The sequence below is a fragment of the Streptomyces sp. MS19 genome, from assembly GCF_047200595.1.
GTDB lineage: Bacteria > Actinomycetota > Actinomycetes > Streptomycetales > Streptomycetaceae > Streptomyces.
In genome coordinates this window covers 1-57,671 of record NZ_JBJZOH010000008.1, presented here as the reverse complement: position 1 = coordinate 57,671, position 57,671 = coordinate 1, and the positions used below count along the sequence as shown (strand labels likewise).

46 protein-coding genes, 1 other RNA gene and 1 pseudogene (1 of these 48 running past the window's edge) are annotated in these 57,671 nt (G+C 72.8%); 21 read left to right on the top strand and 27 right to left on the bottom strand.

Going from position 1 to position 57,671, the window contains the following annotated elements; translation table 11 throughout:
* The 3 genes and pseudogenes from ACL02R_RS10940 to ACL02R_RS10930 form a co-directional block, all read right to left on the bottom strand.
* A protein-coding gene (locus ACL02R_RS10940) for a penicillin-binding transpeptidase domain-containing protein (RefSeq protein WP_412796663.1) crosses the window boundary here: on the bottom strand, positions 1 to 1,207 show its 5' portion. 731 nt of this gene lie to the left of the window's left edge; the window shows 1,207 of its 1,938 coding nt (coding positions 1-1,207); the start codon lies at positions 1,205 to 1,207; its stop codon lies off the left edge, out of view.
* A gap of 420 nt (positions 1,208 to 1,627) precedes the next feature.
* Entirely contained in the window at positions 1,628 to 2,101 is a 474-nt protein-coding gene (locus tag ACL02R_RS10935) for an NUDIX domain-containing protein (protein ID WP_412796806.1), read from the bottom strand.
* Positions 2,102 to 2,113: 12 nt separating this feature from the next.
* A pseudogene (locus ACL02R_RS10930) lies at positions 2,114 to 2,851 on the bottom strand (helix-turn-helix domain-containing protein); the annotation flags it as partial.
* A gap of 163 nt (positions 2,852 to 3,014) precedes the next feature.
* Between ACL02R_RS10930 and ACL02R_RS10925 the strand changes: the two are divergent.
* The 4 genes from ACL02R_RS10925 (at position 3,015) to hisS (ending at position 5,872) form a co-directional block, all read left to right on the top strand.
* Positions 3,015 to 3,188 (top strand): hypothetical protein, encoded by a 174-nt coding sequence (locus ACL02R_RS10925; RefSeq protein ID WP_412796662.1) that lies wholly within the window; start codon positions 3,015 to 3,017, stop codon positions 3,186 to 3,188.
* A gap of 95 nt (positions 3,189 to 3,283) precedes the next feature.
* Positions 3,284 to 3,967 (top strand): hypothetical protein, encoded by a 684-nt coding sequence (locus ACL02R_RS10920; protein ID WP_412796661.1) that lies wholly within the window; start codon positions 3,284 to 3,286, stop codon positions 3,965 to 3,967.
* Positions 3,968 to 4,075: 108 nt separating this feature from the next.
* Positions 4,076 to 4,528, top strand: coding sequence for a hypothetical protein (locus ACL02R_RS10915; RefSeq protein WP_412796660.1), 453 nt, complete (start codon positions 4,076 to 4,078; stop codon positions 4,526 to 4,528).
* A 39-nt stretch (positions 4,529 to 4,567) separates the two neighbouring features.
* The gene (hisS, locus tag ACL02R_RS10910; RefSeq protein ID WP_412796659.1) at positions 4,568 to 5,872 is read left to right on the top strand and encodes a histidine--tRNA ligase; all 1,305 of its coding nucleotides are present in this window, start codon (positions 4,568 to 4,570) and stop codon (positions 5,870 to 5,872) included.
* Between the two features lie 107 nt (positions 5,873 to 5,979).
* Here the strand turns inward: hisS and ACL02R_RS10905 are convergent, their stop codons facing one another.
* The 6 genes from ACL02R_RS10905 to ftsE form a co-directional block, all read right to left on the bottom strand.
* Positions 5,980 to 6,336, bottom strand: coding sequence for a tyrosine-type recombinase/integrase (locus ACL02R_RS10905; RefSeq protein ID WP_412796658.1), 357 nt, complete (start codon positions 6,334 to 6,336; stop codon positions 5,980 to 5,982).
* A gap of 175 nt (positions 6,337 to 6,511) precedes the next feature.
* Positions 6,512 to 6,882, bottom strand: a transfer-messenger RNA (tmRNA) gene (gene ssrA / locus ACL02R_RS10900).
* Between the two features lie 86 nt (positions 6,883 to 6,968).
* A complete protein-coding gene (gene smpB / locus ACL02R_RS10895; protein ID WP_412796657.1) occupies positions 6,969 to 7,448 on the bottom strand; it encodes an SsrA-binding protein SmpB in 480 nt (159 codons plus the stop codon).
* Positions 7,449 to 7,519: 71 nt separating this feature from the next.
* Positions 7,520 to 8,635 carry a S41 family peptidase gene (locus tag ACL02R_RS10890; protein ID WP_412796656.1) on the bottom strand — a complete coding sequence of 372 codons (1,116 nt, stop codon included), beginning with the start codon at positions 8,633 to 8,635 and terminating at the stop codon, positions 7,520 to 7,522.
* A 100-nt stretch (positions 8,636 to 8,735) separates the two neighbouring features.
* Positions 8,736 to 9,644, bottom strand: coding sequence for a permease-like cell division protein FtsX (ftsX, locus tag ACL02R_RS10885; RefSeq protein WP_362967701.1), 909 nt, complete (start codon positions 9,642 to 9,644; stop codon positions 8,736 to 8,738).
* A 20-nt stretch (positions 9,645 to 9,664) separates the two neighbouring features.
* Positions 9,665 to 10,354 (bottom strand): cell division ATP-binding protein FtsE, encoded by a 690-nt coding sequence (gene ftsE / locus ACL02R_RS10880; RefSeq protein ID WP_362967702.1) that lies wholly within the window; start codon positions 10,352 to 10,354, stop codon positions 9,665 to 9,667.
* Between the two features lie 284 nt (positions 10,355 to 10,638).
* Between ftsE and ACL02R_RS10875 the strand changes: the two genes are divergently transcribed.
* Entirely contained in the window at positions 10,639 to 10,836 is a 198-nt protein-coding gene (locus ACL02R_RS10875; RefSeq protein WP_362967703.1) for a hypothetical protein, read from the top strand.
* Between the two features lie 118 nt (positions 10,837 to 10,954).
* Here the strand turns inward: ACL02R_RS10875 and ACL02R_RS10870 are convergent, their stop codons facing one another.
* The 4 genes from ACL02R_RS10870 to ACL02R_RS10855 all read right to left on the bottom strand — a co-directional run bounded on the left by ACL02R_RS10870 (position 10,955) and on the right by ACL02R_RS10855 (position 16,290).
* Positions 10,955 to 11,782 carry an LPXTG cell wall anchor domain-containing protein gene (locus ACL02R_RS10870; protein ID WP_412796655.1) on the bottom strand — a complete coding sequence of 276 codons (828 nt, stop codon included), beginning with the start codon at positions 11,780 to 11,782 and terminating at the stop codon, positions 10,955 to 10,957.
* Between the two features lie 233 nt (positions 11,783 to 12,015).
* Positions 12,016 to 13,122, bottom strand: coding sequence for a peptide chain release factor 2 (prfB, locus tag ACL02R_RS10865; RefSeq protein ID WP_412796654.1), 1,107 nt, complete (start codon positions 13,120 to 13,122; stop codon positions 12,016 to 12,018).
* A gap of 29 nt (positions 13,123 to 13,151) precedes the next feature.
* Complete coding sequence (locus tag ACL02R_RS10860; protein WP_412796653.1) at positions 13,152 to 14,420, bottom strand: serine/threonine-protein kinase; 1,269 nt, start codon at positions 14,418 to 14,420, stop codon at positions 13,152 to 13,154.
* Positions 14,421 to 14,541: 121 nt separating this feature from the next.
* Positions 14,542 to 16,290, bottom strand: a complete 1,749-nt coding sequence (locus ACL02R_RS10855) for a serine/threonine-protein kinase (RefSeq protein WP_412796652.1) — start codon at positions 16,288 to 16,290, stop codon at positions 14,542 to 14,544.
* 454 nt (positions 16,291 to 16,744) lie between these two features.
* Between ACL02R_RS10855 and ACL02R_RS10850 the strand changes: the two genes are divergently transcribed.
* The 8 genes from ACL02R_RS10850 to ACL02R_RS10815 all read left to right on the top strand — a co-directional run bounded on the left by ACL02R_RS10850 (position 16,745) and on the right by ACL02R_RS10815 (position 28,519).
* A complete protein-coding gene (locus ACL02R_RS10850; RefSeq protein WP_412796651.1) occupies positions 16,745 to 19,339 on the top strand; it encodes an FHA domain-containing protein in 2,595 nt (864 codons plus the stop codon).
* 211 nt (positions 19,340 to 19,550) lie between these two features.
* A complete protein-coding gene (locus ACL02R_RS10845; RefSeq protein ID WP_412796650.1) occupies positions 19,551 to 20,921 on the top strand; it encodes an ABC transporter substrate-binding protein in 1,371 nt (456 codons plus the stop codon).
* Positions 20,922 to 21,009: 88 nt separating this feature from the next.
* On the top strand, positions 21,010 to 22,305 hold the full coding sequence (locus ACL02R_RS10840; protein WP_412796649.1) for a carbohydrate ABC transporter permease: 1,296 nt from the start codon (positions 21,010 to 21,012) through the stop codon (positions 22,303 to 22,305).
* An 11-nt stretch (positions 22,306 to 22,316) separates the two neighbouring features.
* The gene (locus tag ACL02R_RS10835; RefSeq protein ID WP_412796805.1) at positions 22,317 to 23,228 is read left to right on the top strand and encodes a carbohydrate ABC transporter permease; all 912 of its coding nucleotides are present in this window, start codon (positions 22,317 to 22,319) and stop codon (positions 23,226 to 23,228) included.
* A gap of 201 nt (positions 23,229 to 23,429) precedes the next feature.
* Positions 23,430 to 25,607 (top strand): CDP-glycerol glycerophosphotransferase family protein, encoded by a 2,178-nt coding sequence (locus ACL02R_RS10830; protein WP_412796648.1) that lies wholly within the window; start codon positions 23,430 to 23,432, stop codon positions 25,605 to 25,607.
* Entirely contained in the window at positions 25,595 to 26,566 is a 972-nt protein-coding gene (gene galE, locus ACL02R_RS10825) for a UDP-glucose 4-epimerase GalE (protein WP_412796647.1), read from the top strand. The genes ACL02R_RS10830 and galE overlap by 13 nt, the downstream gene beginning before the upstream one ends.
* Before the next feature lie 71 nt (positions 26,567 to 26,637).
* Positions 26,638 to 27,930, top strand: coding sequence for an AAA family ATPase (locus ACL02R_RS10820; RefSeq protein ID WP_412796646.1), 1,293 nt, complete (start codon positions 26,638 to 26,640; stop codon positions 27,928 to 27,930).
* Positions 27,908 to 28,519 carry an RloB family protein gene (locus tag ACL02R_RS10815; RefSeq protein ID WP_412796645.1) on the top strand — a complete coding sequence of 204 codons (612 nt, stop codon included), beginning with the start codon at positions 27,908 to 27,910 and terminating at the stop codon, positions 28,517 to 28,519. The genes ACL02R_RS10820 and ACL02R_RS10815 overlap by 23 nt, the downstream gene beginning before the upstream one ends.
* Here the strand turns inward: ACL02R_RS10815 and ACL02R_RS10810 are convergent, their stop codons facing one another.
* A complete protein-coding gene (locus ACL02R_RS10810; RefSeq protein ID WP_412796644.1) occupies positions 28,520 to 29,044 on the bottom strand; it encodes a CGNR zinc finger domain-containing protein in 525 nt (174 codons plus the stop codon). It lies immediately after the preceding gene.
* A gap of 26 nt (positions 29,045 to 29,070) precedes the next feature.
* Between ACL02R_RS10810 and ACL02R_RS10805 the strand changes: the two genes are divergently transcribed.
* A complete protein-coding gene (locus ACL02R_RS10805) occupies positions 29,071 to 30,114 on the top strand; it encodes an EamA family transporter (RefSeq protein WP_412796643.1) in 1,044 nt (347 codons plus the stop codon).
* Here the strand turns inward: ACL02R_RS10805 and ACL02R_RS10800 are convergent.
* From ACL02R_RS10800 to ACL02R_RS10780, 5 genes are all read right to left on the bottom strand, one after another.
* Positions 30,086 to 31,294 (bottom strand): hypothetical protein, encoded by a 1,209-nt coding sequence (locus ACL02R_RS10800; protein ID WP_412796642.1) that lies wholly within the window; start codon positions 31,292 to 31,294, stop codon positions 30,086 to 30,088. The two genes, ACL02R_RS10805 and ACL02R_RS10800, sit on opposite strands and share 29 nt — an antisense overlap.
* A complete protein-coding gene (locus ACL02R_RS10795) occupies positions 31,263 to 32,090 on the bottom strand; it encodes a polyprenol monophosphomannose synthase (protein WP_412796641.1) in 828 nt (275 codons plus the stop codon). Before ACL02R_RS10795 ends, ACL02R_RS10800 begins: the two co-directional genes overlap by 32 nt.
* A 277-nt stretch (positions 32,091 to 32,367) precedes the next feature.
* Positions 32,368 to 37,347 (bottom strand): NAD-glutamate dehydrogenase, encoded by a 4,980-nt coding sequence (locus ACL02R_RS10790; RefSeq protein ID WP_412796640.1) that lies wholly within the window; start codon positions 37,345 to 37,347, stop codon positions 32,368 to 32,370.
* A gap of 240 nt (positions 37,348 to 37,587) precedes the next feature.
* Entirely contained in the window at positions 37,588 to 38,289 is a 702-nt protein-coding gene (locus tag ACL02R_RS10785; protein ID WP_412796639.1) for an HAD family hydrolase, read from the bottom strand.
* Positions 38,290 to 38,359: 70 nt separating this feature from the next.
* A complete protein-coding gene (locus ACL02R_RS10780) occupies positions 38,360 to 38,872 on the bottom strand; it encodes a DUF6912 family protein (RefSeq protein ID WP_412796638.1) in 513 nt (170 codons plus the stop codon).
* A gap of 168 nt (positions 38,873 to 39,040) precedes the next feature.
* On the opposite strand from ACL02R_RS10780, the gene ACL02R_RS10775 reads away from it, so the two are divergent.
* Positions 39,041 to 39,457, top strand: coding sequence for an Rv3235 family protein (locus ACL02R_RS10775; protein WP_412796637.1), 417 nt, complete (start codon positions 39,041 to 39,043; stop codon positions 39,455 to 39,457).
* Positions 39,458 to 39,497: 40 nt separating this feature from the next.
* On the opposite strand, the gene secA is transcribed toward ACL02R_RS10775, so the two are convergent.
* Positions 39,498 to 42,329: a preprotein translocase subunit SecA gene (gene secA, locus ACL02R_RS10770; RefSeq protein ID WP_412796636.1), complete on the bottom strand. Its 2,832-nt coding sequence runs from the start codon at positions 42,327 to 42,329 to the stop codon at positions 39,498 to 39,500.
* 132 nt (positions 42,330 to 42,461) lie between these two features.
* Here secA and ACL02R_RS10765 point away from each other — a divergent pair, with 132 nt between their 5' ends.
* A complete protein-coding gene (locus tag ACL02R_RS10765; protein ID WP_412796635.1) occupies positions 42,462 to 43,703 on the top strand; it encodes a winged helix-turn-helix domain-containing protein in 1,242 nt (413 codons plus the stop codon).
* A 26-nt stretch (positions 43,704 to 43,729) separates the two neighbouring features.
* On the opposite strand, the gene ACL02R_RS10760 is transcribed toward ACL02R_RS10765, so the two are convergent.
* From ACL02R_RS10760 to mtnA, 7 genes are all read right to left on the bottom strand, one after another.
* The gene (locus ACL02R_RS10760) at positions 43,730 to 44,488 is read right to left on the bottom strand and encodes a response regulator (RefSeq protein ID WP_412796634.1); all 759 of its coding nucleotides are present in this window, start codon (positions 44,486 to 44,488) and stop codon (positions 43,730 to 43,732) included.
* Positions 44,489 to 44,607: 119 nt separating this feature from the next.
* Positions 44,608 to 45,303, bottom strand: coding sequence for a ribosome hibernation-promoting factor, HPF/YfiA family (hpf, locus tag ACL02R_RS10755; protein WP_412796633.1), 696 nt, complete (start codon positions 45,301 to 45,303; stop codon positions 44,608 to 44,610).
* Positions 45,304 to 45,695: 392 nt separating this feature from the next.
* Positions 45,696 to 46,433, bottom strand: a complete 738-nt coding sequence (locus ACL02R_RS10750; RefSeq protein WP_412796804.1) for a ComF family protein — start codon at positions 46,431 to 46,433, stop codon at positions 45,696 to 45,698.
* Between the two features lie 189 nt (positions 46,434 to 46,622).
* The gene (locus ACL02R_RS10745; RefSeq protein ID WP_412796632.1) at positions 46,623 to 48,485 is read right to left on the bottom strand and encodes an LpqB family beta-propeller domain-containing protein; all 1,863 of its coding nucleotides are present in this window, start codon (positions 48,483 to 48,485) and stop codon (positions 46,623 to 46,625) included.
* On the bottom strand, positions 48,475 to 50,298 hold the full coding sequence (gene mtrB, locus ACL02R_RS10740; RefSeq protein ID WP_412796631.1) for an MtrAB system histidine kinase MtrB: 1,824 nt from the start codon (positions 50,296 to 50,298) through the stop codon (positions 48,475 to 48,477). The genes ACL02R_RS10745 and mtrB overlap by 11 nt, the downstream gene beginning before the upstream one ends.
* 1 nt (position 50,299) lies before the next feature.
* Positions 50,300 to 50,977, bottom strand: a complete 678-nt coding sequence (mtrA, locus tag ACL02R_RS10735; protein ID WP_052848402.1) for a two-component system response regulator MtrA — start codon at positions 50,975 to 50,977, stop codon at positions 50,300 to 50,302.
* 24 nt (positions 50,978 to 51,001) lie between these two features.
* Positions 51,002 to 52,051 carry an S-methyl-5-thioribose-1-phosphate isomerase gene (mtnA, locus tag ACL02R_RS10730; RefSeq protein ID WP_412796630.1) on the bottom strand — a complete coding sequence of 350 codons (1,050 nt, stop codon included), beginning with the start codon at positions 52,049 to 52,051 and terminating at the stop codon, positions 51,002 to 51,004.
* 127 nt (positions 52,052 to 52,178) lie between these two features.
* Here mtnA and ACL02R_RS10725 point away from each other — a divergent pair, with 127 nt between their 5' ends.
* From ACL02R_RS10725 to ACL02R_RS10705, 5 genes are read left to right on the top strand one after another with little or no spacing between them, the layout of a single operon-like run.
* Positions 52,179 to 53,405 carry a glycerophosphoryl diester phosphodiesterase membrane domain-containing protein gene (locus ACL02R_RS10725; RefSeq protein WP_412796629.1) on the top strand — a complete coding sequence of 409 codons (1,227 nt, stop codon included), beginning with the start codon at positions 52,179 to 52,181 and terminating at the stop codon, positions 53,403 to 53,405.
* 4 nt (positions 53,406 to 53,409) lie between these two features.
* The gene (locus tag ACL02R_RS10720; protein ID WP_412796628.1) at positions 53,410 to 54,087 is read left to right on the top strand and encodes a DUF4129 domain-containing protein; all 678 of its coding nucleotides are present in this window, start codon (positions 53,410 to 53,412) and stop codon (positions 54,085 to 54,087) included.
* Positions 54,084 to 55,286 carry a DUF4350 domain-containing protein gene (locus ACL02R_RS10715; RefSeq protein WP_412796627.1) on the top strand — a complete coding sequence of 401 codons (1,203 nt, stop codon included), beginning with the start codon at positions 54,084 to 54,086 and terminating at the stop codon, positions 55,284 to 55,286. Before ACL02R_RS10720 ends, ACL02R_RS10715 begins: the two co-directional genes overlap by 4 nt.
* A complete protein-coding gene (locus ACL02R_RS10710; RefSeq protein ID WP_412796626.1) occupies positions 55,283 to 56,257 on the top strand; it encodes an AAA family ATPase in 975 nt (324 codons plus the stop codon). The genes ACL02R_RS10715 and ACL02R_RS10710 overlap by 4 nt, the downstream gene beginning before the upstream one ends.
* Positions 56,257 to 57,564 carry a DUF58 domain-containing protein gene (locus ACL02R_RS10705; protein ID WP_412796625.1) on the top strand — a complete coding sequence of 436 codons (1,308 nt, stop codon included), beginning with the start codon at positions 56,257 to 56,259 and terminating at the stop codon, positions 57,562 to 57,564. Before ACL02R_RS10710 ends, ACL02R_RS10705 begins: the two co-directional genes overlap by 1 nt.
* Positions 57,565 to 57,671 lie beyond the last annotated feature (107 nt).

Below are 57,671 nucleotides of genomic sequence, written 5' to 3'. Positions count from 1 at the left end.
ACGTCGAGCCGGGCGCCAGCTGCCCCGTGAACGAGCGGTTGAAGCCGTCCTCCGGCCAGTCGGCCGCCGCCAGCACCTCGCCGGTGGACGGCCGCAGCGCCACGAGCGAGCCCTCGCGGTCCACATCCGCCAGCGCCTCCTCGGCGGCGCGCTGCACGGCCGGGTCGATGGTGGTGCGCACGGGCGCCCCGGCCTCGCCGCCCTCCTGTGTGTAGAGCGTGTCCACGGCGTCGCCCGACTCGCGGTCGGCGATGACGACGGCGGCCGACGGCGTGCCGGCGAGCTGCTCGTCGTACCGCTCCTGGAGGCCCGAGGACCCGGCGCCGCTCTCCGGGTCGAGCCCGCCGACCAGCGGCCTGGCCGCCAGCGCGAGCGGCCTGGTGCCCTCGGTGAACTGGAGCCCCTCGACGGCCCGCAGCGCGTCCTCGGCCTCGCGGAACGGCGCATCCCGCAGCGTGATCACGGGGACGGCCTGGTCGGGCTCGGCCTCGGCGACGCGGTCGGCGAGCGCGTCCGTGTCGATGCCGGCGTCCAGCGCGTCGAGCGCCTCCCAGGCGGCGTCCGGGTCGCTGAGCCGCGCGGGCCAGACGCTGATCTCCCAGACGGTGGCGGGTCCGGCGAGCTGGCTGCCGTCCGCCGCGAGTATCGGCGCCCGTTCCGGGGAGTCCACGGACAGGACGAGCGTCTGGCCCTCTTCGAGCCGGGGGTGGACGAGCGCCGACTCCCAGGCGACGGTCCAGCCGTCCCCGTCCCCGTCCCCGTTGCCGCCCGGCACGACCACGGCGGCGGACTCGTACGACCACTCCCCCACGCCCTCCAGCGTGAAGGCGGCGGTGAACGGGACGGTGAGCGCCCCGTCGGGCAGGTCCCCGCCCTCCGCCTCGGCGGGGTCGTCACCGACGGTGAACGCCACGGCCTCGGGATGCATGTTCTCGGTCACTGACTCCAGCAGCGACCTGGCGGCCTCCGGGTCGTCGGTACGGGCGGCGGCCCGCGCCGGGTCGCCCGCGGCCCAGGCGTCGAGGAAGCTCCGCGCCTGCGCGACCGCCTCGTCGGAACCGTCGTCCTCGTCACCGCCGCGCAGCAGCAGCACCGCGCCCACGGCGAGGACGGTCACGGCGACCGCTCCCGCTATGACCTTGGTGCGGTACGTGTGCCAACTGCCCGGCCGCTTGTCGGAGTCCCACCCCGCTGCGTCGTTCCCCATGGCGAGACCCTACCGTCCGCCTCCCGGGAGGCCCATGCCCCCGTGCTGACCCCGTGCACACGACAGCTCCGGCCCGGAAATCCGGGTCGGGGCTGGTGAAGTGCGGGCACGAGGCGCGGAGATGGCGGGAATCGAACCCGCCAATGAACCTGTTGATTCCAGCGCGAATACACACAGAACGGCACTGCTTGGCGCGATGAGATACACCCCGTGCTCCCACGGGGAGTACGGATGATCATGGAGGTGTGACGACCCACCGGGAGACCGGCATGTTGCATCGTCGCCCCGCTCGCTCTCGGGAGAGAAGTTTCTGCCGGCGGGCGGCGGGAGCACCGATAATTATGGAATCCCTCGACCGCCTTCCGGGCGCGTTCCAGCTGCTCCTCGGGCACCCCGTCTGCCCACTCAGCATGCGCTCGGTCAACCCAAGTAGGGCTGGCCGCGCTGCTCCAGGTAGTGACCGATGCGGAGACGCTGGGTGTGGTGCATCGGCAGCTCTTCGATCTCTTCGGGAGCGATGAATCGCAGCTCAGTCGACTCGTCCGAGATGGCGAGCTCGCCGCCGGTGATCCGGGCGCTGAAGCAGACGTTGAACTGCCGGCGCACCTCGCCGTCGCTGTAGGCGATGACGTGCTTCGGGTCGGTGTAGGTGCCGACGAGGCCGGTGATCTCGATATCGAAGCCGGTCTCCTCCTTGACCTCCCGCACCGCCGTGCCCGGCAGTGAATCCTCCATCTCCATGCCGCCGCCGGGCATAGCCCACAGGTCGTTGTCGCGGCGTCGCTGCACCAGGATGCGGCCTGCTTCGTCGGTGACGACAGCGGAGGCGGCGACGACGAGGCTGTTCGGCTTCGGGGCATGCGGGTCGTCGTAGTACTCGGTGCGGCGGGCCATGTCGGTTCGGCCTTCCTGGACGGAGGTGGCGGTGGACCAGATCGCGTCGAAGGATGCGGTGTAGGTGGCGAACATGCCGCTGTCGCTGTGGCGGCGCAGATGCCAGACCGGGGCGGCGTAGGCGTTCACGCCCCAGACGTGGGCATTGACCAGCAGCTGGTCATCCGTCCGGTACAGCGAGTTGTACAAGGTCGTGCCATGGGTGCGCACCTCGATGCCGGGGATACCGACGAGGGGGCGGTAGTGCATGAGGGCTAGGCGGCAGCGGGATTCGATGCCGTGCCCGAACCGCTCCTCCTCGCCGCGCTGGCGCACAATGTCGCTGTCCGCGTCGCCGAGAGCGATCCGCACCGTGCAGCCGGCCGCCGCACGCTCACTCAGTAGTTCGTTGAGCTTGGGATACGCCTCGTGCAGGTGGACGGCGGCATAGACGAGGACGTCAATGTGCTTGCGGGCCTGAGTGAACAGGTCGATGAACGCGGAGACGGGAAGGTCGGCGCGCTGGTCATGCAGGGCGACCAGTTCGGGGCTAACGGCGCGGGCGGGGCGCGCTTGGCCCAGCGCGGGCCACAGTGCGTGCACGTCCTCCCCTAACGTCTCGGCCGCCCTTACGGCGGTCCTGCGGCGCGGTACGCGACCGAGGTTGACCCAGCGCTCCACTGACTTCGGGTCCACGTCGACATCGGCGGCGAGGCTGCCGTGGGTGAAGCCGGCCGCGTCCATGGCGGCTCGTAACCGCTCGTTTCGCATCGACAGTCTCCCCCGAGGTTCGGGACGTTGCCACGGACACTCACAGGGACGTTCTACCCGACGCGGGACGTCCCGAAATGGGGTTTGGCGGAGGTTTCAGCGTCCCACCGACCGGAGTCAGCATCAGCTGTCCGATGCGCAAAGGACCGAAAGAGGAATTCGTATGTCCCCGCAGCAAGCCACCATCGACGCCGCCACCATGGCGGCGGAGCAGTTCGAGGTCCGGGCTCTGGCTGAGGTCATGTCCCGCACCCTCCCGCAGGCCGGGATGGACCGCATGACGGCGGAGAAGGTCGAGGAAGTCCTGGCCGTCACCGCGCTGACCGCGCACATCTAACAGGCACGACGGCCCCGCCCTCTTTCAGCTCCCCCAAGGGCGGGGCCTTTCCGCAACCACCGGCGCACGTATCCAACAGGGACAGGGGAACGCTCATGGGCACGCTCGACCAGATCACGATGCTGTTCAGCCAGGGCGCACGCACGCTGAAAGCACAGGGCCAGCTGACGCTCGCCGACGTCCTTCTGGCCCACCGAATGCCGCCATCGCTGTTCCAGGCGTACGAGGTGCCCGGTGATGGCAGCTTGAAGCCGATTCCCGTCTCGACTCCGCTGGACGACCTGGACGCCGACAAGCAGGTCATCCTGACGTGTATCCGCAACACCGACATCGACGCCATCGACCCGCTCAAGATTGAGACCGTGGAGCACGGCCCGGACCCGGTGGCGGCGATGTACGACTTCCAGTGGGCGAACGAAGCCAAGCAGCCGACCCACCGTGTGCACACCCTCGACGGCGACCAGGCGCAGGAGATCGTGTTCGGCAAGATCTCCGACTTCCTCACGAGCCACACGGCGGCGCCGCCCTTGGTGGCAGGGATCTCCGGCGGTGGCGATTCCAACACCCTCGTGCAGGGCACCCACCGCTACATCACCGAACACAACCACGACCCCTCGCAGGTGGTGTGCTTCACCCTCACGATGCCGCCGATCTGGCCAGAGTCGGCGACGGACCGTGCCGCCGCCTTGTGCGCGGAAGCCGGTTTCACCCACCGCATCCTGCACCCCGACGACATCGCGAAGCTTCTGCGGATGAGTAAGGGGCCGGATGAGCTGTAGCAGGAACTCTCCGACCGCTACACCCCCGATCTGGCGCACTTCTTCGCCACCAACCTGATCAACCTCGCCGGTCGTGCGATCTCCGACGAGATCGGTGGTAGCCGGCTGATGGTCGGCTACAACCGCGAAGACGTCGCGGCTGAGCTCTTGTTCTGCCTGATCAACGGCCGCCGCCCCATGCCCTTCCCGGTCCGCCGCACCGGCGGCACCGACGTCCTGATGCCAGTATGGGATGTGCCGAAGGCCATGCTGGACGCCTGCTACCCGAAGTTCTCCGAGGAGAACTACTCAGAGCGGGTGGATTGCTCCGCCGTGCGCCGCTCGTCCATCTACTACATGGCCCACGGCCTCGACGCACTCGTGCCTTCCATGTCCCTGTCGCTCATGACCGGGGTGAAGCAGCTGATGGACCAGGTCAACGGCTGGGAGCAACTGGAGAAGGTAGAGGGGAGCCCACTGATGCACACCGGCTACGGCGACCGCGACCAGCAGGCGGAGCTACTGGAGCGGCTGGCGCGATACTTCCCCAGCTGGAACCTGGCCGCCGCCGCAGCGTCGTAGGCTACGCGCAATCCATCCGACCAAGGAGCACAACTCGCCATGGCACAGGCCGCTCAGCCCCCGTCCGGAACCCGCGACTTCCTCGCCGACGACCTGCGCCGCCGCAAGCATGCCTTCGACACTCTTGCCGAGATCTTCGAACGCTATGGTTTCGACCCGTTGGAGACACCGGCGTTCGAGAACCTTCGGGTGATCACGGGCAAGTACGGCGAAGAGGCGACCAAGCTGGTCTTCAAGATCCTCAAGCGGGGAGTCCACGAGGCCGGCGGGCAGGCCGACCTTGCGCTGCGCTACGACCACACCGTGCCGCTCGCCCGCGTGATCGCCACGCACGGGTCGAAGCTGCCGCAGCCATTCAAGCGGTATGCGATCGGCCCGGTGTGGCGAGCAGACCGGCCGCAGGACGGCCGGTTCAGGGAGTTCGCCCAGTGCGACATCGACACCGTTGGCTCCACCTCGCCGTTGGCGGACGCCGAGATCGTCCTGGCGCTCGCCGACGGCCTGGGCGCCCTCGGCGTCGAGAACTTCACCTTCAACGTCAACAGCCGACGTGCCCTGCACGCCCTCCTCGACGTATACGGGGTGAACGAGGATGCGGGGGCTGGCGTGCTGGCCGTCCTGGACAAGCTCGATAAGACCAGCCCCGACGCTGTCGCCAAGGAACTGGCCACCGCACAAGGGCTCCCCCAGGACACGGCCGACAGCCTGGTGGCCGACGTGACCGCCACCGACCCGGACAGGATCCGGCAGCGCCTCGCCTCCACCGACGCTGGGACGGCCGGCCTCGCCGAGATCGATTCGCTGATCGAGCTGACCACCGGCGCCGGGCTAGCGGGCGACCGCATCCGCTTCAACCCAAGCATGGTCCGCGGCCTGGACTACTACACCGGTGCGATCTTTGAGGCGACCGCGGACGGCTTCTCGGGCTCCATCTGCGCCGGTGGCCGCTACGACCGCCTAGTGGCCACCCTCGGCGGCCCGGACATGCCCGCCTGTGGCGGCTCCATCGGCGTGGAACGCATCCTTGCCGGACAAGACCATCAAGACGCCTCGCCCCGGGGCTTGGATGTGGCGCTACCAGTTCTTGGCGACGAACAGCCGGTCGTGCTGCTTGCTGCCCAGATGCGCCGTCAGGGGCTGCGTACGGGCATTTACCTGGGCTCATCGAAGAAACTCGCCCGCCAGCTGAAGTGGGCTTCAGAGCAGGACACCAGCGTCGTGGCCATCCAGGGCCCGGACGAGCAGGCCGCGGGAGAGGTCACCCTACGCAACATGGACACCGGCGAGCAGACCACCGTTCCCCAAGACGAGGCTGCCGATCACGTCCGCCGCCTGATTTCCTGAGAACAGCGATACGGGACGCCGTCCGCGCCGGCGGCGACAAGTGAGGGACACTTGGAGCCGGCCGTGGTGCCCGGCCGCTGCTGCTCACATCGGACCGGGCACCCGGACTACGCGCCGGACACGAGCCGCAGACGGCGGCGCAGGATCTCATCCGCGGTCTTCGCCATCGCTCCGTCAGCCTCCGTGGTGAGGTGCGAGTAGATGGCGCTGGTGATGGCACCGGAGCCGTGCCCGAGCCGCTTCGAGACAGCCTCCATCGTGTGCCGGGACAGCAGGTGGCTGGCGTGGCTGTGGCACTGGCTGTGCGGCTTCGGGTCCTTCGTCGGACCGCGCTCGGCGGCCAATTCCTTGACCTCCTTCCACCGGGCCGTGTCGAACCAGGCGTTGCGCATCAGCGTCGCGCCCCTGGTGCCGGGCGGCGGGAAGAGGACGGCCTTGGGATGCTTTCCCTTCTTCCGCCGCACCAGGAGGCCATGATTTCGGCGGGGCAGCCAAGGGTCCGGAAGGCGTTGGCGGACTTGCCCTCGAATGTTGTCGATCTACGGGCTTCGGGAGGGGCCTTCGTACTCCCGCGGTGCTCCCGCGACGGCAAAAGCCCCTGACCTGTCGAAGTTCTCGCAGGTCAGGGGCTACATGGGATGGTGGAGATGGCGGGAATCGAACCCGCGTCCAACGAAGTGGAAGGAGGGCTTCTCCGAGCGCAGTCCGCTGCGATTTTCTCGGCCCCGGAGATCACGCGGACAAGTCTCCGACGGGCTCAGTCACTGTTTGTTGTCCCGCGCCGCTCCCGTGACCGGAACGTGCGGTGAGTTCCCTAGCTGATGCCAGTCCCCGGGCCGGGAACACTCCCGGGCTGACACCTCACCTACGCTGCGTCAGGCAGCGAGGGCGAAGGAATCGCGCTTGTTATTGGCGATTATTTTTTTGCGACACATGGTTAACGAGATCATTGCCGCTTCCTCGGCTCGCTTCCCCTGCTTCGACATCCGCTGTCGAAACCGATCATCCCCTGGGATGGTGCAAAAGCCTCCATGCCAACACCCTGTTCAGTTGTGACCGCCGACCGGTTGCCCGGCAGCGCCTCGTCCATCATACGTCACGCGCGCTGGCGGCGGCGGGCCGAGGAGATCGCGCGGTCCGCCTCGCGCCGGTCCTGCTTCTCCCGCAGCGTCTGCCGCTTGTCGTACTCCCGCTTGCCGCGCGCGAGCGCGATCTCGACCTTGGCCCGGCCATCCACCCAGTACAGGGCCAGCGGCACGAGCGTGAGGCCGCTCTCCTGCGTCTTGCCGATCAGCTTGTCGATCTCCGAGCGGTGCAGCAGCAGCTTGCGCCTGCGGCGGGCGCTGTGGTTCGTCCACGTGCCCTGGGCGTACTCGGGGATGTGCACGTTGTGCAGCCACGCCTCGCCGCCGTCGATCTGGGCGAAGCCGTCCACGAGGGACGCCCGGCCCTGGCGCAGGGACTTCACCTCGGTGCCGGTCAGTACCAGACCGCACTCGTACGTATCCAGAATGTGATAGTCATGCCGCGCGCGCTTGTGCTGCGCGATCAGCTTGCGGCCCTTTTCCTTTGCCATGACCTGTCAAGTCTACGTCGTGGAGGGGGACGGTGCGCCGGCCCAGTAAACCCGGGCCCGGGGGTTGAGCGCTAACGACTTCCGGCCAGGCCGCCGAGGACCGTCACGGCGCTGTCCGCCGCGTCCTCGCCTGGGCCGACGAGCAGGTCGGGCAGCAGGCCGTCCTCGTCCACCAGCCGCCCCGACGGCGTCGCGTAGTGCCCCACGGTCAGCTCCGCGACGGAGCCGTCCGGCTGGGTGCTCGGCATCTGCACGGTCCCCTTGCCGAAGGTGCGGCTCCCGACGACGACCGCCCTGCCCCGGTCCTGGAGCGCGCCGGTCACCAGCTCGGCCGAACTCATGGTGCCGCCGTCCACCAGGACGACGAGCGGCGTCGCCGTGTCCCCGCCCGGCTCGGCGTGCAGGGCGCGCTGCTCGCCGTGGACGTCGTACGTCGCGACGAGACCCCCGTCGAGGAACACCGACGCGGCGCCCGCCGCCTCGGTGAGGAGCCCGCCCGCGTTGCCCCGGAGGTCCAGCACCAGGCCGTCCCCGGCGGGCACGGCGGCGACGGCGGCCCGCAGCAGCTCGGCCGAACCCCGCGTGAACGAGGCGACCCGCACCCGCGTGACCCCGGGGACGTCCCGGCTGACCGTCACCGTCTCGGCCGTCAGCCTGGCCCGCGCGATCTCGGCCGACCAGTGCCGCCCGTCCCGTTCGAGGCCGACGCGCACGGTCGAGCCGGGCCCTGCCGCCGCCGCCTCGTCGCTGCCGCGCAGCCGCGCGACGGCGTCCGTGACGGCCCAGCCGTCCACCCGGACGCCGTCGATGGTGCGCAGCGAGTCCCCGGCGCGGACGCCCGCGCGCTCGGCCGGGCTGTCCGCGTGGACCTCGCTGACCTCGATGCGCCCGGCGGCCGTGCGGACGACCGCTATGCCCGTGCCGACGTACTCGCCCGCCAGCGTGTGCCGCAGCCGCTCGTACTCCTCCGGCGAGTACGCGGTGGACCAGCGGTCACCGCTGCGGCTCACCAGCACCTCGGCGTCGGCGGGCCGGGCGTCCGGCGCCGGGGCGTCGGCGCCGGACGCCGAGCCCTCGGGCCAGGAGCCGGTGGCCGCGCCGGTGACCAGGACGCCGAGGAAGACACAGGCCAGGGTCGCCCCACGCCTGACCGGGTGGGGCGAACGGCTGTGGCTGGCACGGGACATGCTGCGGAGTGTAGGGCACACCCCCGGGGCGCACGGGAGATCTCGCACGCGCGTGTGGCGGGCGGCACAACGCGCCCCGCCTACACCTTCAAAGCCCCGCTCACACCTTCAGATACTTGCGCAGCGCGAAGAACGCGGCGACCGACGGCATGAACGCCCCGACCAGCAGCACCATCGGCAGCACCCCGAGCACCGCGTCCCAGCCGATGAACTCGATCAGCGGGATCTCCTGGGCCAGGAAGTTGTTGATCGCGAAGTACTTGACGCCCACTATCAACACGCAGGCGAACAGCGCGCCCAGCACGCCCGCGATCGCCGCCTCCAGGATGAACGGCATCTGGATGTACAGGCCCGACGCGCCCACGAGCCGCATGATCCCCGTCTCGCGGCGGCGGCTGAACGCCGAGACGCGCACGGTGTTGACGATCAGCAGCAGCGCCACGACCAGCATCAGCGCCATGAGGCCGAGCGCCGCGTAGTTGACGCCGTTGAGCAGGTTGAACAGGTTCTCCAGCTGCGAGCGCTGGTCGATGACCTCGTAGACGCCGTCACGCCCCGCGAACGCCGACGAGATCACGTCGTACTGCGTCGGGTCGTGCAGCTTGACGCGGAACGACTCCTGCATCTGCTCGGGCGTGACGACGGCGGCCAGCGGCGAGTCGGCCTGCTGCTCCTCGTAGTGCTCGTACGCCTGCGCGGCGGACTCGTAGTAGACCTCCTCGACGATGTCGAACTCGCCGAGTTCCGCCTCGATCTGGTCCTTCTGCTCCTGGGTGACCGCGCCGCGCCGGCAGGCGGGCGAGTCCGCGTCCAGCTCGCTGCACAGGAATATCGAGACCTCGACCCGGTCGTACCAGTAGTCCTTCATGCTGTCGACCTGCTGGCGCGCCAGCAGGGCGCCGCCGAGCAGGGACAGCGACAGGGCGACCGAGACGATCACCGCGAAGGTCATCGTGAGGTTCCGGCGGAGACCGACACCGATCTCCGACAGGACGAAGTGGGCGCGCATGGCGTCCTTTCCGTGGATGTTCAGTGCTGGTAGCCGTAGACGCCGCGATGCTGGTCGCGGACGAGGACGCCCTTCTCCAGCTCGATCACGCGCTTGCGCATCTGGTCCACGATCTGCGCGTCGTGGGTGGCCATGACCACGGTGGTGCCGGTCCTGTTGATGCGGTCGAGCAGCTTCATGATGCCCACCGAGGTCTGCGGGTCGAGGTTGCCCGTCGGCTCGTCGGCGATCAGCAGCATCGGGCGGTTGACGAACGCGCGGGCGATGGCGACGCGTTGCTGCTCACCACCGGACAGCTCGCCCGGCATCCGCTCCTCCTTGCCGCCGAGGCCGACCAGGTCGAGCACCTCGGGGACGGTCTTGCGGATCTGGCCGCGCGGGCGGCCGATGACCTCCAGGGCGAACGCGACGTTCTCCCCCACCGTCTTGTTGGGGAGCAGCCGGAAGTCCTGGAAGACGGTCCCCAACTGGCGCCGCACCTGCGGGACCTTCCAGTTGGACAGCCGGCCCAGGTCCTTGCCCAGCACATGGACCGAACCGGTCGAGGCGCGCTCCTCGCGCAGCAACAGCCGCAGGAACGTGGACTTCCCGGAGCCGGACGAACCCACCAGGAAGACGAACTCGCCGCGCTCGACCTCCAGGGAGACGTCTCGCAACGCCGGCGCGTTCTGCCGGGGATACGTCTTGGACACGTTGTCGAATCGGATCACGGTTACACCATGTCGTTACGGGGTACAGGCAGGGGCCTTGCTGGGCAGACCATACGCGAACCCGCGCCCCGCCCGCAGGCAGCGTCCCGGCGCATCCCCCTTTGTCCGGTCGGGCCGGCCCGCCGCCGGTGCGCCAGGGGCCGGTGGGGACGCGGGAACGCGCGGTGCGCGCGGTGCGCCGCGCGGGGGCGGGGTTCGGTCACAGTCCGGTCCTGGCTTCTGCGTTTCCGGCCGTGTCCTGGCAGAGTGGAGGGCAGAGGGGGACACGAGAGGAGACGATCGCATTGACCGCCGACTGGCTGGTGTGCGCGAACTGCGCGGGGCGGGTGAGCGAGGGCCGCTGCGCGGTCTGCCGCGCCGAGCGGGCCCGGCTGCGCGACGAGGGGCGCGGCCCGTGGTCGTCCCTGGGCGGACCGGCGGGGCTCGCGGCTCTGCTGCTGGCGCTCGTCGCCGTCTGCCTGCTGGTGGCGCGCCCGGCCTGAGCCCGGCCGGGCGGGAGGCCGCCGAGACGTACGGAGGGGCCCGGAGCGATGTGCTCCGGGCCCCTCCGCCGTGCTGTCCCGCTCAGGCGGGACGGACGGTAGGCGTCACGCGGTGCCGTCAGGCGGCCGCCGCGCCGCCGCCGCCCTTGTTGATCAGGCGGGGCAGGTAGCGGAACGCCACGCCGCCCGCGATCATCGTCGCCGCGCCGGCGAAGAGCAGCGCCTGGTTCATCGAGGCGCCGGTCTCGGCCAGCTCGTCGCGGTCCTGGGCCTGGTCCTGGCCGCCGACGGTCTGCTGCTCGGTGAGGTCCTCGTCCGGGGCGGGCTGCTCGATCGGGTTGCCGGCGCCCTGGTTGTCGGGCTCCAGACCACCGTTGCCGCTGCCGCCCTCGTTCACGCCCTGAGGACCGCCGTTGCCGCCGTTGCCACCACCGGGGGTGCCGGCACCGCCGTCGTCCGCGCCACCGTCATCGGCACCACCGTCGTCCGCGCCGCCGTCGTCCGCGCCACCGTCGTCCGCGCCACCGTCGTCCGCGCCACCGTCGTCGGCACCACCGTCGTCCGCGCCGCCGTCATCGGCACCACCGTCATCGGCACCACCGTCGTCCGCGCCGCCGTCATCGGCACCACCGTCGTCCGCGCCGCCGTCATCGGCGCCACCGTCGTCCGCGCCACCGTCATCGGCACCACCGTCATCGGCACCACCGTCGTCCGCACCACCGTCATCGGCACCACCGTTGCCGGAGCCGAGGTTGAGCCCGCCGAGGTCGAGGCCGTCGCTGTCGCTCTGGATGCCGACACCGGCGATGGCGGCTTCGTTGCTGGTCGGCTTCTCGCCGGCGTTCTGGGCAGACGCCGTGCCGACGACCGCGAGCGAGGCGCCCGCGGCGAAGACGGCCGCGGCGGCGACGCGCGCCATGTTGGCCCTCGTCTTAGGACTGGCCATGTATCCACTACCCCCTGTAGCTGTTTGGAGCTGACATCGTCCCGAATGTGCGGGGCAGCCTGTCGCAAGGGTGGTGGCGGTGCGGGGAGTTCCGGTTCCTTCACTCGCCCCCTGGCGCACAACGACCCCGGATCACAGAGGCATGCCAGGCGATCAGCTTTCCTGGTGAACGCATCCGCCGTCAAGCGGGATGTCCGGTAAATTCCGGGTGGGGCGTGATAGTTGCGTGACGGTTACTTGTCCTGCTGTTTCCGCCAGCGGATTCCGGCTTCCAGGAAGTCGTCGATATCCCCGTCCAAAACGCCCTGCGGGTTTCCGACTTCGTGATCCGTGCGCAGATCCTTGACCATCTGGTACGGCTGGAGGACGTAGCTGCGCATCTGGTTGCCCCAGGAGTTGCCGCCGTCGCCCTTGAGCGCGTCCATCTTCGCCTGCTCCTGCGCCCGCTGGTGGGCGAGCAGCCTCGACTGGAGGACGCGCATGGCGGCCGCGCGGTTCTGGATCTGGGACTTCTCGTTCTGGCAGGAGACGACGATGCCGGTCGGCAGGTGCGTGATGCGGACGGCGGAGTCGGTGGTGTTCACGGACTGGCCGCCGGGACCCGAGGAGCGGAAGACGTCCACGCGGATGTCGTTCTCGGGGATGTCGATGTGGTCGGTCTGCTCGACCACCGGCAGGACCTCGACGCCCGCGAAGGACGTCTGGCGGCGGCCCTGGTTGTCGAAGGGCGAGATGCGCACCATGCGGTGCGTGCCCTGCTCGACGGACAGCGTGCCGTACGCGTACGGAGCCTTGACGGCGAAGGTGGTGGACTTGATGCCCGCCTCCTCCGCGTACGAGGTGTCGAGGACCTCGGTCGCGTAGCCCCGGCGCTCGGCCCAGCGCAGGTACATGCGCTGGAGCTGCTCGGCGAAGTCGGCCGCGTCCACGCCGCCCGCCTCGGCGCGGATGGACACCATGGCCTCGCGCTGGTCGTACTCGCCGGACAGCAGCGTGCGGACCTCCAGCTCGTCCACGGCCTTGCGGACGGACGCCAGCTCGGCCTCGGCCTCGCGCCTGGTGTCCGCGTCGTCCTCCGCCTCGGCCAGCTCGAAGAGGACCTCCAGGTCGTCGATGCGGCCGTGCAGCTCCTCCGTCTTGGTGACCTGGCCCTGGAGCAGCGACAGCTTGCTCGTGACCTGCTGGGCGCGCTCCGGGTCGTCCCACAGGGTCGGGGCGGCGGCCTGCTCCTCCAGCGAGGCGACCTCGGCCTTCATGCTGCCCAGGTCGAGGACGGCCTCGATCGACTCCATGGTGGAGCGGAGGGACTTCAGAACTTCGGAAACATCGACGACTGCCACGCGACCAGCGTAACCGCTGGGGGCGGGGGTCAGGGGGTGGCCGGGTCGCCGTTCTCCACGACGAGGGCGGGGGCGCCGCCGGGCGGGGCGCCGTTGTCGCCGTCGGAGCCGCCCGAGGAGAGCAGCCAGCCGCCGATGGCGACCGCCAGGGCCACGCCCGCCGCGGTGAGGGCCAGGCGGCGGCGCCTGCGGTCTCCTGGGCGGCGCGCGGCTCCGGCACGGCGTGCGCCGGGGGCGCGAGGGGTGCGCGCGGTGCCGTGGGCGCCGCCCGCCAGCTCGTCGGCGCCGGGGACGCGCATCCGGGTGTGCGTGATCCGCTCGCCGTCCGGCGCGGAGCCCCGGACGAGGGGTACGGCGGCGCGCGCGGGGCCCGGCTCGCGCGGGGCGCCCGCGGCGACCGGCTCCGGCGCGGGGGCGGCCTCGCCCGCCGTGACGGGGTCGCCGATGTCCAGCGGCGGCAGCCCGGCGAGCAGGGGCGTCAGCTCGCGGAGGCGGGACGCCAGCTCGGCGGCGCGGAGCCGGGACGCGGGGGCCTTGGCGAGGCACTGCTGGATCAGTTCCCACAGCTCGCGGGGCAGGCCCGGCAGCTCGGCGGCCTTCTCGGTGACCTGGCGGCGCAGGACCGCGCCGGGGTGGCCGCCGCCGAAGGGGGTGAACCCGGCGAGCAGTTCGTACAGCACGGTGACCAGGGCGTAGATGTCCACGGCGGCGCGTGGGGGCAGGCCCTCGACGATCTCCGGCGCCATGTAGTCGGGGGTGCCGACGACGCCGGACTTGCCCGCGTGGCGCGGCTCGTCGATCAGCTTGGCGACGCCGAAGTCGGTGAGCAGCGCGGTGGTGGCGCCGTCGCGGATGTCGAGCAGGATGTTCTCCGGCTTGACGTCGCGGTGGACGATCCCGGCGGCGTGCGCCACGGCGAGCCCGGAGGCGACGCCCGCCACGAGGGAGACCGCCTCCAGGGGCGCGAGGCGGCGTTCGCGCTCCAGGTGCGCGCGGAGGTCGGGGCCGCGGACGAGGTCCATCACGAGGGCGATACGGTCGTCCGCGTCGGCGCCGGAGTCGGCGGGGTCGCCGACGATCAGGTCGCGGACACCGACGATGTTCGGGTGTTCGAGGCCGAGGAGCGCGTGCCGTTCGTGGGCGAACCGCTCGGCCAGGTCCGGGTCGGCCGCCAGGTCCTCGCGCAGCAGCTTGATGGCCACGGGGCCGTCAGGGCCCTCGCCGAGCCAGACCGTTCCGGCGCTGCCGCGCCCCAGGACGCGGTGGGCGGTGTAGACGCCGCCGATGTTCCGTGCCATGGCGTGAGGCTACGACGAGCGCCGGGCGGCGTGCGGACAAGCGCGCCAGGATTGCCCGGTTTTATGGGCATGGCCCGGGGAAATTCGGTTCGCGGAAGTCGATAAATCCCCGAGGCCGCCGTCAATTGTTCGGCATGTTCTCCTGGATGTCCTCGACCTGTTGGTTCGCCTCGTCGATGAGGCCGAGCCATTCCCGTACGTCGTCGAACCAGTCGGTGACCGTGTCCCAGAAACTCCGGCCGTCCGCAATCCAGTCCTGGACCGGTGTGAAGTTCCACACGAGAACGACGATCACCACGAGAATCAGGACCATGAAGAGGCAGCCCTTCAGGCAGCCGAGCCCGGGAATGCGCATCGGGTTCGCGCTGCGTGACCGGCCGCGGTCGCGCGGGGGCTCGTCCCTGCGGTCGTCCTGCCGCCGCGGCGGCACCGGCTGCTGCGGCGGGACGGGCTGGCGGTACGGCTGCTGGTACTGCTGCTGATACGGCTGCTGCGCGTACGGCGACGCCTGCGGCTTGCGGTAGTCCTGCTGCGGCTGCTGCTGCGGCGGGTACGCGTACCCCTGCGGCTGCTGCGCCTGCGGGGGCGCGGGGCGGCGCTGCTGCTGGCGCCGGGGCGCGCGCTGGAGCGGGTCGTACGGGTCGACGGGCTGCACGCGCGTCGGCTCGTTGCGGTCGCGGGCGGCGCGCATCTGGTCCTGCCAGGGGTGCGGGCCCTCCGGCTCGGGGGCGCCCGAGGTGGGGAGGGCGCGCGTGGTGTTGAGGTCGTCGCCGCCGTTGTCGCGCTGGGGCAGGACGCTGGTCCTGCCGAACGGGTCGGCGGCGGGCTGTCCGCCGCCCGAGCCGCCGGGGAGGACCTGGGTGGGCTCGGCGGAACCGGGGGGCGAGATGCCGGTGCCCGGCACCTTGACGGGGCGGGCGTCCGGCACGAGCAGGGCCGTCACGCCGAGGGCGGCGTCGCGCTGCTCGGTGGTGGCGTGCTCGGAGATTCCGGCGGCGACGGTGCGCAGGGCGCGCGCGAGACCGGCGGCGCCGGGGCGTTCGGCCGGGTTCTTGCGCAGGCAGCACTCGATGACGGTCCACAGCGGTCCCGGCAGTCCGTCGGGGCGGCGCGGCTCGTCGCTGAGGTGGCGGCGCAGGACCTCCAGGGTGCTGCCGCCGCCGAACGGGGGCTGGCCGGTGAGCAGTTCGTACAGGACGATGCCCGCCGCGTAGACGTCGACGGCCGAGGTCTGCGGCTTGCCCTCGGCGGACTCGGGCGCGACGTAGGAGGGGGTGCCGACGAACTCGTGGGCGCGCGTCACGCCGGGGGAGTCCGCGAGGCGGGCGATGCCGAAGTCCGTGAGCATCGGGCGCATGGGGCGCGGCTCGGCGGGCGGGCCCGGCGGGTCGGTGCGGCGTTCGGCACCGGCGAGCAGGACGTTCGCGGGCTTGAGGTCGCGGTGCACGATGCCCTTGGCGTGCGCGGCGGCGAGCGCGTCGGCGATCTGGGCGGTGAGCAGCGCGGCGCCGACGGGGCTGAAGGGCCCGTTCTCGTACAGGTAGCGGTGCAGGTCGGGGCCGTCGATGAGGTCCATGACCAGGGCGATCATGTCGCCCTCGACGACGAGGTCGCGGGTGCGGACGATGTTCTGGTGGCTGTCGTTGCCGAGCCGCAGCAGGACGGCGCGCTCACGCATGAAGCGCATCACGACGTCCGGGTCGGCGGCCAGCTCCTCCTTGAGGACCTTGATCGCGACGCGTTCGCCCGGCTCGCCCGTGACGGCCGCCTCGTCCCCGGCGGCCTGGCGCTGGCGTCCGAGCCAGACGGTGCCGGTGGCGCCGCGTCCGAGCGGCTCTTCGAGCAGGTACTTGCTGCCTACCGGCCGCACGTGCGCTCCCTGGTGCTGTGTCGGGACCCGAGTTCCCTACTGTAATGGGGCCGCCCCGCGCCACGAACGTGTGTGTGACGGCCGTCCGCGGCGGTGGGGTGCGGGGAGGGAGACGCCGGGGCGGGGCCGTGCGGTTTCCCGGCCGGTGGGGCGGTGCGGGCGCTCTCGTGCCGGGCGTGACTTGGGCTTACGATCATGCGCGCCGCCGAGCACGGCGCGGTCGCGGTACGGGCGGCCCGGGTTGGGCGGGAACGACCGGTTCGCCGGGCCGGGGACGGACACCCCACCGATCAGTTCTGGTCAGATATCGCCAATCAAGATCATTAAGCGCCAGCGGCGCGGCGCGCTGTCGGTGCTGGGTGCGAGGATGCTTTCAGCATCAGCATCCGATGCGACCGCGGCCGGGGACGGCCGCGGGAGCGCCGGTTCGCTGGTGAGGTGACCGGGAGGGCCGATGCCGATTCAGATCAGGTTGACCGTGTGGCCCGGTGACGGCTCGGGCGGCGTGGACGTGCGGATCGGCGCCCCGGCCGGGACCCCGCTCGACACCGTGCTCGGCGCCCTGGCCGGCGCCGTCTCCCCCGGCGGCGCGGCGCCGGGCGCCGTCTTCTGCGAGGACAGGTACCTCGACCCGCGCCGCACCGTGCTCGGCGAACCGCCCCTGGTGGACGGCGCCGTCCTCGCCTTCCAGCACCCCCTGGAGACCGCGCGGCGCGAGCCCGTCCCCGCGACGCTGCTGGTCGCCGCGGGACCCGACGCGGGCGGCGTCCACCTGCTGCGCGGCGGCGAGGTCCGGATCGGCAGGTCGGCGCAGGCGGACGTCCCCCTGGACGACCCCGACATCTCCCGCGCGCACTGCACGCTGACCGTCGGCCCCGACGGCTCCGTCACCGTGACCGACGCCGGATCGACCAACGGGACGCTGCTCGACGGCCGCCCCGTGACCGGCGGCCCGGTGCCCGTACCGTCCGGCGGCGTGCTGCGGCTCGGCGAGACGGCGCTGCGCCTCGTGACCGAGGGCGGGCGCGACGGCGCGGCCGGGCACCTGCCCGCGCCCCGGCGCGCGGAGGAGGACGAGGCGGGGCACGGGCAGCGTCCCGCGCGCCGCGGCCTCGGCGGCCGGGGGAAGGGGCGCGGGCCCGAACTCGACACCGGGACGCGCCAGATGCCCCGCCGGGACGCCGCGCCGGACGCGTACGCCCCCGGTGGCGCCGACGCCGCCGACGAGGCGCGCTGCCCCGACCCCGCCACCGTGCTGCTCACCGCGCTCGACCGCGGCCCCCGGCTGTGGGAGCGCGGCCCCGGGCACCCGGACGCGCTGCGCGTGCGCGTCGGGACGGCGCACCGCCCCTCGCGCGCCCTGCCGCCGGTGACGGTGGACCTCGCCGCGGCCGGCTCGCTCGGGCTGGCCGGGCCGCGCGACCGCGTGACCGGTGTGGCGCGCGCCGTGCTGGCGCAACTGGCGGCGTTCCACGCGCCCGGCGCACTCGAACTCGTCGTGATCGCGCCGGGGCGCGCCGCCGACTGGTCGTGGCTCGGCTGGCTCCCGCACACCCGCCCCGAGCGCGGCCAGGACTGCCGCCTGCTCGTCGGCTTCGACGCCGAGCAGGCCGCGGCGCGGCTGCGCGAACTGGCCGAGCGCACGGACGGCGCGGCGGGGCCGGGCGGGCGGCGCGTGGTCGTCCTGGCCGACTGCGGCCCCGACACCCCCCCGGCCACCGTCTCCGCCCTCACCCGGCTCGCCGCCGGTGGCGCCGCGGCCGGTGTCCACGTCGTGACGCCGGCCGAGGCCGCCTCCGCCACGCCCGCGTCGCCGGTCGAACGGTCGCTGGCGGCCGCGCGCGCGGTGTCCCCGGTGTTCGCGGCGTGCGGCGCGGCCGTCCTGCTGAGCGGCGCGGTGGCGACGTCCCTGCGCGTCGTCGGCCGGGACGGGCAGGCGGGTCCCCCGGTGGGCGCCGACGCCGTGTCCCCGGCGTGGGCCGAGCGGTTCGCGCGCGCCCTGGCGCCGGTCGCCGAGGGCCCCGGCGCGGGCGGCGCGCCCGCCCCGGCACGGGCGGCGGCACTGCCGGACACCTGCCGCCTCCTCGACGTGCTGGAGCTGTCGCGCGTCACGCCCGGCACGCTGCGCGAGCGCTGGACCGGGCGCGAAGGGCTCACCGCCGTACTCGGCGCGGGAGCGCACGGCCCGGTGGCGGTGGACCTGGCCGGGCTGCGGGGCCCGCTGACCGTGGAGGGCGGCCCCGGCTCGGGACGTACCGAGCTGCTGAGCACGCTCGCCGCCTCCCTCGCCACCACGCGCGGACCGCGTGACCTGTCACTGCTGCTCGTGGAAGGCGCGGGCGACGGCCTGCGGCCGGGCGCGGAGCTGCCGCACGTCGCCACCTACCTGGGGGCCACCGATCCGGTGCGCATGCGCGCGTTCGCCCAGGCGCTGCGGGCCGAGCTGAAGCGCAGGGCCGCGCTGCTCGGCGACGCGGACTTCGGCGCCGTACGGGGCCGGCCCGGCCGCGTGCACGCGCCCCGGGTGGCGGGCGACGTGACGCTCGGCGCGCCGGAGGGGCCGCCCGTGCTGGCGCCGGGGAGCGACCCGCTGCCGTGGCTCGTCGTGCTCGTGGACGACTTCGACGCGCTGCTCGCGCCGCCGCTCGGCGCGCCGGGGCGGCAGGCCGCGGGGTCGGTGGTGCGGGTGCTCGACGCGGTGGCGTCCGAGGGCGCGCGCCTCGGGGTGCGGCTGGTCGTGGTGGGCGGTCCGGTGGCGCCCGGCGGGGGCATATCCGTGGCCATGACCGGGCAGCCCGCCGGGCGGGGCGAGGTGCGCAGGGGCGGGACGGCGGCGCCGTTCCAGGCCGGGCGGGTGACCGGGCGCATCCCCAGGACCGCGACCGCGCGGCCCACCGTGACGCGGCTCGACTGGGCCCGCGAGGGCGACCCGCCGACCCGCCGGCCGGTCCGCGAACTGGGCAACGGACCGACCGACATCGCCCTGCTCGCGTCCGCCGCCTCCCGCGCCGCCGACGCGGACAGGTCCGCCCCCGCGAGCCTCGTCTGACCGATCGCGACGACACGTCGGTACATGATCGGAAATCCGCGTTCCACTGCTCCGATCTTGGGTAACAGCCGGATCACAAACGGCAGTTGACACCCTCCGTGGTCTTGCCCGCACAGAACGGCGGGCGTAGGACTCAGTGATCAGGACGTGCGGCGTTGCACACCCTGCGCTGTGGGGGCGTTGCCGTACCGGATGGGGTGAGGCGGTGCTCATGGGCGGTTCGGGCCGGGTTTCCCGGCGGAGGGTCTTCCGTGCGACGGCGGCGACGGTCGCCGTGACCGCGCTGGCGCTGTCGGCGTGCAGCGCGGAGGAGGACGACACGGGGAGTGACCACCCGGTGACGATCGAACTGCCGGACCTCAGCGGGCAGTCGCTTGAGGTCTCGGCGGTGTGGACGGGCGCGGAGCGGGACAACTTCCTGCGCGTCATGGACGAGTTCGAGGCGCGTACCGGCGCCTCGGTCAGCTATGTGCCGAGCGGGGACAACGTCTCGCAGTTCGTGGGCACCAAGATCGAGGGCGGTTCGCCGCCGGACATCGTGATGGTCCCGCAGCCGGGCGTGCTCCAGGAGTTCGCCGAGCAGGGCTGGCTCGCGCCGGTCGGCGACCTGGCGCAGGAGCAGCTCGACGCCAACTACACGCAGGGCTGGCAGGACATCGCCGCCCGGGACGGCGTGCAGTACGGCGTGTACGTGAAGGCGGCCAACAAGTCGCTCGTCTGGTACAGCGACACGGCGTTCGACTACGCCGGTGTCTCGCCGCCGGAGAGCTGGGACGACTTCGTCTCGATGTCCTGGACGCTGTGGGAGTCGGGCACGACGCCGCTGTCCGTCGCGGGCGGCGACGGCTGGACGCTCACCGACTGGTTCGAGAACATCTACCTCTCCCAGTCCGGCGGCGAGATGTACGACCGGCTGATCGCGCACGAGATCCCGTGGACCGACCCGAGCGTCACCGACGCGCTGACCGCCCTCGGCCAGGTCTTCGGCGAGGAGCGGTTCCTGGCGGGCGGCGCGAGCGGCTCGCTCCAGACGGACTTCCCGACCTCGGTCACCCAGACGTTCACCGACCTGGAGACGCCCGCCGCCGGGATGGTCTTCGAGGCGGACTTCGTCGGCTCCGTGATCACCGACAGCACGGACGCCGTGATCGGCGAGGACGCGCGGGTCTTCCCCTTCCCTGCCGTGGGCGGCGGGGACGCGCCGGTGGTGAGCGCGGGCGACGCGGCCGTCGCCATCGCGCCGGACGGCGAGGCCGGCGAGGCGCAGCAGGCCATGCTGGCGTTCCTCGCCTCGACCGACGCCGCGGCGATCTGGGCCGAGCCGGGCGGCTACGTGTCGCCCAACAGGTCGCTCGACCTGGACGCGTACCCGAACGACACGCAGCGCGGCATCGCCGAGGCGCTCATCGCGGCGGGCGACGACTTCCGGTTCGACATGTCGGACCAGACGCCCGCCGACTTCGGCGGCACCACGGGGCAGGGCATGTGGCAGGGGCTCCAGAACTTCCTGCGCGACCCCGCCGACATCCAGGGGGCCCAGGAGTACCTGGAGTCCCAGGCCGCCGCCGCGTACGGCGACTGACGGCTCACCACCCGCGGGTCACCCCGTGGTTCACCACTGCGGTGCTCCCACTGCGGTTCCCTCACTGACGGACGGAGACTGGCATCCCATGGCATCCGGCAAGGCGGTGATCAGAGCCCGGCCCTGGGCCGTCGCGTGCTTCCTGCTGCCCGCGCTGCTGCTGCTCGGCGCACTGGTCGTCTACCCCATCGCGTACACGGTCTGGCGCAGTCTGTTCGACGCGTCGGGCGACGGGTTCGTGGGCCTGGACAACTTCACGGAGCTGTTCAGCAACGACTCGATACGGCACGCGCTGCGCAACAACCTCATCTGGATCGTGGTCGCGCCCACCGTGGCGACCGGCCTCGGCCTGATCTTCGCGGTCCTGACGGAACGTATCCGCTGGGCCACCGCGTTCAAGCTGATCATCTTCATGCCGATGGCCATCTCCATGCTGGCCGCCGGCATCATCTTCCGGCTGGTGTACGAGCAGGACCCGGACCGCGGGCTGGCGAACGCGGTGCTGACCACCGTGCACGACACGTTCTCGGGCGACTCGTCCTGGCCGGACGCCGAGCCGCGCCCCGACGGGCCGATCACCGCGCAGGACGACGGCTCGTACCTGCTGGAGACGCCCGTCTCGGCCGGTCAGCCGGTGCTGCTGCCGCTGGTGGCCGTGCCGCAGCCCGAGCTGGAGGACGCGGCGCCCGCCGCCGCGCCGGAGGGCGCCGCGGACGAGGTGAGCGGCACCGTGTGGATGGACTTCACGCGGGGCGGCGGCACGCCCGACACGATCGACCCGGAGGAGAAAGGCCTGGCGGGCATCACCGTCGAGGCCGTACGGGACGGCGACGTGGTCGCCGACGCGACGACCGGGGACGACGGGACGTTCACGCTCCCCGCCGAGGCGGACGGCGCGCAGCTGCGGCTGGCGGCGGACAGCTTCACCGCCCCGTACAACGGCGCCGAGTGGCTCGGGCCCAACCTGGTGACGCCCGCGATCATCGGCTCGTACGTCTGGATGTGGGCCGGTTTCGCGATGGTCCTCATCGCGGCGGGCCTGGCCGGGGTGCCGCGGGAGACGCTGGAGGCCGCCCGCGTGGACGGCGCGAACGAGTGGCAGGTCTTCCGCCGCATCACCGTCCCCCTCCTGGCGCCGCTGCTCGCGGTGGTCATGGTGACGCTGATGATCAACGTGCTGAAGATCTTCGACCTCGTGTACGTCATCCCGCCCAGCTCCAGCCAGGGTGACGCCAATGTGCTGGCGCTCCAGCTCTACCTGGAGTCCTTCGGCACGGGCGGCGACCAGGGCGTCGGCAGCGCCATCGCGGTGCTCCTGCTGCTCCTGGTCCTGCCGGTGATGTTCTTCAACCTGAGAAGGCTGCGACGGGAGAACCAGCGGTGACCGCGACGACCCTGACCGCGAAAGAGCCCGGACCCTCGGGGTCCCCGGCGGGCGGAGCCTCCGGGCCGCCCCGGCGTTCCCTGGCCTCCCGGGTCGCCTCCGTCGCCGCGAGCGGCGGGGTGCGGGTGGTGCTGGTGATCCTGGCGGTGGTGTGGCTGCTGCCGACCGCCGGGCTGCTGGTGTCCTCGTTCCGCGACTCGCGCGACATCGCGTCCTCCGGCTGGTGGGAGGCGCTGACCGACCCCGGGCAGTGGACGGCGGGGAACTACGACGCGCTGCTCGGCAACGGCACGTTCACCGACTCGGTGTGGACGACTGTGCTGATCACCGTGCCGTCGACCGTCCTGGTGATCCTGCTGGGCGCGCTGGCGGCGTACGCGTTCGCCTGGCTCGACTTCCCCGGCCGCGACTGGTGGTTCCTGGTCGTGGTGGCGCTGCTCGTGGTGCCGGTGCAGGTGGCGCTGATCCCGGTGGCGCGGCTGTTCAACACGCTGGGGATCTTCGAGACGACGCTGGGCGTGGTCCTGTTCCACTCCGCGTTCGGCCTGCCGTTCGCCATCTTCCTGCTGCGGAACTTCTTCGCCGAGATCCCGCGCGAGCTGCTGGAGGCGGCGAAGCTGGACGGGGCGGGCGAGCTGCGGCTGTTCACCCGGGTGGTGCTGCCGCTGGCCGGCCCGGCGATCGCGGCGCTCGGCATCTTCCAGTTCATGTGGGTGTGGAACGACATGCTGGTGGCGCTGATCTTCGCCGACTCGGGGTCGCCGCCGATGACGGTCGCGCTCCAGCAGGAGATGCGGCAGTTCGGCAGCAACTTCGACGTGCTCGCGCCGGGCGCGTTCCTGACGATGGTCATACCGCTGGTGATCTTCTTCGCGTTCCAGCGGCAGTTCGTGGCCGGGATGATGTCCGGCGCCGTGAAGTAGGGCGGCGGCGCGACCGTACGGCGACGGGGCCGGGCCGAGCGGGCGACCGCCGGGCCCGGCCCCTGCCGTGTGCGCTGCCTCTTGCTCCAAATGAACGGATCGCGGGCGCGACACCTCGCTCGTCCCCGGGATGGCACTACGGAAGAGAGATTGTCGGATGGTCATTGGTCATCCGATATGCCGCCCCGTGGATGTGGTGCCGTGCCCCGCTTCAGCATCATCGTGCCCGCCTACCAGGTGCAGGCGTATCTCCCCGCCTGCCTGACCTCCGTGCTCACGCAGGACCACACCGACCTCGAACTGCTGGTCGTGGACGACGCGTCCCCCGACGCGTGCGGCGAGATCATCGCCGAGTTCGCCGCCGCCGACGCCCGCGTCACCGGCCTCCGCCTCCCCCGCACGTGCGGTCCCGGACCGGCCAGGAACGCCGCGCTCGACCGCGCCACCGGCGACTACGTCCTCTTCCTCGACGGCGACGACGCCCTCACCCCCGGCGCCCTGGCCGCCATCGCCGCCCGCCTGGACGCCACCGGCCACCCGCAGCTGCTCGTGCACGACCACGCCGTCCTCTCGTTCGACGGCACCCTCTCCCCCGGCCTCGCCCCCGGACTGCTCTCCCGGCGCGGCCCCGACGCGGGTCCCCTCGCCGCCCGGCCGTCCCTGCTGCGGCTGCCCCCGACCGCCTGGGGACGCGCGTACCGCCGCGACTTCCTGCTCGGCACCGGCCTGCGCTTCCCCCCGGGACACCACCAGGACGTGCCCTTCGCCTACCCGGCGCTGATCACCGCCGAGACCGTCGCCGTGCTCGACCGGGTGTGCCTGCACCACCGCGCCCGCCGCCGGGGCGGCCGTACGCACGGGCCGGGCCCAGGGCACGCCGATCTCGTGGACCAGTACGAACGCGCCTTCGCCCTGCTGCCCACCCAGCGGTGGCGCGCGGCGCTCTACCGGCGCATGGCCGACCACCTCAGCACCGTCTGCCGCACCCCGGGGCTGCTGCCCGCCGCCGAGCGCGCCGACTTCTTCCGCCGCAGCGCCGCCCTGTGCCGGCGCCACCGCACGGCGGCCGGGGCCACCGCGCTCGGCGCGAAGCAGGGCGGGGCGCACGTCCTCTTCCGGCTGGGCGCCCGGCGCGCGTTCCAGCTCATGGCGGTGGCCCAGCGCCTCGGCAGGCGCCTGCAAGCCGTCGTGCGCGGCGCGGGGCGGCGGCTGCGCGCCGTCGCCCTGCGCGCGCACTACCGCTGCCAGCTGCGACTGCCCCTCGACCGGCGGCTCGCCGTCTTCACCACGGGACGCGGCGGCAGGTACGGCTGCCACCCGGCCGCCATCGAGGCGAAGCTGCGCGAACTGGCCACCGGCATCCGCACCGCCTGGGTGGCCGGCCCCGGCCAGGCCCTGCCCACCGGCGTACGGCGGCTGACGCCCGGCACCGCCGCGTACTGGTCCGCGCTGGCCCGCGCCCGCTTCCTCGTCAGCAACAGCGGCTTCCCCGACGTCCTCGCCGACCGCCCGGGGCAGCTGCGCCTCCAGACCCACCGCGGCACACCCGTCGCCCACCGCGGCCTGGACACGCGGGTGCGCGACGTGCCCCGGCTGCTGCGGCAGATCGACACCTGGGACTACTGCCTCTCCGCCAACCGCCACTCCACCCTCGCCTGGGAGGCCGCCTACCCGGCCGACTACGTGACGCTGGAGTACGGCTCCCCGCGCGCCGACGTCTTCCACACGGCGGGCGTCGCCGACGTCCTGCGCGCCCGCGCGCGCCTCGGCGTGCCCGACGGCGTGCTCGCCATCCTGTACGCCCCCGCGCCCCGGGCGTACGCCACCCGGCGGCGTGCCCCCCTCGACCTCGGCGCCCTGGCCCGCGCCCTCGGCCCCCGCTTCCGGCTGCTCGCGGCGACGGACGACGCGCTGGAGCACCAGTGCCTCGCCGCCGACGCGCTGGTCACGGACTACGCGCCCGTGCTGTTCGACTACGCCGCCCTCGACCGGCCGGTCGTCGTCCACGCCGACGACTGGGAGACGTACCGGACCGTGCACGGTGCCTACTTCGACCTGCCCGCCACCGCGCCGGGCCCGGTGACCCGTACCGCCGCCGAACTCGCTGCCACCCTCACCGACCCGCGCCTGTGGACTGACCCGGGCCTCGCCGCGCGGCGCGCCGCGTTCCGGCAGCGGTTCTGCCCCTACGACGACGGGTTCGCGGCCGAGCGCGTGGTGCGCACGTTCTTCCTCGACGGCCGGGACGTCCCGCCCGTCGTCCCCGCCAAGGCCCGCCGCCCCGTCCCGGGCGCGGTCGCGGTGGCCGCGCCGCGCCGGCCGTCCGCGCCGGGCGACTCCCCGCGCGAGTTCCTGGAGGTATCCGCATGTCCTTTCTGATCACCGGCGGCGCCGGGTACATCGGCGCCCACGTGGTGCGCGCGCTGGCCCTCGCGGGCGAACGGGTCGTGGTCTACGACGACCTGTCCACGGGCGACGCGACCCGCCTGCCCGACGGCGTACCCCTCGTCCAGGGCTCGATCCTGGACCGGGGCGCGCTCGACCGGACCATCGCCGACCACCGCGTGCACACCGTGATGCACCTGGCCGCCCGCAAGGAAGTCGCCGAGTCCGTCCGCCAGCCGCTGCGCTACTACCGCGAGAACCTCCACGGCCTCCAGATCCTGCTGGAGGCGGCGCGCGGCGCCCGCGTCGGCCGCTTCGTGTACGCCTCGTCGGCGGCCGTCTACGGCTCGCCGTACACCGACCGGGTCACGGAGGACACGCCCTGCGTGCCGCTGAGCCCGTACGGCGAGACGAAGCTCGCGGGCGAGTGGCTGGTCCGCGACGTCGGCCGCGCGCACGGCATGGCGACCGCGAGCCTGCGCCACTTCAACGTGGCGGGCGCCGCGCTCCCCGCTCTCGCCGACCGGGAGACGTCGGGCCTGCTCCCGATGACGTTCGACCACCTCGCCGCCGGACTGCCCCCGCGGATCTTCGGCGACGACTACCCGACCCCCGACGGCACCTGCGTCCGCGACTGGGTGCACGTCGAGGACCTCGCCGAGGCCCACGTCGCGACCGCCCGCGCCCTCGCCGACCAGCCGGAACCGGCCCATCTGACACTGAACATCGGCCGCGGACAGGGCGTCTCGGTCCGCGAGATGGTCGACCTGATCACGGAGATCACCGGCACACCCCACCTGCGCCCCACCAGGGCCCCCCGCCGCCCAGGCGACGCCCCCCATGTGGTGGCCTGCTCCGACACGGCGACCAAGCAGATCTCGTGGACACCCCGCCACGACCTGCGCTCGATGATCACCTCAACATGGTCAACCTGGCTCCACCAGCCCGCCTGACCTTGCCCGGGGCGAAGCCGTGCAGTTTACTTGCACGAAAAGGCATGTGATCGGCTACGGGAGGTGATCGGATGCTCCTCAGCTTCCGGGTGGCCAATCACCGCTCGCTGCGGGACGAGCAGCAGCTCAACCTGAGCCCCGTCTACGACGCGGACCGCCCACCGGGCACGGCATGGGAAGCCGTCCCGGTGGCGGCCGTCTTCGGCGCCAACGCGGCGGGCAAGTCGAACGTGGTGGGGGCGCTGACGTTCATGAGCCGGATGGTCCAGTCCTCGCATCTGGAGGCGGAACCGGGCGGGGGAATCAGCCGTTCCCCTTTCGCCTTGGACGAGGACGCCCGCACCGAACCGTCGTGGTACGTCACGGACCTGATGCTGGACGGCGTGCGGCACACGTACGGCTTCAGCATTGACGACGAACGGGTGCAGGACGAATGGCTGTACAGCTACCCGCGCGGACGCAAACGCGTGATCTTCCAACGCTCGGCCGAGGGCATCGACTTCGGTGATTCTGTCCCCGAGAAGGAACTACGCCTGGTCGAGAGCATCACCGAACCAAACGCACTCTTCCTCTCGGTGGCGGCACGCTCCCGCCAATCCCTTGTCCAGCCGGTCTATCGCTGGTTCACCTCTTCCGATTCCTCGGGCAACCCCCTCCTTTTCGATCCGGCCGATGTCCTGGCTGATCCGCAACGCGCGCCAGCAGTGGTTTCCTTGTTGCGCGCGGCCGACCTCGGTATCGAGGACGCAGGAGTGGACAGAAGACCGGGTTTTCCTGAACAACTACCCTTCGATTTCGAACAGTCGACGATTCCACGGACGCTGACCGTGCCTGTCGGTCTCGGCTCCCGACGGCGGAGACAACGACGCGTCTGGATCGCCCAACGTGGCCGGAACGGTCCGGTCCGGCTCGGTCTCGGAGCCCAATCGGAGGGCACCCGCATGCTGCTCAGCTACGCGGGCCCGGTGCTCGACACCCTGGAAAAGGGCGGCCTGCTCGTCATCGATGAAGTGGACGCCAGCCTCCACCCCCGGCTGACCGCCCACCTCATCAAGCTCTTCCAGGACCCCGCCACCAACCCCCACCGCGCGCAGCTCCTCCTCACCACCCACGACGCCAGCCTCCTCGGCCGCAGCGGTGGCGAGGAGATCCTCAAGCGCGACCAAGTGTGGTTCGTGGAGAAGAACGCATACGGCGAGACGACGCTCTTCCCCCTCTCCGACTTCCGCCCCCGCCAGGAGGAGAACCGCGAGCGGCGCTACCTGGGCGGCAGTTACGGCGCCGTCCCCTTCCTGAGCGACGAGCGGTTCGAGGAGGCGGTCGCCGCCCGGGGGAGGCACGATGACGCGCAGCCCGAGGCGTGAAGGACCGCGCTTCGAGTCCGACCTCCGCCGCCGGGGCACCGCCCGGCGCACCGCCCGCGAACGCGTCCTCGTCGTCTGCGGCGCCAAGGCAACCGAGGCGGACTACCTCAACGGCCTCGTCCGGCACCTCAGCAACCCGGCCGTCACCGTCAGGGTGAAGACGAAGCCCGGCTCGCCCAGCCAGCTCGTCGCCCACGCGAGCGACCTGTGGAACCAGGACAGGGACGGCTTCGACCAGGTCTGGTGCGTGACGGACGTGGACGAGTACACCGATCTCGACCAGGCCCTGGCCGCCGCCCACCGCGCCGGTATCGGCCTCGCCGTCTCGAACCCGTGCTTCGAGCTGTGGCTCCTCCTGCACTTCCGCGACCACACCGCCTACTGCCCCAACTACCGCGCGCTGCGCGCCGCCCTGGCGAAACACCTGCCTCGCTACGACAAGGCGCGCCTCGACTTCCGCGACTTCGCGAGCGGCTGGCAGGCCGCCGTCCCCCGGGCACGCCAACTGGCCCCGGAGGACAAGGAGCACGGCGTCAACCCGGCCACCGGCGTGTGGCGGCTCGTGGAGCAGATCACCCGGCAGCCCTGATCACGCCGCCGCCCCCCGGCGGGTTGTACGGTGGCGGGTCACGGCGTCGTTGTTCGCGCAGCGGACCGTGCAGTACGTGCGGCGGCCGTTGCGTGAGGTGTCCACGTATGCCCGGTCGCAGCGTGCGCAGCGGCCGAGGCGGTGCGGTGCCGCGTTGCAGACGACGAACGCCAGGCCCGCCGCCGTGACGGCGCGGATGTGCGCCGCCGCGTCCGCGCCCGGGGCGCTGTAGTGCAGGTGGGGCGCGTGCCCGTCGTGCATGGTGATGCGCGGGCTGCTCGACGCGTCGGCCAGCAGGTCGTTGACGGCCGCCACGCGCGTGCCGAGGTCCTGGTCACCGAAGCAGCGGCCGAGGCGGCGGCTCCACGCCCACAGCTCGTCCGCCTGCGCCGGGGTCAGGTCGCGGCGGAGGATCTCGTGGGCGGCGAGCAGCGGTTCGAGTGCGGCGGGGGCCGGGGGCGCGGGGAGGTTGACGAGTTCGGCGGCGAGCCGGGCGGCCTGGCCGCCGTAATGGTTGAACTGCACAAGACCATGACAGCACGCTGGTGGCCATGACACCAGCGCCCCTCCTCGTCCTCGGCCAGATCGTGAGCATGCAGCTCGGCTCGGCGGTCGCGAAGGGGGCGTACGACGACGCGGACCCCGTCGCGCTGGCGGGGATGCGGCTGGTCTTCGCCGCGCTCGTGATGTGCGCCCTGGTACGCCCCCGCCTGCGGCGCCTGACCGCCCGCCAGTGGCGCGCCGCCATCGCGCTCGGCGTCACGATCGGCGTGATGAACATGGCCTACTTCTCCGCCATCGGCCACCTCCCCCTCGGCGTCGCCGCCACCCTCGAACTCCTCGGCCCCCTCGCCCTCGCCGCCACCCTGTCCCGCCGCCCCGCCCACCTCGCCGCCGCGCTGCTCGCCCTCGCCGGCGTGCTGCTGCTGACGGCCCCGGGCGGCGCCCTGCCCGCGCTCGGCGTGGCCCTGGGCGCGACGGCGGCGGTGTGCCGGGCGTCGTACGTCGTGCTGAACGGGCGGGTGGGGCGGCTGTTCGACGACTGGACGGGCCTCGCCGTCGCGCTCGCGGTGGGCGCCGTGGTGGTCAGCCCGGTGGCCGCCGTCACCAGCGGCGCGGCGGTGGCCGCCCACCCGTCCGTCGTCGGCCCAGGCATCGCGGTCGCGCTGCTGTCCTCGCTGATCCCCTACTCGCTGGACATGGCCGCGCTGCGCCGCATCGGCCCGCGTGTCTTCGGCGTCCTGCTCGCGCTGAGCCCGGCGGCCGGGGCGGGCGTCGGTTTCGTCCTCCTGGACGAGGAGTTGTCGGCGCGCCAGCTGTGCGCCGTCGCGCTGGTGGTGGCGGCCGCCGCGTGGTCCGTCGGCCAGTCACGGCCCGTACGGCGTGCCGCCCCCGTCGCGTCGTCGCGGCCCCGGTCCGGCGGACACTGCCCCGTCTGCCTGCGCGCGGGCGGCGGCGAGTGGGCCCTGCGCTCCCGCCATCACACGTCCGAGGGCGAGGCCGAGTACTGCGTCAGCCCCGGCGGCTGCCTCGTGGTCCTGCTGGACGGGCGGATCGTCAAGCACCTCACGGCGGGCCGGAACCCAGCAGCGTGAACGCCCCGTACGCCCCCGACGCCAGCGCCACGCCCGCCAGCACCAGCGCGACATACCCCCGCCGCAGCCGCAGCAGCGCCACGGCGGGCGGCAGCAGCAGGCCGAACGCGGGCATCATCAGCCGGGGCCGCGACCCGAAGTACCCCGAGCCGACCAGCGACGTCACGACCATCACCACCGTGAACGCCACCAGCGGCAGCGGCTGCCCCTGCCGCACCCCGAGCACCACCAGCCAGCCGACGAGGACCAGCGCCGCGATCAGCCCGAGCCCGCCGACGACGTTGGAGGCCAGGTTGTCCGCGACGAAGCCGAGCAGCGCCCGGCCGCCGTCGAACCCGTTCCCCCAGCCCGCCTGCACGTCGAAGTAGCCGTACGGGCTGTCCTCGCGCACCGCGACGTACAGCACATAGCCGCACCAGCCGAGCGGCGCCAGCAGCGCGCCCAGCAGCGGACGGACGGGGAACGCGCGGCCCTGGCGGCGTGCCCCCAGCAGCGCGACAGCGGCGGCCACCCACACCGCGGCGACCACAGCGGCGCCGGAGGGGCGCGTCAGCCCTGCCGCGACGGCCAGCGCGCCCGCCGTCAGCCAGCGGCCGGTCAGCAGCGCGTACAGGGCCCAGGCCGCCAGTGCCGTGAACAGCGCCTCGGTGTACGCCATCGACTGCACGAACGCGGTCGGGTACGCGCCCCACAGTCCCACCAGTACGACGCCCAGCGCGTCGCGCCCGGAGATCAGCCGCGCCACCGCCCAGATGCCCCAGGCGGCGGCGAGCGACGCGGCCCAGCCGATCAGCAGTCCCGCATCGTTGACGGAGAGCGGCGTGACGGCGGAGACGGCCCGTTCGAGGGCGGGGAAGAGGGGGAAGAACGCCAAGTCGGAGTGGAGGTCGCCGTCCGGGAGCCGGATCTCGTACCCGTAGCCGTCCGCGGCGACGCGGGCGTACCAGACGGAATCCCAGCGGCCGCTGAGCAGCGTGTGCGGGCTCTTGTCCTCGACGGCCGCCCAGCAGGCGAGGATCAGCAGACCGGTCATACGGACCGCCGCGTAGAGCAGCAGGGCGGGGGCGGCGGCGCGCAGCGTCGGGGACGTACGGGCGGCGGGCGCGCGTATGTCGCGTATGCCGGTGAGCAGGGTCATGGCGGCGGGGTCACCGGGGCCGGGAAGTGGCGGTGGGCTCATCCGGGACGGGCTCCCCCTCGGCAGGGGGAACGGCCGCGCGGCGGCGGCCCGTCAGATCGCCGAGCAGCAGCCGCCAGGGCAGCAGCGCCGCCTCGTACTGCACGCGGGCCGACATCTTCGACGCCCCCTGCCGCCGCTCCTCGAAGCGGATGGGGATCTCCACGGCGGCGTGCCCCGCGCGGACGGCGGCATGCTTCAGCTCGACCTGGAAGCTGTAGCCGTTGCTGCGGGTGTGTTCGAGGTCAAGCGCGCGCACCACGTCGGCGCGCCACAGGACGAAGCCCGCCGTCGCGTCGCGCAGCCCGGTGCGCAGGACGGCGCCGACGTACCGGTTCGCCCAGCGCGACAGCAGCCTGCGGTGCGGCGCCCACTCGTCGGCGAGCCTGCCGCCCGGCACGTAGCGGCTGCCGACGACGAGCCCGGCGCCGGTCGCCAGCGCCGTGCCGACGAGCTGCGGGACGTACTCCGTGCCGTGGCTGCCGTCGGCGTCCATCTGGAGGACGTACGCCGCGCCCTCGTCCACGGCGCGGGTCATGCCCGCGACGTACGCGCGGCCCAGGCCGTCCTTGGCGGTGCGGTGCAGCACCGAGACGCGGCCCGGGTGGCGGGCGGCGAGCCCGTCGGCCAGCTCGCCCGTGCCGTCGGGGCTCGCGTCGTCCACGACGAGCAGCCGCAGCCCCGGCAACGGCAGGGCGAGCAGCGCCGCCGCCGTCACGGGCAGGCTGTCCGCCTCGTTGTAGGTGGGCATCACCACCGTCACGGCGGCCTCGGCACAGGCCCGGCCGGCTCCCGCCATGGCAGCGCTCCCGTTCACGGATGAGTCAGTGATGCGAACGTCATCCTAGTGCTGTGGCCGGGGAGGTTTGCCGGCTCACGGCTCCCCCAGCCTGGCGGCTGGGGGAGGTGCATCGCAAGGCACCGGATCGCAGCTCGTACTCGGCCGTACTCGCGCGATGCGGTAACGCAGCGAGGTTCCCCCAGGCCCGGAGGCCTGGGAGGTGCCCCCACGCCGGGCGTCGTGAGCCGGTGAACCCTTCCGGTCACAGCACTAGCGCTGCCATGGCGGGCCCCGGTCAGCGGTTGCTGCGCAGCATGGTCCGCATGGTGCGCATGGCCACGGAGAGGTTCGCCAGGTCGAAGGTCTCGGACGACTGGATCTCCGCGAGGGTCGAACGGGCGCGGCTGAGCATCGCCGCGTTCCGCTGGGCCCAGGCGGCGTACCGTTCGTCCGGCGCGGCCTGCGGGTCGCCCTCGGCGAGGACGTCCGCGGTGATCAGCTGGTGCGCCGCGTAGAGGTCCTCGCGGATCGCCGTGCGGGCCATCGACTGCCACCGGTCGACGCGCGGCAGGGCGCTGACGCCCTCCTGGAGCCGGGTGATGCCGAGCTGGTCGCTCAGGTGGTAGTAGACCTGGGCGACGTCCATCAGCTCCCGGCCGGTGCGGTCGGCGACGGCCACGATGTCCAGCGCCGGGAACGCGGCGGAGAAGCCCGCGACCTTGAGCGCCAGTTCGTCGGGGACGCCCGCCTCCACCAGCTCGTCGTGGAGCGCGGCGTGGGTCTCCGCGTCCGTGCCGCGCAGCAGCTTGGGCAGCTCCTGCCTGACCTGGCCGACGCGCTCGGCGAACAGCTGGATCGTGTCGGCGAGGGCCAGCGGCTGCGGCCTGTTGTTGAGCAGCCAGCGGGCGCCGCGTTCCACGAGCCGCCTGGCGTGCAGCCGGATGCGGGTGAGCATCGCGGCCGGGACCTGGTTGTCCAGGCTCTCGGCGGTGTCCCAGATCTCGGCGAGCCCGAAGATGGCCCGGGAGGCGGTGTGGGCGCGGACGATCTCCTCGGTCGAGGCGCCCGACTCCTCCTGCATGCGGTGCAGGAAGGAGGCGCCGCCCGCGTTCACCGTGTCGTTGACCAGCAGCGTCGTCACGATCTCGCGGCGCAGCGCGTGCGCCTCGATCTGGACGGGGAACCGTTCCCGCAGCGCCGACGGGAAGTACGCCTGGAGCAGCCGCCCGACGTACGGGTCGTCCGGCAGGTCGGTGCCGAGCAGTTCTGCGGTGACCGTCAGCTTGGCGTAGGCCAGCAGCACGGACTGCTCCGGCTGGGTCAGCCCGCCACCGGCGGCGCGGCGTTCCCTGAACTCGTCGTCCGAGGGCAGGAACTCCAGGTCGCGGTCGAGCCTGCCCTGGTCGGACAGCCGCCTGATCATGCGCTGGTGCGCGAGGACGAGGCCGGACGCGGTCGTGCCGCCGTTGGCGAGGGCGACGTTCTGCGCGTAGTTGTTGCGCAGGACGAGCGCGGCGACCTCGTCGGTCATCTCGGCCAGCAGGGCGTTGCGCTGCTTGAGCGTCAGGTCGCCGTTGGCGACGACCGCGTTCAGCAGGATCTTGATGTTGACCTCGTGGTCCGAGGTGTCGACACCGGCGCTGTTGTCGATGGCGTCGGTGTTGCAGCGGCCCCCGGAGGTGGCGTACTCGATGCGGCCGCGCTGGGTGAGGCCCAGGTTGCCGCCCTCGCCGACGACCTTGGCGCGGATGTCGCGGCCGTTGACGCGGATGGCGTCGTTGGCCTTGTCGCCGACGTCGGCGTGCGACTCGGCGCGGGACTTCACGTACGTGCCGATGCCGCCGTTCCACAGCAGATCGACGGGCGCCCGCAGGATCGCCTGCATCAGCTCGGCAGGGGTCATCGCGGTCACGCCTGAGCCCAGGCCGAGGGCGGCCCGCACCTGCGGGGTGATCGCGATCGACTTGGCCGACCTGGGGTGGACGCCGCCGCCCTTGGAGATCAGCGACGCGTCGTAGTCCGCCCACGAGGAGCGCGGCAGCTCGAAGAGGCGGCGGCGCTCGGCGTACGAGACGGCCGGGTCCGGCTCGGGGTCGAGGAAGATGTGCCGGTGGTCGAAGGCGGCCACGAGCCGGATGTGCTCCGACAGCAGCATGCCGTTGCCGAAGACGTCGCCGGACATGTCGCCGATGCCGGCGACGGTGAAGTCCTGCGTCTGGGTGTCGTGGCCCAGCTCGCGGAAGTGCCGCTTGACGGACTCCCAGGCGCCGCGGGCCGTGATGCCCATGCCCTTGTGGTCGTAGCCGGCCGAACCGCCCGAGGCGAACGCGTCGCCCAGCCAGAAGCCGTACGCCTGGGCCACCTCGTTGGCGATGTCCGAGAAGGTGGCGGTGCCCTTGTCGGCGGCGACGACGAGGTACGTGTCGTCGCCGTCGTGCCGGACCACGTCGGCGGGCGGCACGACCTTGCCGTCCACCAGGTTGTCGGTGATGTCCAGCAGACCGGAGATGAACGTGCGGTAGCAGGCGATGCCCTCGGCCAGCCACGCGTCGCGGTCGGCCGCCGGGTCGGGCAGCCGCTTGGCGACGAAGCCGCCCTTCGCGCCGACGGGGACGATGACCGTGTTCTTGACCTCCTGCGCCTTCACGAGGCCCAGGATCTCGGTGCGGAAGTCCTCCCGCCGGTCGGACCAGCGCAGGCCGCCGCGGGCCACCTTGCCGAAGCGCAGGTGGACGCCCTCGACGCGCGGCGAGTACACCCAGATCTCGTACGCGGGGCGCGGCTCGGGCAGGTCGGGGATGCCCTTGGGGTCGAGCTTGACCGACAGGTAGGAGTGCGGCTTCCCGGTGTCGGCGCCGCCCCGCGAGCCGAGCAGGCCCTGGCCCGCGTGCTGGAAGTAGTTGACGCGCAGGGTGGCCTTGATGACGTTGAGGAACGCCCGCAGGATGCGGTCCTCGTCCAGGTTGGAGACCTGTTCGAGCGCGCCGTCCAGCTCCTCCAGCAGGCCGTCCGTCAGCTCGCGCCCGGCGGTCTGCCGCTGCGGGGAGAGGCGGGCCTCGAAGAGGTTGACCAGCAGGCGGGTGGTGTGGGAGTTGCGCCGGAGCGTCGCCTCCATCGCGCCCTGCGTGAAGCGGGCGCCGGCCTGCCACAGGTACTTGGCGTACGCCCGCAGCACCATCGCCTCGCGCCAGGTCAGCCCGGCGGACAGGACGAGCGCGTTGAAGCCGTCGTTCTCGGCGGCGCCGGTCCACGCGGCGGCGAACGCCTCCTGGAACCGCTCGCGCGCGTCGCCCGTCAGCCCGTCGGCGAGGGCCGGCGGGAAGCGCAGCCCGAAGTCGTAGATCCAGGCGGTCGTGCCGTCGCCGAGCCGCAGCTCGTACGGCCGCTCGTCCACGACCTCGGCGCCGAGCGCCTGGAGGACCGGCAGGACGGCGGAGAGGGAGAACGGCTCGCCGGTGCGGTAGACCTTGAAACGCCGCTCGCCCGGGGCGGCGCCCACCTGCTCGTACAGGCTGACGGCGAAGTCCTGGTCCGCGCCGGGGCGCAAGGCCGTCACGTACTGGAGGTCGGCGACGGCCGCGCGGGGCGCGAAGTCGGCCTTGTAGCCCTCGGGGAAGGCGTGCGCGAAGCGGCGGCCGAGCTCGGCCGCGCGCTCCTCGCCGCACTCGGCGAGCAGCGCCTCGGCGAACGAGTCGGCCCACGACCTGGACGCCTCGGCGAGGCGCGCCTCGATGCGGTCGACGTCCTCGTCGCTGAGGACGGGCAGCTCGGCGCCCGGCTCGACGCGCAGGACGAAGTGCAGCCGGGAGAGGATGGACTCGGTGTTCCACACCGAGAAGTCCACGGTGCTGCCGGACAGTTCCTCGGTGAGGATGTCGGTCAGGCGCAGGCGCACCGAGGTGGTGTACCGGTCGCGGGGCAGGTAGACGAGCGCCGAGTAGTAGCGGCCGTACTCGTCGCGGCGCAGGAACAGCCGCAGCCTGCGGCGTTCCTGGAGGTGCAGCACGGCGGTGGCGATGTCCCGCAGCGTGTCCACCGGGGTCTGGAACAGCTCGTCGCGCGGGTAGGTCTCCAGGATCTGGAGCAGGTCGCGGCCGCTGTGGCTGTCGGCGCCGAAACCGGCGGACTTCAGCACCTCGGCCACGTTCCGCCTGACGACGGGGATGCGCCGCACCGACTCGGTGTAGGCGGCTGCCGAGAAGAGGCCGAGGAAGCGCCGCTCCCCGACGACCCGGCCCTCGGCGTCGAACTTCTTCACGCCCACGTAGTCCAGGTACGACCTGCGGTGCACGGTGGCGCGGCTGTTGGCCTTGGTGAGGATCAGCAGCCGGGGCTCGCGGGCCTTGGCGCGCGCGGACGGCGAGAGCCTGCTGAACGCGGCGGAGCCCACCGGGCTGGCGGAGTCGGTCGCGAGGGTGGGGTCGGAGCGCAGGATGCCGAGCCCGGTGCCGGGGACGGCGCGCAGCTGGTCGCCGTCGGACGCCTCGGGGCCGCCGGGGGCCTCGTCGGCGCGCACGAGGTCGTACTCGCGGTAGCCGAGGAACGTGAAGTGGTCGGCGGCGAGCCAGCGGAGCAGCTCGCGGGCCTCCTCGACCTCGGGCTCGTCGAGTGCCGCGGGCAGCGGCTCGTCGGGGAGCCCGTCGGCGAGGCGCAGGGCGGTGCCGCGCATCTTCTGCCAGTCCTCGACGGCCTCGCGGACGTCGCTGAGGACACGGCGCAGCCCGGCCTCGATACGCTCCAGGTCGTCACGGTCGGTCTCGCGGTCGATCTCGACATGGATCCACGACTCGACGACGCTGTCGTCCGGACGGTCGGCGGCGGAGTCGTCCAGCAGGTCGAGCAGGCGGCCGGTGATGTCGCGCCGCACGACCATCTGCGGGTGGACGACGAGGTGGATGCCGGAGCCGAGGCGGGACAGCTCGCTGGTGACGGAGTCCACCAGGAACGGCATGTCGTCGGTGACCACCTCGACGACCGTGTGGCTGCACGCCCAGCCCATCTCCTCGACGGTGGGGGTGTGCACGCGGACGTTGGCGGTGCCCTGCGGCCGCTCGGCGGCGAGCCGGTGGTGCGACAGGGCGGCGCCGTACAGATCGACCGGGTCGCGGTCGGCGAGGTCCTCGGGGGCGATGAAGAGGTAGTAGCGCTGGAGGTAGGAACGGAGCGCGTCCGGGTCGAGACCGTGGCCGGGCGGTCCCCCGACCGCGCCGTGCTCGGCTACCCGTGCGGCTTGTGCCAGTAGTTCGGCTTTGGCTTCGTCCAGCTTGTTGTGCATGTCCCCTGGCTCCTGTCGCGCGCCGTTGCGTGACGTCGAGTAACGGTCACCGGGCAGCGCTCGATCTCGTGGATGGGAAGCTCCCGGCAGAGCGGACCAGTGGTACGGCCACCCCTGGCGAACGCCGGGTGCCGGGCCGGAGCGGCGCTGCCCCGGACCGGTGCAGCAGCCGATATCTCACTGATCACGTAGGCCAAGATATCTCTCCCCCTCCGGCCCGTCGGCATGAGTTGAGCAACATCAGAGGGTCTGTTCGAGCGGCTGTCCGACCAGTTCCTCGGCCACCAGGAGGGCCTCGGAGAGGGTGTCCACGACGGGCACTCCAGCGGTCAGCAGGCTGCGTCTGCTGTGCGAGCCGCCGGTGTAGAGGACGGCCCTGGCACCGGCGTGGGCTGCGGCGACGGCGTCGTCGGTGGCGTCGCCGACCACCACGGCGTCCTGTGCGGAGACCCCGTCGAGCGCGGCCAGGTGGCGTGCCATCTGCTCCGCCTTGCCGGGGGCGGGCCGCCCCGTCGTGTTCCCGTCCACGCGCAGGAAATAGTGATCTATTCCATAGCGCCCCAGCAGCGGCAGGAGCTGGTCGTGGGCGGCGAGCGAGCAGACGGACTGCGTACGTCCGGCGGCGTGCCAGTCCGCCAGCAGCCGGGCCGCGCCGTCGGCGAGGGCCACGCCTCCGGCGAGCGCGAGGTACGAGCGCCGGAAGACGTCCTCGGCGCGCTCCCATTCGGCGTCGGTGGGCAGCCGGCCGAGCAGCCGCTCGTAGAAGCGGGGCAGCGGCAGGGTGTAGGCGTCCCGGTAGCCGTCCAGGGTGAGCGGGGCCACGCCCAGCTCACCGAACGCGGTGTTGGTCGCCTCCAGGACGGCGTCGGTGTCGTGGAGCAGCGTCCCGTTCCAGTCCCAGACGATGTGGGGCCGGCGGGTGGGGCGGGTCGGTCGAGCCATGCACCGACAGTACGCGGCGCCTCTGACAACGGGCCATGCCTTTGTCGTTGCCTATGTCACGGCCTCCGCGTCACACCAGGTGATCGATCTCCTGCACGCCGTACCAGAGCAGGTCCCGGTCGGCGAGCGCGTCCACCACGGCCCGCGCGTCCCCGTCGCCCCGGTCGGCCGCCGCGACGGCACCGGCCGCAGCCGCCACGTCCGCCTCCGCGTCCGCCTCGTCCACATGCACCGCGGCCAGCAGCCGCAGCGGCACCGGCGCGGCCAGGCGTACGCCGCCCGGTTCCCCCTCGCCCGCGGCACCGCCTGAGATGTCCTCCACCAGCCCGTCGGCGACCTCGGCGGCGACCACCACGCGCCGCCGCGGAGCGTCCGGCTCCGCCGCGAGCAGCCGCAGCGACGCCTCGGCGGCCAGGCCGAGCGCCGCGTACTCCAGCTCCTCGTCGTCCCGGGGGTTCCCCGCGGCGTACCACTCGCGCAACGCGGGGGTGACGGCGTACGCGGCCAGCGGCGCGGGCGCGGTCTCGCCGGTCTCCCGGAGCCGCGCCAGCCCTGAGGTCGTGAGGGGGAGGTAGACACGCACGGCGAACCGGCTCCTTTCCGCCTGCGCCGCCGGTCCCGGCGAGCGGCGGCTCACTGTACCAGCGGACCCGCGCCTTGCTCAGGAGTGAGCATGTGATTACAATCCGCAGCAGTTACTCACCAGTAGCTTGCTGCGGGCGGCACATCATCACACGGGGGTGGTCGAATCATGAGGACAGACAGCCGGGGGCCGGGGCGCACCAGGCCGCCCCATCGCGCCGACTCCCGGCGCCCGCACCGGGTCCTGCCCTCGGCCGCGCACCGGCCGCAGGACTGGTTCGCGCACCAGCTGCTGCTCGTGCTCAGCGGCCAGCGCCCGGTGCACTCGCTGCTCGGCCACGCGCGCTCGACCGCGTACGACGAACTGGTGCGGCTCGCCCCGCACGCCCCACTGCGTCCCCCGCTCGGTGAGCGCCGCGCGCCCGTGCTGCGCGGCGTGGGCGTGTGCAGACCGAGGCCGGAGGTGATGGAGGCGTTCGCCCGGATCGCCACGGGGGACAGGACGCGCGCGCTCGCGTTCCGGCTGGAGCACACACCCACAGGACGCTGGCTGTGCTCCGCGATCGAGCTGGACACCGTCCACTGACGGCCGCGGCGCTGTCCGCCGTACGCCCGGGGCGTACGCGTCACTTCTTGCGGCGACGCCCGCCCTTCTGGGCCTTGCGCCGCTCCGCGCGGGTGGTGCCGTCACCGGTCGCCGTCTCGGCGACCTGGTCCGACGCGAAGTCGCCCTCCACGGTCCCGCCGGCGCCGTCCACCGTCGGCGCGGAGAAGTGCAGCCGGTCGGCGCGCTTGGGCATCTCCAGGCCCTTCGCCCGGATCGCGGGTGCACCGCCGCCCGGCGCGCCCGCGGGCACGGCCTGCTGCTCGGCGGCGGCGTGCTCCTTGTCGGCGGCCCCGGCCTGCACCGGCACCTGCTCGACCTGCCGCTCGACCTGGACCTCCAGGTTGAACAGATAGCCGACCGACTCCTCCTTGATCCCGTCCATCATGGCCGTGAACATGTCGAAGCCCTCGCGCTGGAACTCCACCACCGGGTCGCGCTGCGCCATCGCGCGCAGGCCGATGCCCTCCTGGAGGTAGTCCATCTCGTAGAGGTGCTCACGCCACTTGCGGTCGAGCACCGAGAGGACCACGCGCCGTTCCAGCTCGCGCATGACCTCGGAGCCCAGCTCCTCCTCACGCGCGGCGTACCGCTTGTGGGCGTCCTCCTTGACGGAGTCGGAGATGAACTCGGGCGTCAGCCCGTCGCGGCCGCCCGCCTCCTCCTCCAGCTCCTCGACGGTCAGCCCGACCGGGTAGAGCTGCTTGAACGCGCCCCACAGGCGGTCCATGTCCCATTCCTCGGCGAAGCCCTCCACGGTCTCGGCCTGGACGTAGGCGTCGATCGTGTCGTCCATGAAGAACCCGATCTGCTCCCGCAGGTCCTCACCGGCGAGCACGCGGTGGCGCTCGCTGTAGATGACCTCGCGCTGGCGGTTCAGGACCTCGTCGTACTTGAGGACGTTCTTGCGGATCTCGAAGTTCTGCTGCTCGACCTGGCCCTGCGCCGAGGCGATGGCGCGGGTGACCATCTTGTTCTCGATCGGCACCTCGTCCGGGACGTTGGCGATCGACATGACGCGCTCGACCATCTGCGCCTTGAACAGCCGCATCAGGTCGTCGCCCAGCGACAGGTAGAAGCGGGACTCGCCCGGGTCGCCCTGGCGCCCGGAACGGCCGCGCAGCTGGTTGTCGATGCGCCGCGACTCGTGCCGCTCGGTGCCGAGGACGTAGAGCCCGCCGAGGTCCTTGACCTCCTCGAACTCCTCCTTGACGGCCTTCTGGGCCCGCTCCAGCGCCTCGGGCAGGGCCTCGGCCCACTGCTCGGGGTGCTCCACGGGGTCGAGGCCCTTGGCGCGCAGCTCGTTCTCGGCGATGTCGTCGGGGTTGCCGCCGAGCTTGATGTCGGTACCGCGGCCGGCCATGTTGGTGGCCACGGTGACGGCGCCCCGGCGGCCCGCCATGGAGACGATCGCGGCCTCGCGCTCGTGGTTCTTCGCGTTCAGCACCTCGTGGCGGACGCCGCGCTTGTTCAGCTGCTGGGAGAGGTACTCGGACTTCTCCACCGACGTCGTGCCGACCAGGACCGGCTGGCCCTTCTCGTGCTTGTCGGCGATGTCCTCGACGACGGCCGAGAACTTCGCGACCTCGGTGCGGTAGATCAGGTCCGACTGGTCCTTGCGGGCCATCGGCCGGTTCGTCGGGATGGGCACCACGCCGAGCTTGTAGATCTGGTGGAACTCGGCCGCCTCGGTCATGGCCGTACCGGTCATGCCGGACAGCTTGTCGTAGAGGCGGAAGTAGTTCTGGAGGGTGATCTTGGCGAGCGTCTGGTTCTCGTCCTTGATCTTCACCCCCTCCTTGGCCTCGATCGCCTGGTGCATGCCCTCGTTGTAGCGGCGCCCGGCGAGGATGCGGCCGGTGTGCTCGTCTACGATCACGACCTCGCCGTCGAGAACGACGTAGTCCTTGTCCTTCTTGTACAGCTCCTTCGCCTTGATGGCGTTGTTCAGGTAGCCGACGAGCGGGGTGTTGACGGACTCGTAGAGGTTGTCGATGCCCAGCCAGTCCTCGACCTTGGTGACGCCCGCGTCGTGGATGGCGACGGTGCGCTTCTTCTCGTCCACGTCGTAGTCACCGGTCTCGACGACCTGCCGGGTCGGCACGGCGGCCTCACCCTTCTCCAGGCGCTGCACGAGCTTGGCGAAGTCGGCGTACCACTTGGTGGCCTGGTCGGCGGGGCCCGAGATGATCAGCGGGGTCCTGGCCTCGTCGATCAGGATCGAGTCGACCTCGTCCACGATCGCGTAGTTGTGCTCCCGCTGGACCAGCTCCTCCTTGGACCACGCCATGTTGTCGCGCAGGTAGTCGAAGCCGAACTCGTTGTTCGTCCCGTACGTCAGGTCGCAGGCGTACTGCTCGCGGCGCTTCGCCGGCGTCATCCCGGCGGTGATGCAGCCGACGGTCAGACCCAGGTAGCGGTGCACACGGCCCATCCACTCCGAGTCGCGCTGGGCCAGGTAGTCGTTGGTGGTGACCAGGTGCACGCCCTGCCCCGACAGCGCGTTGAGGTACGCGGGCAGGGTGCCGACGAGGGTCTTGCCCTCGCCCGTCTTCATCTCGGCGACGTAGCCCAGGTGCAGGGCCGCGCCGCCCATCAGCTGCACGTCGTACGGGCGCTGTCCGAGCACCCGCTTCGCCGCCTCGCGGACGGTGGCGAACGCCTCGGGCAGCAGGTCGTCCAGCGTCTCGCCGTCGGCGTAGCGCTGCTTGTACTCGTCGGTGAGCGCCCGCAGCTCGGCGTCGGTCAGGTCGACGAAGTCCTCTTCAATGGAGTTCACCTGGTTGGCGATGCGTTGCAGTTTGCGCAGGATCTTGCCTTCGCCTGCACGCATGATCTTGTTGAAGACGGACACGGGAGCTGGTCTCCTTGCCGGTCGGGCCTGGCGCCTGGATGGATGCGCGGACACAGCGAGTGGCCCCGCCGCACCGGCCATGGTATGCGAGCGCCGGGACGAGTGTCAGTGGTCGGCTCTACGATCCCTCCCATGACTGGCGCGCGTTCACACCTTCCCCCGCCTTCCTCCGCGGCCCCTGCCGTGGTCCTCTCCGCGGGTGACGCCCGGCGGATCGCCCTGCGGGCGCAGGGGCTCCTGGGAGCGGTGGACCGCAGGGCGGGCGTCCCAGGGGTGCTGCGGCGGCTCGGGGCGGTGCAGCTCGACACCATCTCGGTCCTCGCGCGGTCGCACGAGCTGCTGCCGTACGCCCGTCTCGGCGCGGTCGGACGGGCGGCGGTGGAGCAGGCGTACTGGGACGGGGAGCGCGCGTTCGAGTACTGGTCGCACGCCGCCTGTGTCCTCCCCATGGAGGAGTGGCCGCTGTTCGCCTTCCGCAGGCGCCGCTTCCGGGCGCGCGAGTCCTGGTACCACGAGATGTCGCCCACCGCCTACGAGAAGGTCCTCGCGCAGTTGCGGACCGAGGGGCCGCTGACGGCGACGGAGCTGGGCGGCGCGAAGAACGGCGGCCCGTGGTGGGACTGGAGCGAGGCGAAGGTCGCGGTCGAGCGCGCCCTGATGCTGGGGGACGTGGTCTGCACGCGGCGGCGCGGCTGGAAGCGCGTCTACGACCTGGCGGAGCGCGCCATCCCCGCCGCCCTGCTGCACGACGACCTGTCCGACGAGGAGTGCCTGCGCCGCCTCGTGGCCCAGGCGGGCGCCGCGATGGGCGTCGCCACGCAGGCGGACCTGGCGGACTACCACCGGCTGTCCCTGGCGCAGGTCGAGTCGGTGGTCGCGGACACCGGCCTTGTGCCGGTGGACGTGGCGGGCTGGGCACCGCAGGGGCGGCCGACGAGCGCGCACCGCGCCTGGGCCGATCCCGCGGCCCTCGACGGTCCGCCGCGCGGGCGGCACCGTACGACGCTGCTGTCCCCGTTCGACTCACTGGTCTGGGACCGGCCGCGCACGGAGCGTATCTTCGGCTTCACCCACCGGCTGGAGGCGTACACGCCCGCGCCCAAGCGGGTCTACGGCTATTTCGCGATGCCCCTGCTGGCGGGCGGGCAGCTGCTCGGCCGGGTGGACCCGGCGCGTGAGGGCGGCACGCTGGTCGCGCGGCACGCGGCGTTCGAGGGCGGCGCGGCGCGGGCGGCGCGGTCCGCCCCGGCGATGGCGGAGGCCCTCGCGGAGGCGGCGCGCTGGGTGGGCTGCGGCGAGGTCCGTGTGGAGCGGACGACTCCGGCGGAGGCGCACGGGGCGCTGGTCGCCGAGGTCGCCCGCACCCCGGTGTGAGGGTGTGGGGACGTGAGTGCCGTCCGTCAGCCGGTCCCGACGTCGAGGATCTTCTCGCGCATCGCGTAGACCACGGCTTCCATCCGGGAGTGCAGCTGGAGTTTCTCCAGGATGTTGCGGACGTGGTTCTTGACCGTGTTCTCGCTGATGAACAGGTCCTTGGCGATGTCGCGGTTGTTCTTGCCCGTGGCGACGAGCTTGAGGACCTCGAGTTCGCGGTCGGTCAGCTTGGGCGCGGGCAGCAGGCGCCGGTCGTCGGTGCGCTGGATCATCGACTTGAACTCGGTGAGCAGCTTGGCTGCCATGGACGGGCTGATCTGCGACTGGCCGTCGGCCACGGCGCGGATGGCGGCCGTCACCTCGTCGGTCGAGATCTCCTTGAGCAGGTAGCCGGTGGCCCCGGCCTTGATGGCGTCGTAGAGGTCGGCCTCCTCGTCGCTGATCGTCAGCATGATGATCCGCGCGCTGGGGGCCACCTCCTTGATGGAGGTGCAGGCCTCGATGCCGCCGCGCCGGGGCATCCGCACGTCCATCAGCACCACGTCGGGCAGCAGGTCGGCGGCCTTCTCGACGGCCTCGGCGCCGTCCCCCGCCTCGCCCACGACCCGGATGTCCTCCTCGTGCGCGAGGACGATCTCCAGGCCGCGGCGGAAGAGTTCGTGGTCGTCGACGACGAGTACGCGGATGGGCTCCGTCGCGGCGTGGCCCGGCGGCGGTGTCGCGGGTTCCGCCCCGTACCGCCCGGTCCGCCCCCGCGGCATCGTGGGTCCGAAAGTGTCCGCCATCCCTGCTCCCCCTGCCGGCCGCCCTGTGTCCACCACACTCGGCGACCCCATGATTCCATGGCGGTACCCCCGGCCGATCGGTGATCGGCCGGGGGTGCCGCGCGTTCCGGACGGGCGGCTCAGCCGCCGAGCGCGCCCCCGGCGCCCTGTGGCGGGATGTGGTCGGACAGGTCGGTCACCAGGTGCATCACGCCGTAGTCGTAGGCGTGCCTGCGGTAGACGACGCTGGGCCGGCCGGTGGCGGAGTCCACGAAGAGGTAGAAGTCGTGCCCGACCAGCTCCATCTCGTACAGGGCCTGTTCGAGGGTCATGGGGGCGGCGGTGTGCGTCTTCTCGCGGACGATGAGCGGGCCGTCGCCCTCGACCAGGAGCGGCCCGACGCGGCGCACGGGGGGCCCGTCGGTCTCCTCGTCCTGGCTGGGGACGGGCCGGCCGTCACCGGTGAGCACGGCGGCGTCGGGGACGACGTCGAGGACCTCGCTCGCGGGGGTGCGGTCGCGGCCCCGGCGGCAGCGGCGCTTGTCGTGCTGCCTGCGCAGCCGGGACTCCAGCTTCTCCACGGCCCGGTCGAGCGCGCCGTAGGGGTCGGCGGCCGACGCCTCCGCCCGCACCACGGGTCCCCGGTGCCGCAGTGTGATCTCCACCCGGTCGGAACGGTCGGCCTGCCGCGGGTTGAGCTCCTTGGAGACCTCCACGTCCAGGCGGGTCACCTTGCCGTCGATCTTCTGGATCTTGTCCAGCTTGAGCTTCTCGGCGACATGCCGCCGGAAACGCTCCGGCACCTCTGTCTTGCGGCCCTTGACGACGATGTCCACGCAAACTCCGTTCCCGGAGGTGCTCCACCGCGTCCGCGGCGCGCACCTCCATTGGTGCACTGGGACCGACGGGGACGGTGTTGCCTCATCCGCCCCGCCGGCGTTGCATCGGGGTTGTGTTCCTTCCCTCCTCCCCCGGGAGCTAGATCAACATCCCCGTTGTTTTCCCGGGGGCCGTCGGGCCCTTGGATTCACCGCGTAGAGAGCGGCATCACGGGGAAAGCGCCCGGGAGCCGGAGAGGATGCGGGATTGCCCGCCCGATCCCCTTCTCCCGCCCACGATTCCACCCGTCCGCGAAGGTACGTGCTCCGACTTCCTCACCCGCCTTTTTGACCTCTTTGTGAGTTTTGCTGTTGTTTCTGCCCTATACCCATTGCTGCGCATCCTGAACCTATTCACCGGAACGAATGCGGATCGCCTTCTCCGAGGGGCCACGGCCGCGCGCGGACCACTCCCGGGAGGGACCCGCGACCACGGCGGCGCCGACGACCTCGCACCCGGCGGCACGCACGGCGCGCGCCGCCTCGGCAAGGGAGGCACCGGTGGTGATCAGATCGTCGACGAGCAGCACCCGCTCCCCCGGCGCCAGCAGATTCCGGCGCACCGTGAGCGCACCGGCGAGGTTGGCCGCCCTGCGCGCGGCCGTCAGCCCGGACTGGTCGGCCACACCGGGGCGCTGCCGCAGCGCGGGGCACGCGCGGACGGCGAGCCCCTCGCGCCGCAGCCAGGCGGCGGCCGCGGCGGCGATGCGCCGCACCGGGTCGTGTCCCCGCCTCGCCACGGCCGACGCGGCGGACGGCACGGGGACCAGCGAGAAGGGCGCCCCGGGAGGCCGTGCCGCGCAGGCGGCGGTGACACCGACGGCCAGGGCGCGCCCGAGTGGCGCGGCGAGTATCAGCGCGCCGCGCTCCTTGTGGGCCAGGAGCACGGCCCGCGCCCGGTCGGCGTAGCGCGCGGCGGCGTGGACGTCCGGCAGTCCGGGCGGGACGGGCACCGGGCTGACCCGGAACGCCGGGCCGCCCCACAGCGCGTCGGCGCATTCCCCGCACAGCCCGGTACGGCCCGCCCCGCACCCGGGGCAGGGTGTGGGCAGGATCAGCGATGCGATCTCCCGCCACCAGGACCTCAGCAATTCCCCCATGCCCCAACCGTGACGCATGGGACGGGTCCCGCCAATACGTCGAAAGTTGACAATGCGGAGAAGATACCGCGCCGTCAGCCGTGACGATCAATGACGGACAGGAACGGTCAATCACGCAATTCCGGAGGCGCAATTCGCACTGAATCGGACGATTGCCCCCGTCAGCCTCTCAGCCCCTCAGCCCGGATAGACGGGCGCCGATCCGCCGTCGATCTTCTTCCACTGGGAGCCGTCCGACAGCCAGGCGACACCGCCGGCCGTCTCCGCGAGCAGCGGCTGGCTCTCGTCCTCGGCGGCCGCGACACCGGTGGCGTCGTTCAGCCCGGGAACGGACGGCGTGTTGGCCGTCGAGCCGTCCGTCTTCACGTACATCAGCTGCTCGACGCCGTCCGCGGGCCGCCCCACCACGACGAGGCGGCTGTTGCCGGCCCACGAGACGGCCGCCACGTCGGCCAGCTGAGGCGCCACCGGCCGCAGGTCGCTGACCTCGACCACGACGCCGTCGGGCCCGTCCGTCCGCTCCACACGCCCCAGCTGGAGCGACCGCTCACCGTCGGGACCGCCGATCAGCATGGCGATCCGCACGCCGTCCGCGGCCATCCGCAGCGAGTCGATCCGCTGCCCGGGACGCAGCCCGTGCACCGGCACGGCGACTGGTTCGCCGTGCCCTCCGTTCAGTCGCAGCAGCCGGGGTTCCGAGGCGGCGCGGTCGGCCACCCAGAGGTCCCCGAGCCCGTCCCAGCTGGGCGAGCTGAGCCCCACGTCCTCACCCGGCGTCCCGCCCGTGTAGACCACGTCGGGCGCCTCGCCCGACGCGAGGGACCCCACGTAGACCTGCGTCCCGTCCGGTCCCACCCCGGCCACGGACCGGCCGTCCCTGCTGACCGCGACCGACCGCAGCGCCGGGTTCTCGCCACCCGCCGCGCCCAGGACGCCCTGCACAGGCCTGGCGGTGCCCTCGTCGGTCACCGAGACCAGACGGCCCTCCGCGTCCAGGAAGTACGGGCGGCCGGTGTCCCCGTCCAGCAGCCCCGGCGCGCGGCTCTCCGCGTCGGCGCCGGTGACCGTGCACAGCCGTCCGCCGGACTCCGTGAGCAGCCGCGCCTCGGCGACATCGACGGAGGCCACGTCCTGCACGGTGTGCAGCACCTGTGCCGCCATCTCCCGGCACCGGCCGGGCGGCCAGTCCGCCGGCACCCCCGCGAGCCGCAGCGTCAGGCTCTGCGAGTCGTCGATCTCGGCACCGTCGCCGACGATGCGCGCCCCCGCCGGGAACGCCGAGCTGACGACCGGGTCCAGCCATTCGCTCGGCCCGTCGAGCAGCGCGGTGACCGCCTCCGTCACCGGCTCGATCCTGCGGCGGACGAACACCGGGTCGGCGACCAGCACGTCACCGCCGTGCTCCACCCGCCCCGACTCCGCCTTGAGGTCCGCGTAATAGAACGTGTTCACGGAGCGGTAGATGCGGCGGAAGTCCGCGTCACCCATCACCAGCCCGTCCGGGAGCCCGTCGATCCGCCACTGCCCGTCCACCCGCCGCAGCTGGAACGACGCCTCATAGTCCCCGGACCGGGGCGTGTAGACGTGCGCCTCGTTCACCGCCGCCAGCCGCGTGCCGCTCAGCGGTACGCGCTGGGTCTGCTCCCCGTCCGCGCCCTCGGCGGGCTCGGGGTCCCCGCTCACGGGCCCGACCTGCGGCCCGTTCGCCAGCACCGCCGTGCCGCCGAACGGGTCCCACTGGTCCCGCCGCGCCGGCGTCAGGTACTGCTTGGCCGTCCCGAACTCGGGATCGTCACTCGTGATCGCTTCGAGGAACCCACGGACGATCTGCGTCGGTGAGTCGTCCTCCTCCGGCGGCACGGCCCACACCCGCACACCCTGCGAGTCGTTCTCCGTACGCTGCGTGGTCTCGACGCGCTGCACAGGCCCGCTGCCCGGCAGCGCCGCACACCCCGTGGCCACCAGGCCGACCGCCAGCAGCGCGGCACCCCGCCGCCACCTCTGTACGCGCCACACCCGGCGGCCCCGCTCAGCGCGCATTGCCGTCGCTCCCGTACCCGTCGCCCCTGTGTCCGTCCTGCCCACCGCCGCCATCCGCCGCCACGGCCACCGGCGGCTGCGGCACCTGCTGCGACGGCAGCTCCCTCGCCGCCCGGCGCTCAAGCCCGGCACGCGAATCCCGCGGCTCCAGGGGCAGCGGCGACCCCCGCAGCGGATCACCCGCCGTACGCGGCAGCGTCAGGCGGAACTGCGCACCGCCGCCCGGCTCACCCCACGCCTCCAGCCGCCCACCGTGCAGATGCGCGTCCTCCACGGAGATGGACAGGCCCAGGCCTGTACCCCCCGTGGTCCGCGCCCGCGCCGGGTCGGCGCGCCAGAAACGGCTGAACACCCGCTCCGCGTCCCCCGGCCGCAGCCCGATCCCGTAGTCCCGCACGGCGACCGCCACGGCGCGGCCGTCCCTGCCCGCGGCCAGCCGCACCACCACGTCACGGCCCTCGCCGTGCTCGATCGCGTTGACGACGAGGTTGCGCAGCACCCGCTCGATGCGCCGGGGGTCCACCTCGGCCACGACCGGCCGCGACGCGCCCCGCACCAGCAGCCGCCCGCCCTTGCGCTCCGCCAGCGGCTCCGCGCCCTCCACGACACGCTTCACCACGTCCCGCAGGTCCGTCGGCTCCGCCTCCAGCTGCGCCGCGCCCGCGTCGAAGCGGGAGATCTCCAGCAGGTCGGCGAGCAGCGACTCGAAGCGGTCGAGCTGGCTCAGCAGCAGCTCGGCCGAGCGCGCCGTCGCGGGGTCGAACCCGGTACGCGCCTCGTGGATGACGTCCGCCGCCATCCGCACCGTCGTCAGCGGCGTCCGCAGCTCGTGCGACACGTCCGAGACGAAGCGCCGCTGCATGCGCGACAGCTCCTCCATCTGCTGGATCTTGAGCTGGAGGTTGCGCGCCATCTTGTTGAACGACTCGCCGAGCCGCGCGATGTCGTCCTCGCCGCTGACCTTCATCCGCTCCTGGAGACGCCCCGCCGCCAGCCGCTCGGCGATCCGCGCCGCCATCCGCACCGGCGTCACGACCTGCCGCACCACCAGCCACGCGATCGCGCCGAGCAGGGCGACGAGGAAGACCCCGGCCGTCGCGATCGTCCCGGCGACCAGGCTGAGCGACTTCTCCTCCTGTGCGAAGGGGAAGAGGTAGTAGAGCTGGTACGGGTTGCCCTGGTTGTCGGTCAGCCGCCTGCCGACGACCAGCGCCTTCTCGGTCTGCCCGTCGGGCCGCACGATCGTCCCGTACTGCCGGTGGGTCGCCGGGTCGCGGTCCAGTGCCTCCCGCATCTCCGCCGAGATGCTCTGCGTCGGCTGCACGTCCTGCGAGCCGCGCGGCGCCCAGCGCGTCAGGTCGGACTCGCCGGGGAACGGCTTGGACAGCTCGGAGCTGAGCGCGACCACGGAGTAGACGCCCTGGCCACCGCTCGCGAGCTGGAGGACCGTGGAGTTGAGCCAGTTGCGGGAGTCGATCGGCTGCCCGTTCCCGGTGTCGGCCGCGTCGGCCGCGAGATCCAGTGCGACGGAGAACCCGCCCTCGGCCTGGCTCTGCGCCGTCTGCCGCTTCGATTCGAGCAGCCCGTTGCGGACCTGCCCCATCACCACGACACCCAGCACCATCACCACGGCCAGGGACAGCAGCAGCGTGCTGGCGACGACGCGCAGCTGGATGTTGCGCCTCCACAGCCGCATCACCGACAGCAGCGGCCCGCGCGCCCAGCGCCCGAAGATCCGGATGGCCGGCTGCGCCCCGGTCGCCGCCCCCTCCGTCAGCAGCCGGGACCCGTGCCTCCACAGCCGAGCGGGCATGTCAGCCCGACCCCGCCTTGTAGCCGACGCCCCGCACGGTCACGACGATCTCGGGACGCTCCGGGTCGCGCTCGACCTTCGACCGCAGCCGCTGGACGTGCACGTTCACCAGCCGCGTGTCCGCCGCGTGCCGGTATCCCCACACCTGTTCGAGCAGGACCTCGCGCGTGAACACCTGCCACGGCTTGCGCGCCAGCGCGACCAGCAGGTCGAACTCCAGCGGCGTCAGCGAGATCGTCTGGCTGCCGCGCTTCACCGAGTGCCCGGCGACGTCGATCACCAGGTCGCCGATGGCCAGCTGCTCGGGCGCGGGCTCCTCGGAACGCCGCAGCCGCGCCCGGATGCGGGCGATCAGCTCCTTCGGCTTGAACGGCTTGACGATGTAGTCGTCCGCCCCCGACTCCAGGCCCACGACCACGTCCACCGTGTCGCTCTTCGCCGTGAGCATGACGATCGGCACACCCGACTCGCCCCGGATCAGCCGGCACACCTCGATGCCGTCCCGCCCCGGCAGCATCAGATCGAGCAGCACGAGGTCCGGCTTGATCTCACGGAACGCGGCCAGCGCCTTGTCGCCGTCGGCCACGAACGACGGATCGAAGCCCTCCCCGCGCAGCACGATGCCGAGCATCTCCGCCAGAGCGGTGTCGTCATCGACGACGAGTACGCGTCCCTTCATACCTTCATCATCCCATCCCCAGATTCAGGACATCGCCGTACGTGTTCGGGAACACAGTGCGGCAAGACTCCCACGGTCCACAGGCGACGCCACACCCACTTCGGTCACGATCGCGGTCACCAGCCCGGGAGGCGTCACATCGAACGCCGGGTTGTACGCCTGCGCCCCCACCGGCGTGACCGGCACCCCGGGCCGCAGCTCCGTCACCTCGTGCGACGGCCGCTGCTCCACGGGGATCGCCGCCCCGTCCGGCGTCTCCAGGTCGATCGTGGACACCGGCGCGACCACCAGGAACGGCACCTCGTGGTGCCGCGCCATGATCGCCAGCGGATAGGTCCCCACCTTGTTCGCCACGGAACCGTCCGCCGCAATCCGGTCCGCCCCCACCAGCACCGCGTCCACCTCCCCCGCCGCGAACAGCGACCCGGCCGCCGCGTCCGCCAGCACGGCGTACGCCATCCCCGCCCGCGCCGCCTCGTACGCCGTCAGCCGCGCGCCCTGCAACAGCGGGCGCGTCTCGTCCACCCACAGGCGCCGCAGCTCACCCTCCTCGTGCACCCGCCGCACGACCGCGAACGCCGTCCCCGCCCCGCCGGACACGAGTGCCCCGGTGTTGCAGTGGGTCAGCAGCTGGTGCCCACCCCCCGGCAGCAGTTCCCCCAGCAGGTCACGCCCGTGCCCGGCCATCCGGTCGCTGGCCTGCGCGTCCTCCCGGTGCAGCGCCCGCGCCTCAGCCAGGGCCGCCGCGGGCCCGCCCCTGCGGTAGGCCTCCACCGCGCGCCGTACCCCGTACGCCAGGTTCACCGCCGTGGGCCGCGCCCCGGCGAGCTGCTGCGCCGCCTCCGCCACGTCGTAGCCGCGCGCGGCGGCCAGCGCGACGCCGTACGCCCCGGCGAGCCCGAGCAACGGCGCCCCCCGGACCACCAGCGTCTGGACGGCCGTGACGAGCCCCGGCACGTCGGTGACGACGAGTTCCTCCTCCGCCACCGGCAGCCGCGTCTGGTCGAGCAGCACGAGGACGGGTCCGTCCGGCGGTTCCGCCCAGCGCAGGGCGGAGAGTCCGTGATCAGCCATTGGGCCAGTCTGCCCGGAGGACCCCGGCGAGAGAAGGCAAGCCACAGGGAGCGCCGCGCCCGGGACGCCGCCGTGGCACGATGGGCGGCGACGACTTGACTCGAACATTGCTGAACGAGGTGACAGCGTGAGCGACTCGCCGGGTTGGGCGCCCCCTGGGTCTCCCCCACCGGAAGACGGCCCCCAGGGGCACTCGCCCGCCGACCCGGCCGCGCCACCGCCCCAGGCACCGGACGCGCAGCAGCCCCCGCCCGTCCCGCCGCCACCGCCACAGCAGCCCCAGGGCTGGGGCCAGCAACCCCAGGGCTGGGGCCAGCAACCTCAAGGCTGGGGTCAGCCACCTCAGCAACCGCAGGGCTGGGGCCAGCCCCAGTGGGCCTCCCCCGGCTGGCATCCCGCCGCCCACGCCGCCAAGCCGGGCGTCATCCCGCTCCGCCCCCTCGGCGTCGGCGAGATACTCGACGGCGCCGTCACCACCGCGCGCACCCACTGGCGCACCGTCCTGACGGTCGCCTTCGCCATCGCCGTCCTCACCCAGCTCGTCTCCGCCCTCGGCATGGCCCTGTGGGTGGACGACACCAGCCTGTCCCTCCTCAGCAGCGACGAGACCACCTACACCGACGAGGAGCTGAACGACGCCCTCCGCGACTTCCTCGTCTGGGGCGGCACCACCACCGTCGTCAGCCTCCTCGGGACCGTCCTGACGACCGCCATGCTCACCATGGTCGTCAGCCGCGCGGTCCTCGGCCGCTCCGTCACCGTCGGCGAGGCATGGCACGACTCCCGCCCCCGCCTGCTGCGCCTGCTCGGCCTCGTCCTGCTGGTCCCGCTGATCGCCGTCGGCGCCGTGGTGATCCCGGTCCTGATCGGCGCGCTCTCCGGCAGCGACGCGCTCCTCGCCGTCCTCGCCATCGCGGCGGTCGCCACCGTGATCTGGCTGTGGGTGCAGTTCTCGCTCGCCGCACCCGCCCTGATGCTGGAACGCCAGGGTGTGACGGCCGCGCTCCGCCGCTCCTGGAAGCTGGTGACGGGCTCCTGGTGGCGCGTCTTCGGCATCCAGCTGCTGATGATGGTGATCCTCGCCGTGGTCGCGGGCATCATCGAGTACCCGGTGTCCCTCGTCGCGGCCCTCATCTCCGGCCAGGACACGGGCGCCGCCCTCGACGGTACGGCCGACCTCACCTGGAGCTACCTCCTCGTCAGTGGCATCGGCGCCGTCGTCTCCGCCACCATCACCCTCCCCATCAGCGCGGGCGTGACCGCCCTCCTCTACATCGACCAGCGCATCCGCCGCGAGGCCCTGGACATCGAGCTGGCCCGCGCCGCAGGCGTCGCCCCTGCCCCCGGGACCTGACCCGGTGCCCCCGCTGCTCCCCACCGCCCGGCGGACGGACCCCTCCGGTCCACCCGTCGGCGCGGACCGGGGCCCGGCCCGCGAGGAGGCCGAACGCGAGCTGTCCCGGCCGATGTACGAGCGCGACGAGCCCAGCCCGTTCCGCCGCGCCCTCGACTGGCTGTGGGACCGCGTCACCGACCTCCTCGACGGTGTCGCCGTCCGCACCCCGGGCGGCTGGGTGGGCCTCCTGATCGTCGCGGTCCTGGTGGCCGCCCTGGTCACCGTCCTGTGGCTGCGCCTGGGCAGTCCGCGCAACGCCGCCGGGCCGCGCGGCGACGGCGCCCTGTTCACCGACCGCCCCCGCACGGCCGCCGAGCACCGCGCCGCCGCCGCCGGGCACGCGCTGGCGTCCCGCTGGACCCCGGCCGTGCAGGAACGGACGCGCGCCCTCGTCCGCGCCCTGGAGGAACGCGCCCTGCTGGACGTCCGCCCCGGCCGCACCGCCACCGAGGCCGCCGCCGAAGCGGGCCGCCACCTGCCCGCCCTGTCCGCGGACCTCGCCGAGGCCGCCACCCTGTTCAACGCCGTCACCTACGGCAGCCGACCGGCCGACGCCGCCGACTACGCCCGCGTGTCCGAGCTGGACGACCAGGCGGCCCGCACCCGCCCCACCCTGTCCACCACCGGGACGGCCCGATGACCACCTCCACCGCGATCTCCCCCACCGCGAGGACCCTGTGGCGGCGCGGGCGCGGCGCCCTCGTCATCGCGGCCGTCCTGGCGGCGACGGGCATGTTCCTGGCGTACCTCAACGACGGCCCCTCCGGCGTCCTCGACCCCCGCTCGTCGTCGCCACCCGGCACCCGCGCCATCGCCGAACTGCTCGCCGACCACGGCGTCGACACCACCCTCGTCACCACCACCGCCGAGGCAGCCGACGCCGCCGGCCCGGACACCACTCTCCTCGTCGCCCGCCCCGACTCCCTCAGCGACACCAGCCTCGCCACCCTGCGCGACGCCACTGCCGACAGCCCCGGCCGCACCATCCTCCTCGCCCCCACGGCCCTCTCCCTCGACACGCTCGCCCCCGGCGTACGCGTCACCCCCGACTCCCCGCTCGCGTCCCTGCCCGCCGACTGCGACTACGCCCCGGCCCGCCGCGCAGGCAGCGTCACCCTGGGCGGCCCCGGCTACAGCGTCCTCACCCGGACCGGCCCCGGTGCCGCCTGCTACCCGGCCGACAACGCCCCGACCCTCGTCGTGCTCCCCGATTCCCCCGGCGATACCGTCCTCCTCGGCGCCCCCGACCTCCTGCGCAACGACCGGCTCGCCGACGACGGCAACGCCGCCCTGGCCCTCCAGCTCCTCGGCGCCCACCCCCACCTCGTCTGGTACCTCCCCTCGGGTGACGACGCCACCCGCGGCACCGGCGACGCCTCGTTCACCGATCTCATCCACCCGGGCTGGCGCTGGGCCGCCCTCCAGCTGGCGATCGCCGCCGCCCTCGCCGCCCTGTGGCGCGCCCGCCGCCTCGGCCCGGTGGTCACGGAGCCGCTGCCCGTCGTCGTCCACGCCGCCGAGACGACCGAGGGCCGCGCACGCCTCTACCACCGCACCGACGCCCGCGACCGCGCCGCCGACGCCCTGCGCACGGCCACCCGGGCCCGGCTCGCCCCCCTCGTCGGCCTGCCACGCCACGCCGCGCACTCCCCCGCCGCGCTCACCGAAGCCGTGGCGTCCCGCACCGGCGACCCCGCACCCGCCGTGCACCACCTGCTCTTCGGCCCGCCACCGGCCGACGACCCCGGCCTGATCCGGCTGGCCGACGAGCTCGACGCGCTGGAACGCCGCGTCGCCCCCGACCACGCGCATCCGAGAGGCAAGGACCGCCCCCAGTGACCGCACCGACAGACGCCAGAACGGACGACCCCCGCGCCGCGCTCCAGGCTCTCCGCGCCGAGATCGGCAAGGCCGTCGTCGGCCAGGACGCCGCCGTTACCGGCCTGGTCGTCGCCCTGCTCTGCCGGGGACACGTCCTCCTCGAAGGCGTCCCAGGCGTCGCCAAGACCCTGCTGGTACGCACCCTCGCCACCGCGCTCGACCTGGGCACGAAGCGCGTCCAGTTCACCCCTGACCTGATGCCGAGCGACGTGACCGGCTCCCTGGTGTACGACGCCCGCACCGCCGAGTTCTCGTTCCAGCCAGGCCCCGTCTACACGCACCTGCTGCTGGCCGACGAGATCAACCGCACCCCGCCGAAGACCCAGGCGTCCCTGCTGGAGGCGATGGAGGAACGGCAGGTCACCGTCGAGGGCACGCCGCGCCCCCTGCCCGACCCGTTCATGGTCGCCGCGACGCAGAACCCCCTGGAGTACGAGGGCACCTACCCCCTCCCCGAGGCGCAGCTCGACCGCTTCCTCCTCAAGCTCGTCCTGCCGCTGCCGGGACGCGACCAGGAGATCGACGTCCTCAGCCGGCACGCCGCGGGCTTCGACCCGCGCGACCTCGCCGCGGCGGGCGTCCGCGCGGTCGCGGGCGCCGGGGACCTGGCCGCCGCGCGCGCGGACGTCGCCAGGGTCACCGTCGCCCCGGAGATCGCGGCCTATGTCGTGGACGTCTGCCGCGCCACCCGCGAGTCCCCGTCGCTGTCCCTGGGCGCCTCGCCCCGCGGCGCGACGGCCCTGCTGAGCACGGCCCGCGCCTGGGCCTGGCTGTCCGGCCGGGCGTTCGTCACGCCCGACGACGTCAAGGCCCTCGCCCTGCCCACGCTGCGCCACCGCGTACGGCTGCGGCCCGAGGCGGAGATGGAGGGCGTGACGGCCGACGGCGTTGTCACCGGCCTCCTCGCCCGCGTCCCGGTCCCCCGCTGATGGCGGTCACGGGCCGCACGGCGCTCGTCGCCGCGCTGGGCGCCCTGGTGGTCGCCGCCTTCCCCGGCTGGAACGGTGTGCTGGCCGTCCTGGGCCTCCTGCTGCTCGCGCTGCTGTACGACCTGGCGCGCGCCGCCCCGGTCCGTACGCTCGGGCTCGCGCGCGACGGTGACACGACGACGCGCCTCGGCGAGGAAGCCCACGTCACCCTGACCGTCACGAATTCCTCAGCCCGCGTCCTGCGCGCCGACGTCCGCGACGCGTGGCCGCCCAGCAGCTGGCGGCCCGTCGCACGGTTCGAAGGGTCACGGCACCGCCTGACCGTGCCGGCCGGCGAACGCCGCCGCGTCACCACGGTCCTCTCGCCGACCCGCAGGGGCGACCACCGGCCGGTGCGCGTCACCGTGCGCTCGTACGGCCCGCTGGGCCTCGCCGCCCGCCAGGGCGGTCACCGCGTGCCGTGGGCCGTGCGGGTCCTGCCGCCGTTCACCAGCCGCAAGCACCTCCCGGCCAAGCTGGCGCGCCTGCGCGAACTCGACGGCAGGACGACGCTGCTGACGCGCGGTGAGGGCACGGAGTTCGACAGCCTCCGGGAGTACGTGCCGGGGGACGACGTGCGCTCGATCGACTGGCGGGCGACGGCCCGTCAGTCGTCGGTGGCCGTCCGGACGTGGCGTCCGGAGCGTGACCGGCACCTGCTGCTGGTCCTGGACACGGGACGCACGTCGGCCGGGCGTGTCGGTGACATGCCCCGGCTCGACGCGTCGCTGGACGCGGCGCTGCTGCTGACGGCGCTCGCCTCCCGTGCCGGTGACCGTGTGGACCTCCTCGCCTTCGACCGGACGACGCGGGCCTCGGTGCGCGGCAGGTCCGCGACCGATGTCCTGCCGTCCGCGGTGAACGCGCTGGCCGGTGTCGAACCGGCGCTGGTGGAGAGCGATCCGGGCGGTATGGCGTCCGCGGCCCTCGCGGCGGCGGGGAACCGTTCGCTGGTCGTCCTGTTCACGGCGCTCGACACGGCGCCGCTGGAATCGGGTCTGCTCCCGGTGCTGCCCCGGCTGACGCGCCGCCACAAGGTGGTCGTCGCCGCCGTGTCCGATCCGCGCATCGAGGAGATGAGCCGTGCGCGGGGCACGGTGGCCGGCGTCTACGAGGCCGCGGCGGCAGCGCGCCACGAGGCGGAGCGTGACCAGCTGGCGGAACGCCTCACCCGCCTCGGCGTGACGGTCGTCGAGGGCCTCCCGGACGCGCTTCCTCCCGCTCTCGCCGACGCGTATCTGACCCTCAAGGCATCCGGCAAGCTCTGATCCCCCGCCCGGTCCATCTCCATGTCGGGAAGGACCGGGAAAGCGGTGGAGCAGAAACACAAAAAGAGCTGGTCCTCACCAGGAATTCCTGGTGAGGACCAGCTCTT

Coding starts and splice junctions, on each gene's coding strand:
- ACL02R_RS10935 (WP_412796806.1), bottom strand. CDS start 2,101: ATGGCCCGCCGCACCGAGTACTACGACGACCCGCATGCCCCGAAGCCG.
- ACL02R_RS10925 (WP_412796662.1), top strand. CDS start 3,015: ATGTCCCCGCAGCAAGCCACCATCGACGCCGCCACCATGGCGGCGGAG.
- ACL02R_RS10920 (WP_412796661.1), top strand. CDS start 3,284: ATGGGCACGCTCGACCAGATCACGATGCTGTTCAGCCAGGGCGCACGC.
- ACL02R_RS10915 (WP_412796660.1), top strand. CDS start 4,076: ATGGTCGGCTACAACCGCGAAGACGTCGCGGCTGAGCTCTTGTTCTGC.
- hisS (WP_412796659.1), top strand. CDS start 4,568: ATGGCACAGGCCGCTCAGCCCCCGTCCGGAACCCGCGACTTCCTCGCC.
- smpB (WP_412796657.1), bottom strand. CDS start 7,448: ATGGCAAAGGAAAAGGGCCGCAAGCTGATCGCGCAGCACAAGCGCGCG.
- ACL02R_RS10890 (WP_412796656.1), bottom strand. CDS start 8,635: ATGTCCCGTGCCAGCCACAGCCGTTCGCCCCACCCGGTCAGGCGTGGG.
- ftsX (WP_362967701.1), bottom strand. CDS start 9,644: ATGCGCGCCCACTTCGTCCTGTCGGAGATCGGTGTCGGTCTCCGCCGG.
- ACL02R_RS10870 (WP_412796655.1), bottom strand. CDS start 11,782: ATGGCCAGTCCTAAGACGAGGGCCAACATGGCGCGCGTCGCCGCCGCG.
- ACL02R_RS10860 (WP_412796653.1), bottom strand. CDS start 14,420: ATGGCACGGAACATCGGCGGCGTCTACACCGCCCACCGCGTCCTGGGG.
- ACL02R_RS10850 (WP_412796651.1), top strand. CDS start 16,745: ATGCCGATTCAGATCAGGTTGACCGTGTGGCCCGGTGACGGCTCGGGC.
- ACL02R_RS10845 (WP_412796650.1), top strand. CDS start 19,551: ATGGGCGGTTCGGGCCGGGTTTCCCGGCGGAGGGTCTTCCGTGCGACG.
- ACL02R_RS10840 (WP_412796649.1), top strand. CDS start 21,010: ATGGCATCCGGCAAGGCGGTGATCAGAGCCCGGCCCTGGGCCGTCGCG.
- galE (WP_412796647.1), top strand. CDS start 25,595: ATGTCCTTTCTGATCACCGGCGGCGCCGGGTACATCGGCGCCCACGTG.
- ACL02R_RS10820 (WP_412796646.1), top strand. CDS start 26,638: ATGCTCCTCAGCTTCCGGGTGGCCAATCACCGCTCGCTGCGGGACGAG.
- ACL02R_RS10815 (WP_412796645.1), top strand. CDS start 27,908: ATGACGCGCAGCCCGAGGCGTGAAGGACCGCGCTTCGAGTCCGACCTC.
- ACL02R_RS10805 (WP_412796643.1), top strand. CDS start 29,071: ATGACACCAGCGCCCCTCCTCGTCCTCGGCCAGATCGTGAGCATGCAG.
- ACL02R_RS10800 (WP_412796642.1), bottom strand. CDS start 31,294: ATGAGCCCACCGCCACTTCCCGGCCCCGGTGACCCCGCCGCCATGACC.
- ACL02R_RS10795 (WP_412796641.1), bottom strand. CDS start 32,090: ATGGCGGGAGCCGGCCGGGCCTGTGCCGAGGCCGCCGTGACGGTGGTG.
- ACL02R_RS10790 (WP_412796640.1), bottom strand. CDS start 37,347: ATGCACAACAAGCTGGACGAAGCCAAAGCCGAACTACTGGCACAAGCC.
- ACL02R_RS10785 (WP_412796639.1), bottom strand. CDS start 38,289: ATGGCTCGACCGACCCGCCCCACCCGCCGGCCCCACATCGTCTGGGAC.
- ACL02R_RS10775 (WP_412796637.1), top strand. CDS start 39,041: ATGAGGACAGACAGCCGGGGGCCGGGGCGCACCAGGCCGCCCCATCGC.
- ACL02R_RS10765 (WP_412796635.1), top strand. CDS start 42,462: ATGACTGGCGCGCGTTCACACCTTCCCCCGCCTTCCTCCGCGGCCCCT.
- ACL02R_RS10760 (WP_412796634.1), bottom strand. CDS start 44,488: ATGGCGGACACTTTCGGACCCACGATGCCGCGGGGGCGGACCGGGCGG.
- ACL02R_RS10745 (WP_412796632.1), bottom strand. CDS start 48,485: ATGCGCGCTGAGCGGGGCCGCCGGGTGTGGCGCGTACAGAGGTGGCGG.
- mtrB (WP_412796631.1), bottom strand. CDS start 50,298: ATGCCCGCTCGGCTGTGGAGGCACGGGTCCCGGCTGCTGACGGAGGGG.
- mtrA (WP_052848402.1), bottom strand. CDS start 50,977: ATGAAGGGACGCGTACTCGTCGTCGATGACGACACCGCTCTGGCGGAG.
- mtnA (WP_412796630.1), bottom strand. CDS start 52,051: ATGGCTGATCACGGACTCTCCGCCCTGCGCTGGGCGGAACCGCCGGAC.
- ACL02R_RS10715 (WP_412796627.1), top strand. CDS start 54,084: ATGACCACCTCCACCGCGATCTCCCCCACCGCGAGGACCCTGTGGCGG.
- ACL02R_RS10705 (WP_412796625.1), top strand. CDS start 56,257: ATGGCGGTCACGGGCCGCACGGCGCTCGTCGCCGCGCTGGGCGCCCTG.